At 40.5% G+C, this 57,671-nt stretch carries 52 protein-coding genes (2 of these 52 cut by a window edge); 22 read left to right on the forward strand and 30 right to left on the reverse strand.

Translation table 11 applies throughout. From position 1 onward, the window contains the following. The 3 genes from AACZ88_RS15380 to AACZ88_RS15390 form a co-directional block, all read left to right on the forward strand. Window positions 1-932: the 3' portion of a RagB/SusD family nutrient uptake outer membrane protein gene (locus AACZ88_RS15380; protein ID WP_339711930.1), read on the forward strand. The gene continues 814 nt to the left of window position 1, outside the view; 932 of the gene's 1,746 nt are visible here — the last part of the coding sequence; the start codon falls outside the window, past its left edge; it ends in the stop codon at window positions 930-932. Window positions 933-1,043: 111 nt separating this feature from the next. Then, the gene (locus tag AACZ88_RS15385; protein ID WP_339711932.1) at window positions 1,044-1,823 is read left to right on the forward strand and encodes an HAD-IIA family hydrolase; all 780 of its coding nucleotides are present in this window, start codon (window positions 1,044-1,046) and stop codon (window positions 1,821-1,823) included. Between the two features lie 55 nt (window positions 1,824-1,878). Beyond that, window positions 1,879-2,769 carry a carbohydrate kinase gene (locus AACZ88_RS15390; protein ID WP_339711934.1) on the forward strand — a complete coding sequence of 297 codons (891 nt, stop codon included), beginning with the start codon at window positions 1,879-1,881 and terminating at the stop codon, window positions 2,767-2,769. Here AACZ88_RS15390 and AACZ88_RS15395 read toward each other — a convergent pair. From AACZ88_RS15395 to AACZ88_RS15445, 11 genes are all read right to left on the reverse strand, one after another. Beyond that, window positions 2,756-3,742 (reverse strand): YpdA family putative bacillithiol disulfide reductase, encoded by a 987-nt coding sequence (locus tag AACZ88_RS15395; RefSeq protein WP_339711936.1) that lies wholly within the window; start codon window positions 3,740-3,742, stop codon window positions 2,756-2,758. The two genes, AACZ88_RS15390 and AACZ88_RS15395, sit on opposite strands and share 14 nt — an antisense overlap. After that, on the reverse strand, window positions 3,742-4,401 hold the full coding sequence (gene rpe / locus AACZ88_RS15400; RefSeq protein ID WP_339712022.1) for a ribulose-phosphate 3-epimerase: 660 nt from the start codon (window positions 4,399-4,401) through the stop codon (window positions 3,742-3,744). Before rpe ends, AACZ88_RS15395 begins: the two co-directional genes overlap by 1 nt. Before the next feature lie 99 nt (window positions 4,402-4,500). Further along, window positions 4,501-5,520 carry an adenosine deaminase gene (locus tag AACZ88_RS15405; protein WP_339711938.1) on the reverse strand — a complete coding sequence of 340 codons (1,020 nt, stop codon included), beginning with the start codon at window positions 5,518-5,520 and terminating at the stop codon, window positions 4,501-4,503. A gap of 145 nt (window positions 5,521-5,665) precedes the next feature. Further along, window positions 5,666-6,118: a tRNA (cytidine(34)-2'-O)-methyltransferase gene (locus tag AACZ88_RS15410; protein WP_339711940.1), complete on the reverse strand. Its 453-nt coding sequence runs from the start codon at window positions 6,116-6,118 to the stop codon at window positions 5,666-5,668. Between the two features lie 2 nt (window positions 6,119-6,120). Continuing rightward, window positions 6,121-6,363, reverse strand: coding sequence for a VF530 family protein (locus AACZ88_RS15415; protein WP_339711942.1), 243 nt, complete (start codon window positions 6,361-6,363; stop codon window positions 6,121-6,123). A gap of 182 nt (window positions 6,364-6,545) precedes the next feature. Further along, window positions 6,546-7,409, reverse strand: a complete 864-nt coding sequence (locus AACZ88_RS15420) for a sigma-70 family RNA polymerase sigma factor (protein ID WP_339711944.1) — start codon at window positions 7,407-7,409, stop codon at window positions 6,546-6,548. 183 nt (window positions 7,410-7,592) lie between these two features. After that, window positions 7,593-9,821: a polyribonucleotide nucleotidyltransferase gene (locus AACZ88_RS15425; protein ID WP_339711946.1), complete on the reverse strand. Its 2,229-nt coding sequence runs from the start codon at window positions 9,819-9,821 to the stop codon at window positions 7,593-7,595. Window positions 9,822-10,047: 226 nt separating this feature from the next. Next, window positions 10,048-10,317: a 30S ribosomal protein S15 gene (gene rpsO, locus AACZ88_RS15430; RefSeq protein WP_339711948.1), complete on the reverse strand. Its 270-nt coding sequence runs from the start codon at window positions 10,315-10,317 to the stop codon at window positions 10,048-10,050. A 74-nt stretch (window positions 10,318-10,391) separates the two neighbouring features. Beyond that, window positions 10,392-11,252 (reverse strand): acetyl-CoA carboxylase, carboxyltransferase subunit beta, encoded by an 861-nt coding sequence (accD, locus tag AACZ88_RS15435; protein ID WP_339712023.1) that lies wholly within the window; start codon window positions 11,250-11,252, stop codon window positions 10,392-10,394. A 35-nt stretch (window positions 11,253-11,287) separates the two neighbouring features. Continuing rightward, entirely contained in the window at window positions 11,288-12,355 is a 1,068-nt protein-coding gene (fbaA, locus tag AACZ88_RS15440) for a class II fructose-bisphosphate aldolase (protein WP_339711949.1), read from the reverse strand. A gap of 68 nt (window positions 12,356-12,423) precedes the next feature. Continuing rightward, the gene (locus AACZ88_RS15445; protein WP_339711950.1) at window positions 12,424-15,024 is read right to left on the reverse strand and encodes a BamA/TamA family outer membrane protein; all 2,601 of its coding nucleotides are present in this window, start codon (window positions 15,022-15,024) and stop codon (window positions 12,424-12,426) included. A gap of 24 nt (window positions 15,025-15,048) precedes the next feature. Between AACZ88_RS15445 and AACZ88_RS15450 the strand changes: the two genes are divergently transcribed. Together AACZ88_RS15450 and AACZ88_RS15455 are read left to right on the forward strand one after the other, a co-directional pair. After that, complete coding sequence (locus AACZ88_RS15450; protein WP_339711951.1) at window positions 15,049-15,768, forward strand: RNA methyltransferase; 720 nt, start codon at window positions 15,049-15,051, stop codon at window positions 15,766-15,768. A 109-nt stretch (window positions 15,769-15,877) separates the two neighbouring features. After that, window positions 15,878-16,978: a TlpA disulfide reductase family protein gene (locus AACZ88_RS15455; protein ID WP_339711952.1), complete on the forward strand. Its 1,101-nt coding sequence runs from the start codon at window positions 15,878-15,880 to the stop codon at window positions 16,976-16,978. Window positions 16,979-17,034: 56 nt separating this feature from the next. On the opposite strand, the gene AACZ88_RS15460 is transcribed toward AACZ88_RS15455, so the two are convergent. Both AACZ88_RS15460 and ubiE read right to left on the reverse strand, forming a co-directional pair. Further along, window positions 17,035-17,742, reverse strand: coding sequence for a porin family protein (locus tag AACZ88_RS15460; protein WP_339711953.1), 708 nt, complete (start codon window positions 17,740-17,742; stop codon window positions 17,035-17,037). A gap of 94 nt (window positions 17,743-17,836) precedes the next feature. Then, complete coding sequence (gene ubiE, locus AACZ88_RS15465) at window positions 17,837-18,565, reverse strand: bifunctional demethylmenaquinone methyltransferase/2-methoxy-6-polyprenyl-1,4-benzoquinol methylase UbiE (RefSeq protein ID WP_339711954.1); 729 nt, start codon at window positions 18,563-18,565, stop codon at window positions 17,837-17,839. Window positions 18,566-18,818: 253 nt separating this feature from the next. Here ubiE and trkA point away from each other — a divergent pair, with 253 nt between their 5' ends. Continuing rightward, window positions 18,819-20,168 (forward strand): Trk system potassium transporter TrkA, encoded by a 1,350-nt coding sequence (gene trkA, locus AACZ88_RS15470; protein WP_339711955.1) that lies wholly within the window; start codon window positions 18,819-18,821, stop codon window positions 20,166-20,168. A gap of 90 nt (window positions 20,169-20,258) precedes the next feature. Beyond that, window positions 20,259-21,749: a potassium transporter TrkG gene (locus AACZ88_RS15475; protein WP_339711957.1), complete on the forward strand. Its 1,491-nt coding sequence runs from the start codon at window positions 20,259-20,261 to the stop codon at window positions 21,747-21,749. A 499-nt stretch (window positions 21,750-22,248) separates the two neighbouring features. On the opposite strand, the gene AACZ88_RS15480 is transcribed toward AACZ88_RS15475, so the two are convergent. Then, window positions 22,249-23,457: a pyridoxal phosphate-dependent aminotransferase gene (locus tag AACZ88_RS15480; protein ID WP_339711959.1), complete on the reverse strand. Its 1,209-nt coding sequence runs from the start codon at window positions 23,455-23,457 to the stop codon at window positions 22,249-22,251. 93 nt (window positions 23,458-23,550) lie between these two features. Beyond that, window positions 23,551-24,654 (reverse strand): acyl-CoA desaturase, encoded by a 1,104-nt coding sequence (locus tag AACZ88_RS15485; protein ID WP_339711961.1) that lies wholly within the window; start codon window positions 24,652-24,654, stop codon window positions 23,551-23,553. Between the two features lie 118 nt (window positions 24,655-24,772). On the opposite strand from AACZ88_RS15485, the gene rsmG reads away from it, so the two are divergent. From rsmG to AACZ88_RS15505, 4 genes are all read left to right on the forward strand, one after another. Then, window positions 24,773-25,408: a 16S rRNA (guanine(527)-N(7))-methyltransferase RsmG gene (gene rsmG / locus AACZ88_RS15490; protein ID WP_339711962.1), complete on the forward strand. Its 636-nt coding sequence runs from the start codon at window positions 24,773-24,775 to the stop codon at window positions 25,406-25,408. Window positions 25,409-25,970: 562 nt separating this feature from the next. After that, complete coding sequence (locus AACZ88_RS15495) at window positions 25,971-29,162, forward strand: TonB-dependent receptor (protein WP_339711964.1); 3,192 nt, start codon at window positions 25,971-25,973, stop codon at window positions 29,160-29,162. Window positions 29,163-29,173: 11 nt separating this feature from the next. Beyond that, window positions 29,174-31,027: a RagB/SusD family nutrient uptake outer membrane protein gene (locus tag AACZ88_RS15500; protein ID WP_339711966.1), complete on the forward strand. Its 1,854-nt coding sequence runs from the start codon at window positions 29,174-29,176 to the stop codon at window positions 31,025-31,027. A 260-nt stretch (window positions 31,028-31,287) separates the two neighbouring features. After that, on the forward strand, window positions 31,288-34,671 hold the full coding sequence (locus AACZ88_RS15505) for a VCBS repeat-containing protein (protein ID WP_339711967.1): 3,384 nt from the start codon (window positions 31,288-31,290) through the stop codon (window positions 34,669-34,671). A 23-nt stretch (window positions 34,672-34,694) separates the two neighbouring features. Here AACZ88_RS15505 and AACZ88_RS15510 read toward each other — a convergent pair whose 3' ends face one another. From AACZ88_RS15510 to AACZ88_RS15530, 5 genes are all read right to left on the reverse strand, one after another. Further along, window positions 34,695-35,066 carry a hypothetical protein gene (locus AACZ88_RS15510; RefSeq protein WP_339711968.1) on the reverse strand — a complete coding sequence of 124 codons (372 nt, stop codon included), beginning with the start codon at window positions 35,064-35,066 and terminating at the stop codon, window positions 34,695-34,697. Between the two features lie 162 nt (window positions 35,067-35,228). Further along, complete coding sequence (locus tag AACZ88_RS15515; RefSeq protein WP_339711970.1) at window positions 35,229-35,741, reverse strand: DinB family protein; 513 nt, start codon at window positions 35,739-35,741, stop codon at window positions 35,229-35,231. Window positions 35,742-35,931: 190 nt separating this feature from the next. Next, window positions 35,932-37,560, reverse strand: a complete 1,629-nt coding sequence (gene pruA / locus AACZ88_RS15520) for an L-glutamate gamma-semialdehyde dehydrogenase (protein WP_339711972.1) — start codon at window positions 37,558-37,560, stop codon at window positions 35,932-35,934. Between the two features lie 81 nt (window positions 37,561-37,641). Beyond that, window positions 37,642-38,028 carry a Co2+/Mg2+ efflux protein ApaG gene (gene apaG / locus AACZ88_RS15525; protein ID WP_089888260.1) on the reverse strand — a complete coding sequence of 129 codons (387 nt, stop codon included), beginning with the start codon at window positions 38,026-38,028 and terminating at the stop codon, window positions 37,642-37,644. A 648-nt stretch (window positions 38,029-38,676) separates the two neighbouring features. Further along, on the reverse strand, window positions 38,677-39,921 hold the full coding sequence (locus AACZ88_RS15530; protein WP_339711977.1) for a DUF5103 domain-containing protein: 1,245 nt from the start codon (window positions 39,919-39,921) through the stop codon (window positions 38,677-38,679). Window positions 39,922-40,070: 149 nt separating this feature from the next. Between AACZ88_RS15530 and AACZ88_RS15535 the strand changes: the two genes are divergently transcribed. The 8 genes from AACZ88_RS15535 to AACZ88_RS15570 all read left to right on the forward strand — a co-directional run bounded on the left by AACZ88_RS15535 (window position 40,071) and on the right by AACZ88_RS15570 (window position 47,637). After that, window positions 40,071-41,423: a Na(+)-translocating NADH-quinone reductase subunit A gene (locus tag AACZ88_RS15535; RefSeq protein WP_339711979.1), complete on the forward strand. Its 1,353-nt coding sequence runs from the start codon at window positions 40,071-40,073 to the stop codon at window positions 41,421-41,423. A 2-nt stretch (window positions 41,424-41,425) separates the two neighbouring features. Next, the gene (locus tag AACZ88_RS15540; RefSeq protein ID WP_339711981.1) at window positions 41,426-42,694 is read left to right on the forward strand and encodes an NADH:ubiquinone reductase (Na(+)-transporting) subunit B; all 1,269 of its coding nucleotides are present in this window, start codon (window positions 41,426-41,428) and stop codon (window positions 42,692-42,694) included. Window positions 42,695-42,696: 2 nt separating this feature from the next. Then, the gene (locus tag AACZ88_RS15545) at window positions 42,697-43,446 is read left to right on the forward strand and encodes a Na(+)-translocating NADH-quinone reductase subunit C (RefSeq protein ID WP_339711983.1); all 750 of its coding nucleotides are present in this window, start codon (window positions 42,697-42,699) and stop codon (window positions 43,444-43,446) included. A gap of 12 nt (window positions 43,447-43,458) precedes the next feature. Next, entirely contained in the window at window positions 43,459-44,106 is a 648-nt protein-coding gene (locus AACZ88_RS15550; protein WP_339711985.1) for an NADH:ubiquinone reductase (Na(+)-transporting) subunit D, read from the forward strand. Between the two features lie 23 nt (window positions 44,107-44,129). Then, on the forward strand, window positions 44,130-44,867 hold the full coding sequence (nqrE, locus tag AACZ88_RS15555; RefSeq protein ID WP_339711987.1) for an NADH:ubiquinone reductase (Na(+)-transporting) subunit E: 738 nt from the start codon (window positions 44,130-44,132) through the stop codon (window positions 44,865-44,867). 2 nt (window positions 44,868-44,869) lie between these two features. Next, window positions 44,870-46,177, forward strand: coding sequence for an NADH:ubiquinone reductase (Na(+)-transporting) subunit F (gene nqrF, locus AACZ88_RS15560; RefSeq protein ID WP_339711989.1), 1,308 nt, complete (start codon window positions 44,870-44,872; stop codon window positions 46,175-46,177). Between the two features lie 91 nt (window positions 46,178-46,268). Beyond that, on the forward strand, window positions 46,269-46,637 hold the full coding sequence (locus AACZ88_RS15565; RefSeq protein ID WP_339711991.1) for a Na(+)-translocating NADH-quinone reductase subunit F: 369 nt from the start codon (window positions 46,269-46,271) through the stop codon (window positions 46,635-46,637). After that, on the forward strand, window positions 46,630-47,637 hold the full coding sequence (locus AACZ88_RS15570; RefSeq protein WP_339711993.1) for an FAD:protein FMN transferase: 1,008 nt from the start codon (window positions 46,630-46,632) through the stop codon (window positions 47,635-47,637). The genes AACZ88_RS15565 and AACZ88_RS15570 overlap by 8 nt, the downstream gene beginning before the upstream one ends. 73 nt (window positions 47,638-47,710) lie before the next feature. On the opposite strand, the gene AACZ88_RS15575 is transcribed toward AACZ88_RS15570, so the two are convergent. Genes AACZ88_RS15575 through gpmI form a run of 3 tightly spaced genes read right to left on the reverse strand, consistent with a single transcriptional unit; the run spans window position 47,711 to window position 50,860 of the window. Further along, window positions 47,711-48,475: a methyltransferase domain-containing protein gene (locus AACZ88_RS15575; protein ID WP_339711995.1), complete on the reverse strand. Its 765-nt coding sequence runs from the start codon at window positions 48,473-48,475 to the stop codon at window positions 47,711-47,713. Window positions 48,476-48,492: 17 nt separating this feature from the next. Then, window positions 48,493-49,308, reverse strand: coding sequence for a type I methionyl aminopeptidase (gene map / locus AACZ88_RS15580; RefSeq protein WP_339711997.1), 816 nt, complete (start codon window positions 49,306-49,308; stop codon window positions 48,493-48,495). A gap of 34 nt (window positions 49,309-49,342) precedes the next feature. Continuing rightward, window positions 49,343-50,860, reverse strand: a complete 1,518-nt coding sequence (gpmI, locus tag AACZ88_RS15585; protein ID WP_339711998.1) for a 2,3-bisphosphoglycerate-independent phosphoglycerate mutase — start codon at window positions 50,858-50,860, stop codon at window positions 49,343-49,345. A 203-nt stretch (window positions 50,861-51,063) separates the two neighbouring features. Here gpmI and AACZ88_RS15590 point away from each other — a divergent pair, with 203 nt between their 5' ends. The 3 genes from AACZ88_RS15590 to AACZ88_RS15600 all read left to right on the forward strand — a co-directional run bounded on the left by AACZ88_RS15590 (window position 51,064) and on the right by AACZ88_RS15600 (window position 52,474). After that, on the forward strand, window positions 51,064-51,429 hold the full coding sequence (locus AACZ88_RS15590; protein ID WP_339711999.1) for an AraC family transcriptional regulator: 366 nt from the start codon (window positions 51,064-51,066) through the stop codon (window positions 51,427-51,429). Beyond that, the gene (locus AACZ88_RS15595; protein WP_339712000.1) at window positions 51,410-51,880 is read left to right on the forward strand and encodes a methylated-DNA--[protein]-cysteine S-methyltransferase; all 471 of its coding nucleotides are present in this window, start codon (window positions 51,410-51,412) and stop codon (window positions 51,878-51,880) included. The genes AACZ88_RS15590 and AACZ88_RS15595 overlap by 20 nt, the downstream gene beginning before the upstream one ends. A 198-nt stretch (window positions 51,881-52,078) precedes the next feature. Further along, window positions 52,079-52,474 carry an ankyrin repeat domain-containing protein gene (locus AACZ88_RS15600; protein WP_339712002.1) on the forward strand — a complete coding sequence of 132 codons (396 nt, stop codon included), beginning with the start codon at window positions 52,079-52,081 and terminating at the stop codon, window positions 52,472-52,474. Window positions 52,475-52,584: 110 nt separating this feature from the next. On the opposite strand, the gene AACZ88_RS15605 is transcribed toward AACZ88_RS15600, so the two are convergent. The 7 genes from AACZ88_RS15605 to AACZ88_RS15635 all read right to left on the reverse strand — a co-directional run. Next, window positions 52,585-52,752 carry a DUF6747 family protein gene (locus tag AACZ88_RS15605; RefSeq protein WP_339712004.1) on the reverse strand — a complete coding sequence of 56 codons (168 nt, stop codon included), beginning with the start codon at window positions 52,750-52,752 and terminating at the stop codon, window positions 52,585-52,587. A 202-nt stretch (window positions 52,753-52,954) separates the two neighbouring features. Continuing rightward, window positions 52,955-53,719 (reverse strand): M48 family metalloprotease, encoded by a 765-nt coding sequence (locus tag AACZ88_RS15610; RefSeq protein ID WP_339712006.1) that lies wholly within the window; start codon window positions 53,717-53,719, stop codon window positions 52,955-52,957. Between the two features lie 41 nt (window positions 53,720-53,760). Next, window positions 53,761-54,498 (reverse strand): M15 family metallopeptidase, encoded by a 738-nt coding sequence (locus AACZ88_RS15615; protein WP_339712008.1) that lies wholly within the window; start codon window positions 54,496-54,498, stop codon window positions 53,761-53,763. Between the two features lie 3 nt (window positions 54,499-54,501). Further along, window positions 54,502-54,963, reverse strand: coding sequence for a GNAT family N-acetyltransferase (locus AACZ88_RS15620; protein WP_339712010.1), 462 nt, complete (start codon window positions 54,961-54,963; stop codon window positions 54,502-54,504). A gap of 263 nt (window positions 54,964-55,226) precedes the next feature. Further along, window positions 55,227-56,420, reverse strand: coding sequence for a gliding motility-associated C-terminal domain-containing protein (locus tag AACZ88_RS15625; RefSeq protein ID WP_339712012.1), 1,194 nt, complete (start codon window positions 56,418-56,420; stop codon window positions 55,227-55,229). Beyond that, window positions 56,378-57,229 carry a hypothetical protein gene (locus tag AACZ88_RS15630; RefSeq protein ID WP_339712014.1) on the reverse strand — a complete coding sequence of 284 codons (852 nt, stop codon included), beginning with the start codon at window positions 57,227-57,229 and terminating at the stop codon, window positions 56,378-56,380. The genes AACZ88_RS15625 and AACZ88_RS15630 overlap by 43 nt, the downstream gene beginning before the upstream one ends. 3 nt (window positions 57,230-57,232) lie before the next feature. Continuing rightward, window positions 57,233-57,671: part of a hypothetical protein coding region (locus AACZ88_RS15635; protein ID WP_339712016.1), annotated on the reverse strand (this coding region is incomplete at its 5' end). The annotated region continues 319 nt past the right edge of the window; the window shows 439 of its 758 annotated nt.

The following is a 57,671-nucleotide window of genomic DNA, read 5'->3' on the forward strand; positions in this document are numbered from 1 at the left end:
ATCTAGACGGTTTCGATAATGGACCGGAGTCTATCTGGGCTGCCCAATTTTCGATTAATGATGGTACTACAGTGGGTAGGGTAAGTTTTGTTACAGGATTGAACTCCCCGCACGGTACGGGTCTATATGGCTGTTGTGGTTTTCATTTGGCAAGTCAGAATATGGTAAATGCCTTTAAGACCGATGCCGACGGATTGCCCCTAATGGATACTTTTAATGATGTTGACATATTCACAACTGTAAATGCAGATGGAGAAACGCCTCCCGATGCAGGATTGACCGTTGATCCCCGATTAGATCATACCATCGGAATTCCTGGAAGACCTTTCAAGTATCGAAATATGGTAAATGAGGCCGGTGACATGGTGTATAACTTCAGTTGGGCGAGAGACCCCGGAGTATATGGTTATTTTGGAAACATGAAAGAACAGCAGGCACCTGATTGCTCCTGTTATGTGAAAGAAGGACCATTTGTTGGAACTTCTAAAAACATGGATTTTATTCGTTATGCGGATGTATTGCTGTTTAAAGCCGAGGCCCTGATTCAATTGAATCGATGGGATGAGGCTTTGCCCATAATCAACCAGATAAGAACTCGTGCGGCGGCAAGCGTGCAGCGACCTATTGATGCCGGGGCTACCGATATTTATAGTATTGGCACTTATTCATCTTTTCCTGATAAGGAATTTGCTTGGAAAGCCCTAAAGTTTGAAAGAAGATTAGAATTCGCCATGGAGGGCCATCGTTGGTTCGATTTGGTAAGATGGGGAGAAGCTGCTGAGGTATTGAATGCTTATTTAACGGAAGAAAGCACGAAACGAGACTTCTTGTCAAATGCATTGTTTACTGCTGGTAGGGATGAATACTATCCCATACCTCAGCGAGAAATCGATTTTACTGGCGGGGTTTATAAACAAAACCCTAAGTATTAGTTCCCCCTTTTTAAGATTGGTCTTGATCTGAGTGTTACTTAGAGTTGGTTTTTTGGAAGCACGGAATGGTTACCCGTGCTTTTTTAGTAAATTCAATGAAAATTTAAATAAATGAAAAAAGGATTCTTAATCGATATGGATGGGGTTATCTATAGTGGTGAAACCATGATTGAAGGGGCCGATAAATTTATCGCTACACTGCAAAAAGAAAACATACCTTTTCTGTTTATGACTAATAATAGCCAACGTACACCCTTAGATACTGTCAACAAGGTGAGTAGAATGGGTATAAATATTACCGAAGAGAATGTTTATACCAGTGCCATGGCCACGGCTTGGTTCCTGTCTTTTATGAACCCGAAGGGAACGGCTTATGTACTGGGCGAAGGCGGACTCATTACCAGTCTGCATCAACAGGGATATACCTTGGTAAATCAGAACCCCGATTTTGTTGTTGTGGGTGAGGGAAGAAATTTTACTTTGGAAATGGTAAGTAATGCGGTCGAAATGATTCTTTCCGGTTCAAAACTTATAGCGACAAATTTAGACCCTTCTCCCAAGAAAAAAGGGTGGTCTAATCTGGGTATAAAAGCTATAGTATCAATGATTGAGGAGGCAACCGGTAAAAAGGCCTTCTCCGTTGGAAAACCGAGTCCGGTAATGATGCGTGCTGCTCGTAAATCATTAGGTTTGGAAGCCCGAGAGACCATTATTATTGGTGACACCATGGATACCGATATCTTGGGGGGTGTTCAATTAGGGTACACAACTATTTTGACACTTTCGGGTGTATCTAAAAAAGGCGTGTTGGACGATTATCCTTTTAAACCAGATATGGTTATAGATTCTGTGGCTACATTAAATTTAAAACAAGCACTCGAATTACAATAGAAATTTAAAAAGGGTTCGAAGAAAGCTGATTCTCATACCCAAAAAAAATAGATAAATGAAAAACAAAATAAAAGCAGTTTGTTTTGGAGAAGTGTTATTCGATGTCTTTCCTACGCATGCAAAAATCGGCGGTGCTCCGTTGAATGTTTGCGTAAGACTACAATCTTTAGGAGCGGATGCTGCTATGTTAAGTAGTGTGGGCGAAGATCAGAATGGCATTAAAATTATCAATTATTTGAGAAACTCTGGCGTAGATACTGAAGGAATCCATATTCAAACGGAGTATGCCACTGGTGTTGTGAATGTGGTGCTCAATGATAAGGGGGTGGCTTCGTATGATATTGCCTATCCCGTAGCTTGGGATAAAATAGGACTACAAGAGTCCATGAGAGGCGTAGTTGAGGCCTCGGACGTTTTGGTATACGGAAGTTTGGTGTGTAGGGATAAAGTTTCAAGGGCAACTTTAAATGCGCTTTTAAAATGGGCCCCTTATAAAGTATTTGATGCGAATTTGAGAGCTCCGCATTATACGAAAGAAGTACTTTTAGAATTGATGGAAGCAGCTGATTTTATAAAACTCAATGATGACGAATTGTACGAGATAGCTGGTTATTTAGGGTCTAATTACAATAACATGGAACAGAACATCGCCTTTATTGCACAAGAGACACAGACCAAAACGCTATGCGTTACCAAAGGGGCTTTCGGTGCTGTTTTATATAAGAACAAGAAATTTTTTTACAATAGCGGATATCGCATTAAAGTAGTAGATACCGTGGGTTCGGGAGATTCTTTTTTGGCATCGGTTATCTATAAACTCTTCACGGGAGAAGACCCTCAGAAGGCTATAGACTATGGTTGTGCCGTAGGTGCTTTAGTAGCTGGAAGTGAAGGGGCGAACCCTGTATTGGCATCCGAGGATATTACAAAATTTATGAATCCTTAGCTTCAACTAATTTTTTGGTCAAGATATCTGCTACAATCACTTTAGCATGTATTCTCGAATTTTCGATAAACCATTTATGGGTTTCCATACCCCCGCAAATGACCCCTGCCAAGTAAAGCCCTGAAATATTGGTTTCCATGGTTTCCGGATTATAATTGGGAAGTCGTTTTGCATCATTGGAGAGTTCAATACCCAGTTTTTCTAGAAATTCAAAATTCGGTTTGTACCCTGTAAGGGCCAACACAAAATCATTTTCTAGGTTCACGACACCCTCGGGGGTGTCTATGGTAATCTCATTTTCTTTGATTTCCTTTAAGGTGGAGTGATAGTAGGCTTTGATGCTTCCTTCTTCAATACGGTTGATAATATCAGGGCGTACCCAATATTTAACGCGTTGCCCGACCTCCGCACCGCGAATGATCAAGGTGACCTCGGATCCTTTGCGCCAGCACTCCAATGCGGCATCTATGGCCGAATTGCTGGCACCGACCACGGCTAATTTCTGGCTTGCATAAAAATGTGGATCCTTGTAATAATGGGCAACTTTGGGCAGGTTTTCCCCAGGAATACCGAGTGTATTGGGTAAATCGTAAAAACCAGTAGCGACAACCACATTTAAAGTTGTATAACTACCTTTACTTGTGTTGATTTCGAAAAGAGCCTCCGATTTTTTTACGCTTTCCACTTTTTCGAACAACTGAATATTCAATTGGTTGCTGGTTACGATTCTTCGGTAATATTCAAGTGCCTCGTTGCGTTTGGGCTTGGCTTCTTTACTGATAAAAGGAATTTCATCAATTTCCAATCGTTCCGAGGAAGAGAAGAATTGCATATTCGACGGGTAGTTGAACAAAGAGTTTACAATTGGCCCTTTTTCGATAATAAGATAATTCAAGCCTTTCTTTTTGGCTTCCAGACCACAAGCAATACCAATAGGGCCTCCTCCGATGATAACAAGATCAAAATGCGTCATTATTCAGTAATTTCCTTTAGTTCGTGAATGGTTTGGGTCGGATTTTCACTCTTAAAAACAAAACTACCGGCCACCAGAACGTCTGCCCCGGCATCGGTCAAAGCCTTGGCATTCTCTGAAGTAACTCCACCATCTATCTCGATGAGGGTCTTGGTTTTTTTATGTAAAATCAGGGCTTTTAAATCACGTAGCTTATTATATGTGTTTTCAATAAACGACTGACCTCCGAATCCGGGGTTCACGCTCATCAATAATACCAGATCGATATCGCGTATCGTATCTTCCAACACATTGATGTTGGTATGTGGATTCAGGGCAACGCCTGCAGTCATTCCTTCGGCCTTTATCGCTTGCAAGGTTCGGTGCAAATGGGTGCAGGCCTCATAATGAACGGTTAGATTGTTCGCTCCAAGATCGGCAAAGGTCTTGATATAGCGATCAGGGTCAATAATCATCAAATGAACGTCCAAAGGTTTGGTGGCATGCTTGGCAATAGCCTTTACCACGGGCATTCCATATGAAATATTGGGCACGAATACACCATCCATAACATCAATATGATGCCAATCGGCCTCACTATGGTTAACGAGTTCTATATCGCGTTGTAGATTGCCGAAATCGGCAGCTAGGAGGGAGGGGGCAATTTTTGTTTTGGTGATTTTCATCTACTCTTAGTCTTTTGTACAAAAGTAAGGAAATTGCCCCTTTTTAGTGTGCAAGGTGTGAGTAAAAGACTTTATGCCTTTTGTGTTCAACCTCTAATTATTTTGGAGATACGTTTCGATCTGCCGAATCGTTGTATGCTTTTCAGATGCTGATAGCCAACTTGCCTTGAAACTATTCTTGGCTAGTTGGGCGATTTGTTTTTTGGAAAGGTTCAATGCCTGGGCAATACCTAAGTAATTCTCGTTCATATAACCCCCGAAGTATGCAGGGTCATCTGAATTTATGGTGACCAATAAATTTTTTTCCATCATTTTTACCAAGGGGTGTTCTTTGAGGTCTTGAACTACTTTCAGTTCTAGGTTTGATAACGGACATAGTGTCAGTGGTATTTGAACTTCGGCCAATTTCTTTACCAAGATGTCATCATCGAGACAACGATTGCCGTGATCTATGCGTATTACCTTGAGTAAATCAATGGCTTCCCAAATATATTCGGAAGGACCTTCCTCACCTGCATGGGCTACGGTCAAAAAACCTTCTTCGATAGCCTTGTTAAAAACTTTTTGAAATTTGGAAGGAGGATTTCCAACCTCGGAAGAATCGAGACCTACACCCGAAATCCATTTTTTGTAGGGAAGAGCTTTATCTAGGGTCTTTAAAGCGGAAGCTTCATCGAGGTGTCTTAAAAAACACATAATTAACCTAAAGCTAATACCTAGTTTTTCCTGACCGTCAAGTAAAGCACGATAAATACCATTAATTACCACATCAAAAGAAATGTCACGTTGTGTATGAGTTTGAGGGTCGAAAAAAATTTCTACATGCTTTACGTTTTGTAGATGTACCTTCGATAAGTAGGCCCAAGTCAAGTCATAAAAATCCAGTTCGTGAATCAATACACTGGCGCCTGCATAATAAATATCTAAAAATTCTTGAAGGTTGTTAAAACGATATGCCTTTTTAAGGGCATCAACACTGGAATAACTAATCTTCAAATTATTCCTGTGGGCAATCGTAAACATTAATTCGGGCTCAAAAGTACCTTCAATATGCAAATGGAGTTCTGCCTTGGGTATTCCCGCTATAAATTTTTCGATGGAAATGTCTTTCATTTTGAATGCTCCTTGAGTTTATAAATGGTAATGCAGCTACAATTTAGGCACTTTTCGACAATATACATGGGCTATAAGAGTCGCTCGCAAAAAAAATCAAAGGAGACAATCGACGGGGCTTTGGTATTTATTTTTTTCGGCAGCCTTAAACCAGATGTTTCAAACCTTCATAAACAGCAATGCCAACGGCATTCGCTAAATTTAAACTGCGAACGTGTTCGCTATAAAGTGGAATTTTGTAGAGTTCGTTTCGGTTTGATTCCGTTAGCGTGGCGGGCAGCCCGACCGATTCTTTCCCGAAGACTAGAAATTGACCATCTTTATAATTAATCGACCAGTGACTTTTCTCGGCATGGCTTGAAAAAAATACCATATTCTTGTTCTTGTGCTGTGTAAGAAAATCATCTAGATTTTCATAAATACATAAAGAGAGATGGGGCCAATAATCCAACCCCGCACGTTTTAAACGCTTGTCGTCGAGCTCAAAACCAAACGGCTTAACAAGGTGTAGCGTAGAACCTGTTGCCAATGCCAATCTGCCAATATTACCGGTATTATTGGGTATTTCGGGCGCTATAAGAACAATATTAAATGGCATAGCTATTTTTTCCTTAGTGATTTGAGATATAATTGCTCTACTTTTTCGCGGGCCCAAGGAGTTTTTCGTAAGAATTTTAAGGAAGATTTTATAGAAGGGTTACTTTTAAAACAATTGATATTTACTTGCGTTGCCAGTTCTTCCCAGCTATACTTTTGGGAGAGGTGTTCAAGTATATCAACTAATTTAATTCCATGTAATGGATTATTGGGTTGTTCTTTGGGTGCGGAATTTTTTGAGGCCATGATTTAAATATACATTTTAGATTGGTTTGAAACCATAAATGAAAAAACTCCGGTAATCAGCCGGAGTTTATTCATCAATCAAAAAACGAACAGTCATGATAACTGTTGTTAACAGTAAAATTACAATTTATATGCCGCATTTCCAATTTATGGAAACTTTAACGTATAAGTTGCGAGTCCGTTTAGCCGAGATAGGTTTTCAATATCTTGCTTCGCGAAGTATGTTTTAGTCTTCGAATTGCTTTTTCTTTGATTTGACGCACTCTTTCACGCGTAAGGTCAAAGGTTTCACCAATTTCTTCCAGAGTCATAGAGTGTTGTCCGGCCAAGCCGAAATACAAACGAATGACATCCGCTTCTCTTGGGGTCAGTGTCTCAAGAGCTCTTTCGATTTCAGTTCGTAGCGACTCGTGCAATAGGTCTTTATCAGGATTAGGAGATTCGCCACTACGAAGTACATCATAAAGGTTGGAATCTTCACCATCGATCAAAGGTGCGTCCATAGATACATGGCGTCCTGAATTTTTTATAGACTGTTTGACATCTTCAACAGTCATATCCAATTCCTTGGCAATCTCTTCAGCAGAGGGCATACGTTCATGTGCCTGCTCCAAGAAAGCGAAAGTTTTGTTTATTTTGTTGATCGAACCAATTTTGTTCAATGGTAAACGTACAATTCTTGACTGTTCCGCCAACGCCTGTAAAATAGATTGACGAATCCACCAAACGGCGTACGATATAAATTTAAATCCACGGGTTTCATCAAAACGTTGGGCTGCTTTGATCAATCCCAAGTTACCTTCGTTGATAAGGTCAGGAAGGGTTAATCCTTGGTTTTGATATTGTTTGGCTACCGATACCACAAATCGAAGGTTGGCCTTGGTCAATTTTTCAAGGGCAACTTGATCTCCTGCTTTTATTCGTTGGGCCAACTCTACCTCTTCATCCGCTGTAATTAAGTCTACTTTTCCAATTTCCTGTAGGTATTTATCCAACGAAGCGGTTTCCCTATTGGTAACCTGTTTTGTAATTTTTAACTGTCTCATTTACGGTAAATTAAATTCATGCTACATAAGCTGCATATACTTATACGTAAAAAAGATAGAAATGTTACAAATGAAATACGAAAGTTTTGTTTTTTTCGCTGGTATGGATGTTTTTAGGATATAAAAGAGCCTCAATAGGTAGTATTGAGGCTCTTTTGTATTTGATCTTTGTAAGATTAAGTTCTAATCTCTTCTTGGTTTGCGATCGCGATTGTCTCTGCGATTATCTCTGCCACCGCGGTTATCTCTTCCGCGATTGTTATCCCTTGGTGGTCTTTCAACATAACCTTCAGGTTTTGGCAATAATGCCTTTCGAGACACTTTATCTTTTCGCGTTCTAGGGTCGAGTCCGAAGTATTTCACATCGAATACATCACCCATGTTCACAACGTCAGATACATTTTCGGTACGTTCCCATGCCAATTCCGATACATGCAACAGTACTTCATTGCCTGGGGCATCCATATACTCGACTACGGCGCCGAAATCCAACATTTTGATGACTTTCACCTCATAAACGCTACCTACTTCAGGTTTGAACATCAACGAATCGATTTTGGCCAATACGGCATCGATACCATTTTGATCGGTTCCTAAAATTTCAACAATGCCTTCTTCGGTTACAGGGTCTTCATTGATTACAATGGTTGTGCCTGTTTCTTTCTGAAGTTCTTGTATTACTTTTCCACCAGGTCCTATCAAGGCTCCGATGAACTCATTAGGTATGATTCGTGTTACCATTTTTGGAGAATGCGGCTTCACATCGGCATTTGGTGCTGCAATGGTGTCGGTCAATTTTCCAAGTATGTGTATACGGCCGTCTCTGGCTTGCTTCAAGGCATTGACCAAGATTTCATAAGACAGACCTTTTACTTTGATGTCCATTTGACAGGCGGTGATACCGTCTGCCGTTCCCGTTACTTTAAAATCCATATCGCCCAAATGATCTTCATCACCTAGGATATCGGAAAGAACAGCATATTTTCCGGAATCGGCATCGGAAATCAATCCCATGGCGATACCTGAAACAGGTTTCTTTAATTGAACACCGGCATCCATCAGGGCCATAGTGCCTGAACAAACCGTTGCCATAGAGGATGAACCATTAGATTCCAGTACCTCTGAAACTACGCGAACAGTATAGGGACAATCATCGGGGACCATTCCTTTTAAGGCACGTTGTGCCAAGTTACCGTGACCAACTTCCCTACGCGATGTTCCACGAATAGGTCTAGCTTCCCCAGTTGAGAAAGGAGGGAAGTTATAATGCAAATAAAACCGTTCTTCACCTTCGTGGGAAGGCATATCGATTTGGTTCGAATCCCTTGATGTTCCTAGAGTTACGGTAGCCAGCGCCTGGGTTTCGCCACGTGTAAATATAGCGGAACCATGCGTAGAAGGCAGGTAATCGACCTCACACCAGATTGGGCGGATCTCATCGGTCTTACGACCATCTAAACGCAGCCCTTCGTTTAAGGTAAGGTCGCGAACAGCAGCTTTTTCCGCTTTATAGAAATACTTAGAGATCAAACTGCCGTATTCTTCTTGCTCTTCCTCAGTGAAACTTGCAATAACTTCTTCTTTGATGGCATCAAAGGCAGCACTTCGCTCATGCTTGGCAGAACCAGCTTGGGCAATGGCGTATACCTTATCATAGGTAAGACCATGTACTTTTTTCGCTAATTCCTCATCTTCCCGCTCACCTTCGTACTCACGGACTTCTTTTTTGCCAAAGGCCTCAGCCAATCTAAGCTGTGCCGCACATTGTACTTTAATGGCTTCGTGGGCAAATTTGATGGCCTCGGTCATTTCCTCTTCGGAAATCTCATCCATCTCTCCCTCTACCATCATAACAGAATCGGCAGAAGCACCGATCATCATGTCGATATCTGATTCTTCTAATTGTGCTCTAGTAGGGTTGATAATAAATTCACCATTAACACGGCCGACCCTTGCTTCGGAGATGGCACATTCAAATGGGAAATCGGACAACTGAATTGCAGCCGATGCAGCCAGACCGGCCATCGCATCAGGCATCACATCTTCGTCATGCGACATCAATTGTATCATCACCTGGGTTTCAGAGTGATAATCTTTTGGGAAAAGTGGACGTAAAACACGATCCACCAAACGCATGGTCAATACCTCACCATCACTGGGGCGAGCTTCTCTTTTAAAAAAACCACCAGGATATCGACCTGCAGCGGCAAATTTTTCACGGTAATCTACCGTCAATGGTAGAAAATCGACATCACTTTGTTTGTAATTGGAAACTACTGTACACAGTAGCATACATTTTCCTGATTGAACAACAACAGAACCATGGGCCTGTTTTGCCAATTTTCCGGTTTCGATAGAAATTTCCCTACCGTCGCCAAGGTCAATGACCTCTTTAAATACTTTTGGAATCATAAATTTGATTTTATCCCGAACGCTTCGGGATTGTTAAACAATGGTCTCTCCGCCATTTTTTCTGGTCGGAGCATGTGTTGTGTTGTCGTGTGACCAATGAAAAACTGTGTGCAGCTTTTTGTATGTTGCCCTGAATTTGTGACAGGGGCTTGTACGCGTATTGTGGATGCCGAAACGGCTCAGGCACTATATAAAAAGGAGGGAGCAAAGCTCCCTCCTTGTATAATTACTTTCGTATACCTAATTCTTTGATAAGCTTACGATATTTTACAATATCTTTCTTTATCATATAATCTAAAAGACTTCTTCGTTTACCTACCAAACGAACCAATGAACGTTCAGTATTAAAGTCTTTCTTATTGTTTTTAAGATGTCCGGTAAGGTGATTGATACGATGCGTGAACAATGCAATCTGTCCTTCGGTAGAACCGGTATTTTCGGCTTTACCGCCATGTTTTTTGAAGATTTCACTCTTCACTTCTTTTGTTAAATACATTCCAATATTATTTTAAATGATTTTTATGTATCTGACTGTCTTTCAATCAGGCGGCAAAGATAAGATTATTTTCTTTACGACCTAATAGGATTGTTCTGAATAAGATCAATATAAAGATTGATTTTCTTTTTAAGCTCTCCGCGATGTACAATGAAATCCAAAAAACCTTGCTCTTTTACGAACTCAGCCGTTTGGAAGCCTTCGGGCAAATCTTTTCCAGTGAAATCTTTGACAATTCGAGGGCCGGCAAAACCAATTAAGGCACCGGGCTCTGAAATGTTAATATCTCCCAGCATCGCATATGATGCCGTTGTTCCTCCTGTGGTCGGATCGGTACATAACGATATATAAGGAAGACCAGCTTCAGCCAATTGTGCTAACTTGGCCGATGTTTTGGCCAATTGCATTAGCGATAATGCAGCTTCCATCATACGGGCTCCCCCCGATTTTGAAATCATTAAAAAGGGCAGTTTCTTTTTGATGGCGTAATCGATGCCCCGGGCAATTTTTTCACCAACGACACTTCCCATCGACCCTCCGATAAAATTAAAATCCATGCAACAGATTACAATACTTTTGCCTAGACTATTGCCTACTCCCGTTCGCACGGCATCTTTAAGTCCTGTTTTTTTCTGTGCAGCCTTAAGTCTATCGACATATTTCTTGGTGTCTTCAAACTTTAAGGGGTCTTTGGATGTTAATTTTGCATCCAATTCTGTGAATTTGTTGTCATCGAACAGAATTTCAAAATACTCTTTGCTTCCAATTCTTACATGATAACCGTCTTCGGGGCTAACATAAAAGTTTTTGGCGAGTTCTTCCGACTCTACAATCTTACCGGTAGGAGATTTGTACCAAAGCCCCCTCGGCGTATCTTTTTTCTGTTCGGTGGAAGTCTGAATTCCTTTTTCCTTTCTTTTGAACCAAGACGACATATTATCCATATTAATTAGTAGGGGCTAAATTACTTTTAAAGCGTGTTCACATTATTCAGATCTGCAAAGGCCTTTTTTAGACGCTCTACAAAAGTTTTTTCACCTTCACGTAACCAAACTCGAGGATCGTAGAACTTTTTGTTAGGTTCGTCAGCTCCATTTGGGTTGCCAATTTGAGCTTGAAGATAGTCCTTTTTTTCGTTGATGTAATCTCTGATACCTGTTAAAAATGCATACTGTAGATCGGTGTCGATATTCATTTTGATAACACCGTAACTAATGCCTTCGCGTATTTCTTCTACCGTAGATCCTGATCCACCGTGAAATACAAAATCGATATGGTTGTGTTCTACACCATATTTTTCAGTGATATATTCCTGGGAATTTTTAAGGATTTTCGGCGTCAATTTTACGTTTCCAGGTTTGTATACGCCATGAACATTTCCGAAGGCAGCGGCAATCGTAAATCTAGGGCTCACTTTAGAAAGCTCTTCGTAGGCATATGCAACCTCTTCAGGCTGGGTATATAGTTTTGAGTCGTCAACATCTGAATTGTCCACTCCATCTTCCTCTCCCCCAGTAATGCCGAGCTCGATTTCCAAAGTCATGTTCATCTTGCTCATTCGGGCTAAATATTCCTTACAAATAGCGATGTTCTCCTCGATTGGTTCTTCCGACAGGTCGATCATGTGTGAACTGAACAATGATTTTCCTGTTGCGGCAAAATGTTTTTCGCTGGCATCCAACAGGCCATCTATCCATGGCAATAATTTTTTTGCACAATGGTCGGTATGTAAAATAACTGTCGCTCCGTAGGCTTCCGCCAATTCATGAACGTGTTTGGCACCTGCCACGGCACCACGTATTGCGGCTTGTTGTCCTTCGTTGGAAAGACCCTTACCAGCATTGAACTGTGCGCCACCGTTTGAAAATTGTATGATTACGGGCGCATTTAAGCTTGCAGCAGTTTCAAGTACGCCGTTGATAGTATCTGATCCGATAACGTTTACCGCGGGAAGTGCAAAGCCTTTTTCCTTAGCGTAATTGAAAATATTCTGTACTTCATCGCCTGTGGCAACGCCGGGTTTGATAGTGTGAGCCATATTTTTTAGTCTTTTCGTTTCTAAAATTAATGGCACAAAAGTAATAAAATTATTAGGTCTGAACGGTTCTAGAAAGGATAATTAATGCCAATCTGAAGTACGGAATTCGCAAAATTGTAATCTCTGAACCATCTTTTCGAAGGTATTTCCGCAGGATTATATGTTTTAAAGCCCAAATCGACTCGGAACAAAAAGTAGGTGAAATCATAACGTAACCCGAAACCACTGCCCAAGGCGATATCTCCTAGGGAATCAAAACCGTCGAATGTCGCCGCTGGGTCATCGACGTTGTCAAAAACATTCCAGATATTGCCTGCATCGGCAAACAATGCTCCATTAATATCGCCAACAATAGGGAAACGATATTCAAGATTAAAAGCCAGTTTTAAATTGGCCTCGTTAAAATCGTTGATTGCGGCGGTGCTGCCCGGCCCCAATGAATAAGGGTACCATGCCCGATTATCATTCGATCCCCCTGCGAAATAACTGCGCACAAAGGGTATGTTGTCAGAATTGCCGTAGGGAATCGCTATACCGAAGAAACTTCTGAAGGCAAGCACATTCGAATGGGAAAGGTCCCAGTATTTTACGTAGTCAAACTCGGTTTTTATGTATTGAGAAAAAGGCACACTAAAAACCAGCAGATCTTGGTCATCGTTTTTGTTGAACGGTATGAACTCCGATAGTGCCGATAAAAGATTGCCAGCACCTTCCAACTTGAATCGAAATTGATGAAAATTATTATCGGTAAGGCCGTTTCTATTGTTTTTGGAAAAGCTATAATTGCTGGCAAAAATCAAATTGTTTTCCGTTAAGCGTTTTCTGCGTTCTTCTATGCGTACTACTTCACCATATTGTTCAGCTTCCTCAGGAATAAGGTTGTTGTTAAGTACCTCATTAATGAAACCTGTAGTACCCGTGGGGATGATCAGATGTCGAGCCGCATCGGAACCTGCAGCTGGTTCAAAAAAATCGGTCACCGTAGAATTATTCTGGTAGAAACCGGCAATATTGTCTAGTCGGCTATATGTATTGCTGTATACATTGAAAAACTGTTCAGGTTTCACATTGCGAACAAATTCTACATTTAGGAGTTCGACATTCTTTTTTTTGAAATCGGAAGGGGTCCAGTTGTATCCAAGAATCGCATTGAAAGCTTGTTTGTCAAGACCTATATTCTGTTGAAAACTGCTTCCTAATGTAATACGGGTTCTGGGTAAAGTGAAACTGGGGATTATCTTCGAAGTATTTATAAAAGGAAACCAAATTCGGGGAATGTCGAGGTTTAGGTCGGCACCGAATTCCAAAATATTAAAGAAACGGTTGTCAATGATGTTCGGGTCACTAGAGGAGCCAATATTGAGCCTTCCGGACAGGCTTAAGTTTTCAGCTCCCTTAAAGAGGTTTCTAGCTTGTAATGATGGGCTAAAGGCCATACCGACCCGTTGAATATTCGAATGGGTAATGTCAAAATCGGTACCTAAAGAATATTTCGGTCTTGGAGCCAAGTAAATATTCGCGTTCAAACTTGCTTGTTCACTATTTGTCTCAAAGGTGATGTTCGGGTACCGAAATACATTTAAGTTGGTAAGTTGCCTATAGGTATGAATTTTGTCCAAGTCTCGGTAGACACTGTCTTTCTCAAAGAAAATAGCATCAACGAGAGTTTTGGGCTTAAAACGTAATTTATTCCTGTAGAAAATAGTATAATCACCGTATCTGATAAATTTTTGTTCAGCATTGGTTTCATCGAATAAATAATCTGTGTAGATGTTTATATCTTTAAAACGATGAACTTTATATTCAGATGAGGTCAGTGAACTGTCATTTCGTATTCTGAGGTCGTCGATGTTAAGTTCGATATTCATCTTTTTGTCGGCCCCCGATTTGGTGGTATCCCTTTCAATATCGTACCCGATCGAACTCTCTTGAAAGTTGTGTATTCCCGTATTTCTAAAGATTGCCGTTAGTCTTTCCCGTTCAAGATTAAAATTGTTTAGATCGAATTGGTCGCCACTTTTAACAAAAGACGCCTCTTTGTGTTGTTGGTATATGGAGTCAATTGCCGTTGATGAAATTTCATTGGATAGGGAGTCGATGATATAAGGCTCGCCTAGTGTAATTCTGTAGTCTATTTGGGCCCGTTGTCGTTTTTTTGTGCTGTCGATTTTGAAAGTGGTCTCGTTGTTGAAATAGCCTTTGCTGCCATAATACGAGCTCAAACGTTCCAATGTTCTTCTGGTCTGGGACGTGTCAATGATTACAGGCGCTTCACCAATATTTTTTAGCCATTCACTGAGCCCCTTTACCAAAAATGACTCGCCCAGTCTGTCGACCTGCTTTTTAGATAAGAGATTCGTCAGTCGTTGTTCTCTTTTTGTCTTTTTATGTAACCAGTTCTGGTAGGATGAATCTGGATTTTTCTTGGCAAGATTATAGAGGTTAAGACGCAGATGATATCCAAAAAGTGAGCTGTTCGGAATTTGTACGATCAGACTTTCAATATCTTCGTCAGAAACAACTTTGTCGTTCGCATGAATAGTGTTCTTGGTCAGTAGCAGTTCATCATCATCTACCCTTCTAAGACTATTGCATGAGGTAATCACAACGGCTAAAAATAATAGGCTTATTTTAGCGATGTTATTCTCAATTCGCAATGGGATTCTCATAGAAATCAAAAATACATTATTTGTATGGTTGTCAAAAGCCAAATAAAGCTTATAAAAAGCTTACATCAAAAAAAGTACCGAATTAAAAATGGCATGTTTGTGGTCGAAGGTATAAAAACAGTCAAAGAACTATTGGCCTCCGATTTTAAGGTGTTTAAGATTTATGCCAATGATGAGGATTCCTTGCTGTCCCTGCCTGATTATACGGAGTTCGTCTCTCAAAATGAATTGAGGCAAATGAGTAATTTGAAGAATGCTAGCGGGGTTTTGGGCGTTTTTTATATTCCGGCGGAAAAACCAATTGATTTTAATGATTGGGTATTGCTATTGGATAGTATTCAAGATCCAGGCAATTTGGGAACTATTATTCGTTTGTGCGATTGGTTTGGTATCCGTCATTTGGTGTGTTCATCGAATACGGTAGATTGCTTTAATCCCAAAGTACTTCAAGCGACAATGGGATCGATAACTCGGGTAAATGTTAGCTATACCGATCTTTCTGAATTTTTAAAGGACGCCAAACTTCCCGTGTACGGAACATTTATGAATGGTACGCCACTTCGTCAAGTCGATATGCCCGAAAAAGGTATTTTGGTAATGGGTAACGAAGCCAATGGAATTTCGCGGGTGATTGAAAATAGGTGCGATAAAAGAATTGCGATTCCACAGTTTGTCGCCAAGACTGCCGAGAGCCTCAATGTGGCAACCGCGACTGCGATTTTGTTGCATGAAATAAGGCGATAGTAATATCGGTATTAGGTGTCATCTATTGGAACTAATGAATAAACCCCTTTTAATCTTACAAATTCTACTATTGGTCAATTTGACTTCCTGTAAGAAGGAAAAAAATAAAATGATACAAGACCATTTTATGTTAACTGTTAATGCAAAAAACTTCCCTGACAGTACGAAAGTGTTTTTGTTTAATAAAGAGTTGGATAAAAATATAGATTCATCATATGTAATCGGTGAACGCTTTACGTTTTCAGGAAAGGCAGATTTGCCAACTTTTAGTTATTTATTTTTTTTTGATAAAAATGGCAAACGTCTTGAGCCATTTAAATTCTTCTATTTGGAGAACAGTAAGGTCTCAATTGATGGTGAATATGCCGATTTTCTAAACGCAACAGTGAAGGGTTCAAATCAGAGCGCATTGTTGACCGAATATTTGTCCATCTCAAAAAGAATAAGGATTGAAAGAGATGAAAAATTAGCTCCCGTTTCGATAGACTCCATTGTAAAAAATAGTATAAACCAAGATCATAAAAAAGGCTTCCGTATTTCTGTCGATTCTATTAAAAAGAGCATTGCTGACCGGTATGATAAACGAATTGAAAAGAACGAAAACCAGTTCATATTTGAAAATTCAAACAATCAAATGACTTTGAATGCATTATTGACATTCAAAAGAAGAGAAATCTCTAAAGATAGTTTTCTTCTATTTTACAAAAGGGTAGATTCAACCTTGGCGAATTCAAGACAAGGGAGAGAACTGTACTATTATGCACATAATTCCGATATCAAGAAAGGCGATAAATTTAGGGATGTTGTTGGTGTAGATTTAGAAGGTAATACCCATCGATTATCTGATTACCGCGGTAAAGTTATTTTGTTGGATTTTTGGGCAGCAAGTTGCGGTCCCTGCAGAAATCAAAATAAAACAGAATTTCAAAAAATAGCACGGGCATATGGCAAGGATGATTTTGTATTAATAAGCTATTCACTTGATACGAATAAATCTGTTTGGCGGAAATCAAGTAATGCTGATAATATTTATTGGATTAATATTTCAGATTTAAAAGGTATGAATGGCGAAAATGGTAAAAAATATACGATCACTTCATTGCCGAATAGCTTTTTAATAGATAGAAATGGCGTTATAGTAAAATCATTTGTTGGCTTTTATCAGGGTGAAAATAGCATTGAAAAACAAATTGACAAATTGTTAGAATAAAACGTTACCTATCAAGATAGGCAAACTATAGCGCGGTGTTTTGGTGAAGTAGAAGATTATTCAAAGGTTAAATTGATAAACAGGCCTCTGGTGCGCAGGGCATCGATGTTTCCTGTCCAAGGGCTATTTGGATCTTCATCGCGAACCAATTCATCATTTATAGTGAAAACACCACGAATGGAAGGGCTGAACTTAAAATATTCCAGGTAAAAGTCGATACCGAAACCAAGTTCGTAATTATAGGCCCATTTTTTCATACGAAAAGTGCCACTTGAATTATCATCTAGATTGGTCTCATTGCTCCCCAAGTTCATTGACATTGATGGCCCCCCTATCAAATAGGGCTTCCAGTTGCCAAATCTACGGGTGCCGACCTTAAGTAATAAGGGGAAATTGATATAGGTAGATTTAACCTCGCGTATGGTATTTCGCTCCGTAACATCTTCTCCTGTAAATCCGGGAAACCCCAAGGTTCTGGCCCCATAATGCAGCCCTGGTTCAAATCGAAGATCTAAAAATTCATTGAGGCGAAGCTCGCCGATTAGACCTACATTGAATCCTAAGCCTTTGTCGACTAGAATATCTCGTGTATCGTTTTTGTAATCGAATTTAAAATCATATTGATTAAACCCAAGAAAATAACCCCAATTGAGCAGCGCCTTATCTTCGTTCTCTAAGTTTAATATTGGATTTTCGTTGAACTGGGCATGGGTCATGGTGTTCAAACATAACAGCCCGATCAATAGTAAAAGAATGTTTTTCATCAACAAAAATTTCCTGGCCTCCTTACTTTCACTTTCCTATGTTGTTCGGAATCGGCCTTTTTTTAGTAAATACCCATTATGGGCTTTCATATAGTTATTTGGTCGCAATATAAATTGACGCTACCCCAAGTGTTTGGGGTTCGTCGGTTACATCTATAAACCCGATTTTACGTAAAATATTGTTGAAGTTTTCCCCACATGGGAAAACCGATGCAGATTCACTCAAATAGGTATAGGCCGATTTGTCTTTCGAAAATAGTTTTCCAATTAGAGGAAGTATATTCTTGGTGTAAAAACGGTATCCTTGGCGGTAAGGTGATTTTTTAGGTACGGCCGTTTCCAAGATTACAAGAACACCTGAAGGTTTCAGTACCCGCCGTATTTCCGATAGCCCCTTTTCTAAATTTTCAAAATTGCGAACCCCGAAGGCCACGGTTACGGCATCAAAACTGTCATCTTCAAAAGAAAGATTTTCACTGTCTCCCACAACCATTGAAATGGTATCGGCTAAATTTTTTTCGTTCACCTTTCTTTGGCCGACTTCCAGCATACCCGCAGAAATATCGAGTCCGACAATGCTGTCAGCGCCAGTCTTTGTCATTTCAATAGCCAAATCTCCCGTTCCCGTTGCGATGTCTAGAATACTCTTTGGCTGTCTTTTTGAAAGTATAGCCACAACACGTTTGCGCCATTTTACGTCGATTCCAAAAGATATGACGCGGTTTAGTCCATCGTAGGTGTTCGATATGGTATCGAACATTTTGGTAACCTGTTCCTTTTTTCCAAGCTCGGTATTGCTATATGGGGTTATCTTTTTGGTCATTTCAGCAAATTTCGCCAAAGATACAATTTCGTCAAGGGTTGGCATCGCGTTTGAACAATAAAGAAATCGATACATCGTTTTTACGCCAAGGGTTTTAAACGGCAACCCAATAAATTTATGTAATTTTGAACTTTGAAAATTGCAAACTTTCACGAAATGAGCTTTAAACAAGCCATAATGCCTTTGATGGCCCTTCTTACAATCGCCATTATAGGGTTTTCGGCCCTGAGGTTTACACGAATGTAACTGTTCAATGAAGATAATTATAGCAGGAGCTGGTGAAGTAGGAATCCATTTGGCAAAATTACTGTCCTACGAGTCGCAGAATATAACATTAATCGATACCAACAAAGAAAGTCTGGCCTATGCCGACAATCATCTTGACATTCGGGTATTACGTGGTGATGCTACATCCATATCCATTTTAAAAGATGCCCAAGTTTACGAGTCAGATTTGGTTATTGGGGTAACTTCTTCCGAAACAACGAATCTAACGCTCTGCATGCTTGCAAAACAGCTAGGGAGCAAACGAACTATAGCGCGTATTGCCAATACAGAGTTTATTGATAATAAAGAGTTGATCAAATTTTCTGATCTTGGTATAGATGAGCTTATTTCCCCAGAGGAACTAGCCGCGACTGAAATACAGTTGCTATTAAGTAAATCGGCCTTTAACGATACATATGAGTTTGAAGATGGTAAGTTGATAATGATTGGGGTATCGTTGCCCAAATCGGCACCATTCGTCGGTAAAATGGTCAAAGAGGCGGCAAAAATTTTCTCAACCATAAACTTTATGCCCATTGCTTTGCAGCGTATGGGAACACAATTCACTTTGATTCCGAGAGGTGATACAGTTTTTAAGGAAGGCGACCAAGTGTATTTTATCACTACCAAAGAGGGTGTCGACGAACTTTATAAATTAACAGGAAAAAAGAAGGAGGAAATCAAGAATGTAATGATATTGGGTGGAAGCAAGGTAGGTTACAAAACAGCCAGAGACCTTTGTGTCAACAAGTTCAATGTAAAGCTTATTGAGAAAAACAAGGAAAAGGCTTTTGATCTTGCCGATGAACTTCCGAACGCACTTATCATAAACGGCGATGGAAGAAATGCGGAGTTGTTAGAGGAAGAAAGCTTGCAATCTATGGATGCGTTTATAGCAGTAACCGGAAATTCAGAAACCAATATCATGTCGTGTTTGGTGGCCAAGTCTAAGTTTATCAAGAAGACCATAGCACTTGTCGAGAATATGAATTACTTTCAGTTATCACATTCTATTGGTATTGATACTTTGATAAATAAAAAGCTTTTGGCGGCCAATCATATCTTCCGGCATGTTAGAAGGGGAGAAGTGGTGGCTTTGATGCGTCTCAACAATTTAAATGCCGAAATATTGGAATTTGTGGTAAAGCCCAATTCTAAAGTTACAGGTAGTGTAATTCGAGAACTTGATTTTCCCAGAATGGCTACCATCGGAGGGGTAATTCGTGACGACAAAGGGATTATTGCATTGGGGGGATTCGAAATCAAGGCCGGGGATCGGGTGGTTGTTTGTTGTTTGCCCAAGGCCATTCAGAAAATAGAACGCCTGTTTCTGTAATGCTCTACCATCGCTCATTACATATAAAGCAACCTGTAAATTTTCGGTTTTCGTTAAAAATGTTCAATTTTTGCAAAGCTAAATTGATGTATGGGTCTTAACTCCAAAATAATATTTCACCTTATGGGGCTTTTATTGCTCTGTAACGGACTCTTCATGCTTTTAGCCGCATTGGTCAGCGGTATATATGATGACGGTGCGACCTTAGATATTACCTTGGCATCGATCACTACAATGTTCGTGGGTATTTTTTCAATGTTCTATACACGCGGACACGACAAAGAGGTTAAAAGAAAGGAAGGTTATATCATCGTAACCTTCGGGTGGATCGTAATGTCACTTTCTGGAATGTTGCCTTACTTGTTTTCGGGGGCCATACCTGATATTACCAATGCCTTTTTTGAGACTATTTCAGGGTATACTACTACTGGGGCTTCAGTGGTCGATGATATCGAGGCACTACCCGAAGGTATTCTTTTTTGGCGTAGTCTTACCCATTGGATCGGTGGTATGGGTATTATCGTATTGGCCATCGCGATATTGCCGTTATTGGGGATCGGGGGTATGCAGTTGTTTGCAGCGGAAGCACCAGGGCCAAGTGCCGATAAACTGCACCCGCGTATAACAGATACAGCAAAACGTCTTTGGTTGATTTATTTCGGATATACTATTGCTGAGACCCTATTGCTAAAGCTGGCCGGCATGTCATTTTTCGATGCCATTAACCATGCTTTGGCAACTCTGTCGACAGGGGGGTTTTCTACCAAAAATGCCAGCTTGGCCTATTGGAACAATGAACCATTAATTCAGTATATCGTCATATTTTTTATGTTTTTGGCAGGAAGTAACTTCGTTCTCAGTTATTTTGCCTTCAAGGGTAAGGTGCAACGCGTTCTGAAAGATGAAGAGTTTAAGTATTATACGGCACTGGTCTTAATCTTTAGTGTGGTTTCGGCCGTGGTCATCTACCTAAAGGCCAACGTGCCCGTTTCAGATTACCATCCAATGGTTTTCGGGCAAGCCGAGAGTGCATTTCGTCATGGCCTATTTCAAATTGTCTCGGTTATTACCACAACAGGATTTGTTACGGCTGATTTTACAACGTGGACTCCTTTTTTAACAGTGCTCTTTTTCGGACTCATGTTCGCTGGGGGATCGGCGGGGTCGACGGCCGGGGGAATCAAAATCATGCGCCATTTGCTGATTATTAAAAATGGACTCTTAGAGTTTAAACGCACCCTTCATCCTGCGGCAATTATTCCAGTGCGCTATAACGATAGGTCGATTAGCCAAGTCATCGTATATAACATTATTGCGTTTTTCGTACTTTATATGTTACTATTTATCATTGGGGCACTGGTTTTGGGTGCGCTGGGTGTCGATTTTGAAACGGCAATCGGGGGTGCTGCTTCGTCATTGGGCAATGTGGGACCTGCCTTTGGTAGTTTAAACCCTGTTAGTAATTTCAATGGTTTACCGGCTTTGGGAAAATGGTGGTGTGGTTTTTTGATGTTGGTAGGAAGGTTGGAGCTATTTACCGTACTGATACTGTTGACCCCTTATTTTTGGAAGAAAACCTAGTTTTGCAAAGAATTTAATGATTCATTTGCGGTTTGCCTATGGTTTTTTGCTCCTTCCAATTCTAGAAGTTGTTCTTTCGTTTCTATTATTTTAGTCAAGAGATTTTTGTGGAAGTAGGGTGTAGAATCGTTGGGTCTAACCTGGTTCTGACTACAGTCTATCACTGTATAAATATGCCAATGCTTTTTTACTTACCGTAAATATCCAAGGTTTCAAGTGGAGGTTGTGGTGAATTTTATTGTCAGACCTTATTTTTTGGGTCTAAATCCTTGAAGGCCCAAACAGTCACTATATCATTAATAAGCTTAACTTTTCAATTGATTTTTTTTTAAGGAATGGCACTAGTCGGATATAGGTGTTGTCTCGCTGTCAAATAGTGCACTATGATAACAAATCCTATGAAATTTGATTTGCACGATTGCAACATTGTATATGTTAATGGTAGCGCATAAATAAGCCCGTTGCTTTGACAACGGGCTTGATATTCTAACTATTTAATCTAGGAGTTAAGTGCTGTTTTTATTCTTGAAATCGCCTCTTTGATTTCTGTTTCCGAAGCAGCATAAGAAATACGTATGCAATTACCATTACCAAAGGCATCACCCGTTACCGTAGCAACGTTTGCATGTTCTAAAAGGTAAAGTGCAAAATCAGAAGCGTTCTTTATTGTAACCCCGTTTAAAGTCTTCCCGAAGTATGCGGTTACGTCTGGGTAGACGTAGAAAGCGCCTTCAGGTTCATTGCATCGAAAACCATCGATATCGTTCAAGAGTCCTAAAATAAGCTGTCGACGCCCCTTAAATTCATCGACCATATATTGAATACGTTCCGGTGATTCGGTCAGTGCGGTGATTACCGCCCGTTGGGCGATACAGTTCGCACCACTGGTTACCTGACCCTGTAATTTATTACAAGCACGGGCAATATAAGTGGGTGCACCGATATAGCCAATACGCCAACCTGTCATAGCAAAAGCCTTTGCGACACCGTTTACGGTCACTGTACGATCGTACATATCTTCGAAAGCGGCCATAGAGGCATGCGCAGTTACACCATAGTTAATATGTTCGTAAATCTCATCGCTTACAACAATAATCTGAGGGTATTTCTGCAAGACGTCGGCCAAAGCACGTAACTCTGCTTCGCTATAAATAGAACCGCTAGGGTTACATGGCGAACTATACCAAAGCATTTTTGTTTTGGGTGTTATGGCGGCCTCCAACTGTTCCGGTGTCATTTTAAAATCATTATCGATAGCTGTGGCCACCTCGACGGGCACACCGTCTGCCAATTTTACGATATCACTGTAGCTTACCCAGTAAGGGCATGGTAAAATCACTTCGTCACCTTTGTTCAATACAACTTGGGCGACATTGTACAAAGCCTGTTTTGCACCGGTTGAAACTACAATTTGCGGCCGTTCGTAAGTGATTCCGTTATCGCGTTTAAATTTAGTGATAATAGCATCTTTCAGTTCAACGTAACCATCAACTGGGGTGTAGGCATTATAATCCTCGTTTATTGCCTGAATGGCAGCGTCTTTGATATAATCCGGGGTATTGAAATCGGGCTCTCCTAAACTAAGTCCGATAATATCTTTTCCGGCAGCCCGGAGTTCCCTGGCCTTTGCCGCCATTTCGAGGGTTGCCGAAGGGGCCAGACTGTTTATTCTGTCCGAAAGTTCTTGAGTTGCGAGCGATGGTGTCATAATGGGTTAGAGTTGTACACGAACCAGCAGTGCACGCTTTGATTTTAAAAACATGCCTGCTTACCGTGAAGGTAAAACATCGTTTGTTTAAAATTAATGCAATTGCAAATTGGGTCCTTTACCCAATTCTTTCAAATGCTTGAAGTGCGAAATTATAGCTTTTCTGGTAGTTTTATATTCGTTGTAGGGTAAATTAAATTCTTTTGCCGTTTGTTTAACAATTTTTGAAATTTTTGTGTAATGTACATGGCTGATATTCGGAAAGATGTGATGCTCTACTTGGTGGTTTAAACCTCCTGTGAACCAGTTGACCACACGATTTTTTGTCCCAAAATTGACGGTGGTGAATAATTGGTGTATCGCCCAAGTATTCTTCATTGTTCCGCTTTCGTCGGGTAAAGGGGTATCGGCCTCGTCCACAATATGTGCCAATTGAAATACGACACTTAAAATAACCCCGGCAACATAGTGCATGATAAAAAAGCCAAGGAGAATTTTCCACCAAGCAATGTCTATGAAAACAAGAGGTATGATAATCCAAATGGTGATATACAATACTTTTGTGATGACTAGCGTACTCCAATTAAAGGCTTTGCTGGGCATTTTTCCATAAGACAATTTACGCTTCATATAGCGGTACATCTGTTGAAAGTCTGTGGTTATGGCCCAGTTAAAGGTAAGTAGCCCATATAGTAAAATGGAATAGTAATGTTGAAATTTATGATGCTTTTGCCATTTTGTATGTTTTGAAAATCGAAGTATGCGACCAGCTTCCATATCTTCATCATGTTCATGTATGTTGGTATATGTATGATGGAGTACATTGTGTTGTACTTGCCAATTGTAGACGTTTCCGGCCAATACATAAATGCTGCTGCCCATAATCTTGTTGACCCATTTTTTGTTGGAATAGGAGCCGTGATTGCCATCATGCATGACATTCATGCCTACACCTGCCATGCCAATGCCCATGACAATGGTTAACAAAAGGTTTGCCCAATTGGGCAGGTTCAAGGTGAGTATTAAGAAGTACGGGGTCAAGAAAAGAGCGAACATAATCACCGATTTTAGGTGAAGTTTCCAATTGCCCGTTTTTTTGATTTGGTTCTCTTTGAAATAATCGTTTACCCGCTTATTTAGTGTCCTGAAAAATTGTGCGGAATCTTTTCTTGAAAATTTTATGGTAGTCTGATCCATGAATGCAATCTTTTTGTAAAGATAAGGTAAATGCCGTTTTTAATCCTTAATTGTTTTTCCCTAAAGGAAATTTTTCGGCAATGAATATACTATTTTTGCTTGGAAAACAAAGATAGTCATGGTTCCTGAAATTATATTTAAATATTTTCCCAATTTATCCGAAACGCAGCAAAATCGATTTTTACTGCTCGAAAAACTGTATCAAGACTGGAACCAAAAAATAAATGTGGTGTCGCGAAAAGATATTGACGAATTGTATTTACGGCATGTTCTCCATTCGTTGGGAATTGCCAAAATTCAAGAGTTCAATGTCGGAAGTTCTATTTTAGATGTCGGTACAGGCGGTGGCTTTCCCGGGATACCTTTGGCTATATTGTTTCCTGAAAGTAATTTTACCTTGGTGGATGCCATCGGAAAAAAAATTAAGGTCGTTCAAGAGGTGGTCGATGGCTTAGAACTCACTAATCTAAAGGCTATTCATTCTCGTGTTGAAGACCTTGATAGTCAGCATGATTTTATTGTAAGTAGGGCTGTCGCCGCAATGCCGACTTTCGTTCGTTGGACCAAGGGCAGGATAAAAAAGAAATCGGAACACGAGCGGCGGAATGGAATTTTATATTTAAAAGGAGGCGACCTTACGGAAGAGTTAAAAGAATACACAACGGCAGAAATCTTTGACTTGAACCATTACTTTGAAGAGGCGTTTTTTGAAACAAAGCGTGTGGTATATCTGCCCCTGAAATATAAAGGTTGACCTGCGGTTAGGTACTTAGCATTCGATTAAAGGAATATCTACAGTTTTGAGCGTAATTCTTGATACGCTCAAAAAAAGATAACTTTTTAATTTTGGTCATTCTTTTCTTTTTCATCTTTATCTCTTTCATCATTTTAGACAGTTTAAACAGTATAATAGTAAAGTTACTAAAATTTTACAATTAGTTAACGTTAAATTTACATTGATATTGTCTGTAGCGTTCGGAAATAGTCAAAATGCTCACTATTTGGCTTCAGAAGTGAAGAAATAGAAGCAAATCCAAGCTTTCCTTAGTAAGAATCATCTAATATAAAAATATTATAATACTTGTAAGAAAATAATTTTTTCATGTAAGCCCGGTGAAATATAGAAGGCAATACATATTTATGTATGTTTTGGGGTAAAATAAATTATTGTAAATATTTGATGTTTAGTGTTTTAAATTATTTTTTAATCAAAATAGTATATTGATTGGCTAAAAAAGTATAAGTAAGTTTTGCCCTTCTTAAAAAAATCATAAATTTGGAAATTATTGAATAACTAATTTCTCAACTCAAAAAGTATGAAAAACAAATTTATGGTCAAGAAAAAGCGCCATATCGTCAATCAATTGACGTTATCGGTGCTTTTTATTTTCGGCGTATTTTCGGTGCCTGTCTTACAAGCGCAAGATGTTACGGTGTCAGGTACTGTTACGGCGGCGTCTGATGGTATGCCGCTTCCAGGGGTGTCGGTAGTCGATGTCAATGATGGTACAAAAGGTGTGGTTACCGATTTCGACGGTAATTATACCATTTCATTAGATGATGGTGGTACTAGCCTTCGTTTCAGTTACATAGGTTTTAAGCCCATGGTAATTGCTGTAAACAACCAAAGTAGTATCGATGCAACAATGCAAGAAGACGTTGCTGCCTTAGATGAAGTTGTGGTTGTAGGGTATGGTACCCAAAAGAGGGCGACGGTATCGGGTGCGGTGGCATCCGTTAAAGGTGAGGAGCTCACCAAATCTCCCACGGTGAACCTTACGAATTCGCTTTCGGGTAGGGTTGCCGGGCTATTTGTGTCTCAGGCGAGTGCCGAACCCGGATATGACAATGCTACGATTCGCATTAGAGGTTCGAACACCTACAATAATACAGGAGCACTGGTGGTTGTAGATGGTATTCCCGATCGTGATGGAGGACTTGCCCGTATTAACCCTGCTGATATCGAAAGTATTTCGGTACTTAAAGATGCCTCGGCAGCCATTTACGGAGCTCGAGCAGCGAACGGGGTGATATTGGTCACCACGAAGCGCGGAAAATCCGGAAAACCTAAAATTACGTATTCGTCGCAGCAAGGTTGGGCGGCACCTACGGTAATTCCGGAAATGGCCAACGCCGCACAGTATGCTGAATTACGAAATGAATTGGAGGTTTATAATTTAGATCCTAGTGAATGGGCGGCGGCCACGGCAGCTTTTAAAACGCCCAGTGCGACTTATGTTAGGCCAGACGGATCAGAAAGAAATGCTGTCTACACTCCTGAAGACATTGCTCTTTTTGCCAACGGCCAAGACCCATGGGGGCATCCTGATACCGACTGGTTCGGGGAAACTTTTAAAAGGGGCTCTTCACAGGAAAAGCATACAATGCAACTTACCGGGGGTAGTGAAAATTTCAACTATTTCAGTTCTTTGGGCTACCTGAAGCAAGATGCTTATTACAAAAGTTCGGCTACCGGTTATGAGCAGTATGACCTTCGTGTAAACCTCGACGCAAAGATCAGTGAGGGCATACAGTTTAAAATAGGAGTCTTGGGAAGGGAAGAAAAACGTTACTTCCCAACCGAGTCGGCAGGCGCTATTTTTAGAATGTTGACTAGGGGTAGACCTACGGAACCGGCCTATTGGCCCAATGGTTTTCCTGGGCCTGATATTGAAAATGGTCAACAGCCGGTGGTAATCGCTACAAATGAAACAGGCTATGATCGCGATACACGGGATTATTTTCAATCGAATGCTTCTCTGGATATCAAAATTCCATGGGTTGACGGGCTTTCCCTACAGACTACGGCGGCCATTGACAAAAGTTTTCTTAATAGAAAAGTTTGGAGAACTCCATGGCTTCTGTATACGTGGGACGGAGTCAATGAAAATGCATCCGGTCTTACTCCTGTTCAAAGAGGGCCTGCAGAACCAAATCTTACACAATATGCGCAAAACCGTTTGAGCATTCTTTTGGGAGCCAACATCCAATATCAAAGATCTTTTGGAGACCACAATATGTTGCTTATGGCGGGTACGAACAAAGAAACCAAGACCTATGAGGGGTTTGATGCCTATCGCAGGTATTTTATTTCTCCGGCTATAGATGACCTCTTCGCAGGTGGTACCGAAGAACAGAATATTAACGGTGGTAGTGACCGTGCCTCCCGATTGAATTATTTTGGAAGGGTCTCCTATGACTTTCAGGAAAAGTACCTAATGGAATTTCTTTGGCGTTATGATGGTTCTTATCTTTTTCCTGAGGATACGCGTTATGGCTTTTTTCCTGGCTTCTCCGCAGGTTGGGTCATAACCAAAGAAAACTGGTTCAGTGATATGAACAGCGACTCTTTCTTAAACCACTTGAAATTAAGGGGGTCATGGGGGCAATTGGGTAATGATGCTTTTGATAGTTCGGAATTCCCAGCCAACCAATTTTTGGCTACGTATGGTTTCGGGAACTACGTAATCAACAATGCACAGGTAACGACCTTGAGCGAGTCAAGGGTTCCTAATCCGGGTATTACTTGGGAAATTGCCACCAATATCAATGTCGGTTTAGATGCCCGTTTTATAAAGAACAAAATGAATCTTGAATTTGATTGGTTTTTGAACAAAAGAACAGATATTCTTACTACTCCATCTGCATCGTTGCCATCACTTTCAGGGATATCTCCTCCACGTCAGAATTTCGGAGAGGTAGAAAACACAGGTTTTGACTTTATTTTAGGTTGGAACGATTATATTGGAGAGGAATTCAGTTACGGTATTTCGGTGAACGCGGGCTATGCCAAAAACAAGATTATCTTTAACGACGAGGCAGAAGGGTCTCCTGAATGGCAACGGGTCACCGGGCGTTCTATAGGTGCTCAGTTAATATATGGGTATGACGGTGTCTTTGCCACGCAAGCCGATATTGATGCCGAAACTTTAGATTATTCGGCCTTGGTCAACACACTGCGACCAGGTGATATGAAAATTTTAGACTATGACAATGATGGTAAGATAACACCAGATGATCGCTTTAGAAACGATAAAAATATATATCCTACTCTACAGGGTGGTGTCAACTTAACGGCTAGTTATAAGAATTTTGATGTAAGTGCCTTGTTTCAGGGAGCTTGGGGAGGTGAAGTATTCTTTAGCTTTGGTGAAGCGGGTACCATTGGCAACTATTTGGAAAGGGATTATAACAATCGATGGTCGGTAGACAATCCAAGCAGTGTACACCCTAGAATTACCAATAGGGGAGACCAATATTTCAGTAATGGTAATACATATTGGAGAAATGATACTGACTATATGCGTCTCAAGAACCTTGAGCTGGGTTATAACTTTCCCCAAGAAATTATTGGTCAGATCGGCCTTAGTAATTTGAGGTTCTATCTCAACGGATCCAATTTATTTACTTGGACCAATGCACTCTTTGATCCCGAAAGTTTGAACACCAGTGGTAGGGACTATCCGGTATCCAAGATTTTAAGTGTTGGATTTTCCGTTTCATTTTAAAAAAAAATATTATGAAAATTAGAAATTTAATTAATAAATGGGGAGTGGTTTTGCCGCTTATCGCAATAATCAGTTGTAACGATGATTTTACGAACATTACCCCATTAAGTGAAGTGTCAGGGTCGAGTGTTTGGACCGACGCCGGACTCGCGGAAGCGGCAGTTACAGGTGTGTATAACGGTCTTGGTGCAGGGGGGTTAGATGAACAAATGTTGGCATCGTTGACCGATGAGGCCGTATTTACCCATACCAATCGGGGTATCAATACCATTAACGAATCACGAACCAATTCGGCCGATACAGGATGGGTCAACAATACGTGGGACTGGAATAATATGTACGGTTATATTCGAGATGCGAATTTGGCCATTACCAATCTGGCGGAAGGTGGTGTAGAAGATGCAGATTTGTCGAATAGGTTATTGGGCGAATCTCATTTTCTAAGAGCTTATTATTACCAGCAACTACTTCGTTTCTATGGGGGTATACCGATAATCGACGAACCTTTAGATCTAGATTCTGATTATAATATACCACGGAATACGTATGCCGAATGTGTTGATTTTATTGTAGCCGATTGTGAAAAGGCGTTTGAACTGCTTGATGGCCGTGAAATGGATGGTGGTCGTGCTAATGCCGCCGCCGCTCTAGCTTTAAAAGCAAGAGTATTGCTCTATGCGGCAAGTGACCTACACGATTTCCCCACAGCATCTGCCAACTCTTCGTTAATAGCAGGGTATTCCAACCCAGAACTAATTGCCTATACATCAGGTGATCAGCAACAACGATGGGTGCAGGCCCGTGATGCTGTAAAGGCTGCGTTGGATTATTCCAATGCCGGGTATAAGTTGGGGTTAACAGCCCCGGTTTCATTTGAGGAGGCTGAACAAAACTATGCAGACATGTTTTTGGCCCGCAACGGAGGGGAAAGCGATATTATCTGGGAACGTCAATACGTAGAGAATACTGGGCCAGGGCGTCGAATAGGTTTGTTCAATGGTCCTAACGGGTATCATAACTGGGCAGGAAACGCGCCTATACAGAATTTAATTGACGATTATTCAATGAGTGATGGTTCAGAGTTTGACTGGGATAATCCGGCACATGCCAGTGCTCCGTACGAAAATAGGGAGCCTCGTTTCTATGCGACAATTCTTTATGATGGTGCCGATTGGAAGCCACGCCCTTCAGATGTAACTGACCGTGATCCTGCGAATCAAATTCAGACTGGGGAATATGATATTATAGGCCCCAATGGAGTGGAGACTCATTTTGGTTTGGATACGCGTCAAAGTCCTGTTGAGGATTGGAATGGAACCAGAACGGGGTATTATATGAAAAAATTCGTCGAGCCAGATCCAGGTTTTGTCGATCAGACCGGTTTTCAAACGATTCCATGGCCCTTCTTTAGGGAAACCGGATTGGTACTCAATTATGTAGAGACCCTTTTGGAAACAGGAGACGAAGCAGGAGCGATAAACTGGCTCAACCAAATTAGATTCAGAATCGGGTTGCCGGCGGTAACCGCTTCGGGTGATGAACTGGTGGAGATGTATCGAAACGAACGTCGTATAGAGTTGGTGTACGAAGAACACCGCTATCATGATGTCAGAAGGTGGATGATTGCCCCTGAGAAGTTTGGTGCCAAGGCAAGAGGTATTAAGGTCAATGGATCCTTAAAGCCCGGTGCCAATGTGTCGACCTATAGATACGATCCGACAAGCTATGATTATACCTATGTTCCATTTGAGGTAGATCCTGGTTTTGAGAACCGCTTATGGTTAGATAAAACGTATTATGTGCCAATTCGAATTGCAGAACTGAATGCAGATACCGCTTTGATTCAAAACCCCGGTTACGAATAAGAGAAATTATAGGTATATTGAATTATGGCCCAGTGTTGTTAGCACTGGGTCATTTTTCTTTTAACGATTTAGGTTTTTCCAATACTGATTTCTAGTTGTTCGGGTCGGGAATAAGAAACTTCTCCGATATTATGGAACAGCTACAGTACCGTTGCTAAGATTTGGTGAATAAATTGGGATTACCCTTGCAGCTATTGTATTTTTATAAGCAATTGTAAAAACAGTTTTTTTGCGATTATTGTGGTTTTAATATGCGTCAAATGAAAATAGGTTATTTTTTATTTACTTGTCTAGTACTGGTATTGGTTGGGTGTCAAGAAGAATATCAACTTTCGGGGCTCGATCCTGAAGGGGAAGCGCTCTTTACAAAACTCGAAAATTCGGAAACAGGTATAGATTTTTCCAACATGCTAGATGAAAATGTGGCATTCAATGGTATTCAATATGAATATTTTTATAATGGCAGTGGGCTTGCAGTTGTCGACTTTAATAATGACGGATTAAAGGATATCTTTTTTGTATCCGCCCTAAAACAGCATAAACTATTTCTTAATAAAGGAAACCTCCAGTTTATTGATGCTTCGAATTTGACTGGAATCTTGCTTCACCAAAAGTTTTCCGGTGGAATTACAGTTGTCGATATCAACAATGATGGTTGGATGGATATTTACATTTCCAATTCAGGAAAGTATAAAGATCCTGAAAAAAGAAAGAATAAACTGTATGTGAATATGGGAGCGGAGAACGAAAGTCGTATTCCAACCTTTTCCGAACAAAGCGCAAAATATGGTTTAGATTTGGCCGATTGTTCTACCCAGGCTACATTTTTTGATTATGACAAAGATGGTGATCTCGATATGTTTCTATTGAATCATAATCCATCAAGCTACCCTTCCGATAAGTCTTTGGCTGAACTTATAACGATGGATGGCGGTATTTCCAATGACAAACTCCTAAGAAACGATAATAGTCGATTCACAGATGTCAGTAAAGAAGCTGGTATTGTTCAGAATCGTTTAGGCTATGGTTTAGGAATAGCCGTTGGCGATGTAAATAATGATGGTTGGCCCGATATGTATGTTGCCAACGATTTTACGGGAAAAGACTTTTTCTATATAAATAATAAGAATGGAAGTTTTACAGATAGAATCTTGGAAGCTACCAAACACATTTCCTTTTTTGCCATGGGGAATGATATGGCCGATATCAACAACGATGGTTGGCTTGATATGATGACCGTTGATATGATGGGGGAAAGCAATTACGATATAAAAACAAGCATGAGCGGTATGAATCCCGAACGTTTTCATGAAACGGTCGATTTAGGGCTTCACCATCAATATATGTACAATACTTTACAGCTGAACTCAGGTTACTTAAACGATAATAATGTGCCCATATTTTCTGATATCGCACAATTATCCGGTGTTTCAAAGACAGATTGGAGCTGGGCCCCACTTTTTTTTGATATGGATAACGACGGTCTAAAAGACCTTTTTGTTTCCAACGGTATTAAAAGAGACTTTAGAAATAATGACTTTGTAAACTATGTCAACAAGAAACAAGATTCCATACGTCAAAATAAAAAGTTCGATGCCCAAAAGTACATTGGTGATCTTTTGAGTAAAATGCCGACACGTAAAAAAGAAAACTTCTTCTTTAGAAATCAAGGTAATTTAAATTTTTCGAAAATGAACGAGGTTTGGGGTGATGGTGAAGAAACCAGCTCGAATGGTGCGGTGTATGCCGATTTAGATAATGATGGAGACCTTGAAATCATAGTTAATAATACCGATGATCCGGCTTTTATTTTGAAGAACAATGCTCGGGAATTGGGGTTGGGCCATTATCTTTCCTTAAAATTCAACGGGCCTAAAAATAACCGTGATGGCATAGGTGCCCGTGTTATTGTTACAACTGACGAAAGTCGTCAGGTTCAAGAACTTTACTTTACCAGGGGGTTTATGTCGGCAATGAGCCGTGAATTACATTTTGGCATTGGCAAGGCCTTAACGGCAACCGTTGAGGTTATTTGGCCAGATGATAAACATCAGATTTTAAATGATGTATCCGTTGATCAATTATTGACTTTAGAGTATGCGAAGGCCGAAAATAATAAATCAAGGGAAAGCGAGCCTTCAAAAACCCGCTTGTTCAAAAAAAGTAGGGTTACAGGTATTGATTACATCCATAAAGAGAATGATTTTGATGATTTTAAAAGAGAAAGTCTTCTGCCTCATAAAATGTCGCACGAAGGTCCGGCAATGGCTGTTGGTGATGTAAATGGTGACGGGCTAGATGATATGTATCTTGGAGGCGCTTTGGAGCGTTCGGGTAAGCTGTATGTTCAAAACAGTAGTGGAGGTTTTACGTCTTCGAACGATGATCTCATGCGGAAGACTGCGACCTATGAAGATGTTGCAGCCGAATTTTTTGATGCCGATGGAGATGGTGACTTAGACCTTTACGTGGTAAGTGGGGGTAACGAATACAATCAAGGTTCTTCTAACTTAAGGGATAGACTTTACGTAAATGATGGTAAAGGCGGGTTGAGCTACACTTCAAATGCATTGCCGAATATAGCAATAAGTGGTTCTTGTGTCAAAGCCGCTGATTTCGATAAAGATGGTGATATCGATTTGTTTGTTGGAGGTAGGCAGGTACCGGGAAAATACCCTGCGCCAGCTCAAAGTTACTTACTGCGCAACAATAGTAACAATGGTAAAATTGGTTTCGATGTGGTTACGGGCGGGGTGTTCGATGATTGGAAAAGCCTTGGAATGGTTACCGATGCGCTCTGGGTTGATTTGAATAAGGACGACTATTTAGATTTGGTGGTTACGGGAGAATGGATGCCTATACGTGTTTTTGAGAGTGAAGGCGGTAGGGATTTCGTTGAGAAAACGGAAGATTACGGATTGAAAAATACCAATGGTTGGTGGTATAGCTTGGCGGCAGAAGATTTCGATCAAGATGGCGATATAGATATCATAGCCGGAAATTTAGGACTTAATTATAAATATCGTGCTACGGCCGAAGCTCCTTTCGAGGTATATGCCGACGATTTTGATGATACGGGAAGCAATGATATTGTACTGGGGTATTACGATGAAGCAAAACTGGTTCCGGTACGCGGGCGTCAGTGTTCTTCTCAACAAATGCCCTTTATCAAAGAAAAATTTCCTACCTATGATGCCTTTGGCAAGGCGGAAATCGGTGATATTTTTGATGAGAGACAATTAAAGAAATCGGTTCACCAAAGCGCTTATACCTTCGCTACCACTTTCTTTGAAAGCAGCAATGGAGTTTTTAAAGCACATGAGTTGGATAATCGGGCACAATTTTCTTCCGTGAACGATATTCTAGTCGATGACTTCAATGGAGATGGATACAAAGATTTACTACTGGCTGGAAACTTGTATGCTTCAGAAGTTGAAACGCCTAGAAATGATGCGTCCTATGGCTTATTTATGAAAGGAGATGGGCGAGGAGGTTTTCATTCTATGACAGCCGGTGAAAGCGGTGTATTGGTACAAGGCGATGTCAAATATATCAGTCCTATAAATATCAAAGGGGTTAAAAGCGTGGTATTTGCCAAGAACAACGATGCGATAGAGGTCTTAAGTCTTTCAAGCAGACTGTAGCATGAATAAACCGAGGGAGGTGTCTATTCTTCGGTACATGCAAAATCAGCTGTTTTCCAAAGAATAAATTCTTCATTTAAAGAGTTGGGTGAGATATCGCTATGAAGTAACCCTATCTGGTTTCCAGAACAATTGTATACTGGAATTACTTTGTTGATAGCGGGGTTGCAGTCTTTATATATAAATACCGTTTGACCTTTTAAATCGGCTTGTGCGATATAACAATATTTAGAATCTTCCGAAAGATTTGCTTCTCTATTTGTTATTTCGCTCTTTAACCATTCGAGTTCCAACTTGGGATCGCTGACCCCACATGAAGATTCCGGGGTGTCGTCGGTGTCGGAACAAGAGATGATTGATAGACCAGCGGTTATCACTGCAATTTTTTTAAGCATCTTAGGCGGATTAAGGTATAGTTTGAAGATGTCTTTTTTTTAAATGGTTGCGTAAAAAAAAGCCCGTAACCATTTTTGGTCACGGGCCATATCAATTATCCAATGGTGCTTGGCTATCAGAAATATAAGGGGACTATTGCTTTTTTATCTATCTCACAGAAATTATTTGCTCCAAGGCGGGGTAACCCCTACAGATCTTGCATAGGCAATTAGTTGCCCCTTGTGTTCGCCGTTGTGTTCCAAAATTGACAACAAACCGGCCAAGACACTCATTTTGGCAAATCCAAAATCAATTTCTTCATTAAATTTGTCGTTTTCGACCAACATTATTTTTTCAAGTACAAATTCGTTCGACTTTTTAAGGGCCGCTAAAATGTTATCTTTCCCCTCGATTTTTTGAAGGTTCGTCATATCTACCTCCGATGGTGGGGCAAAGCCCATTTTCGAAGCCAAATAATAGTTGCCGAAAGCAATATGTAAAATTGATTCCCCAACGGAGCGTATGCCTTCGGAGGGCCTCCAATCGTATTGTTCTTCGGAAAATGCTTCACCTAATGATACCACTTGCCCTTGGTTATAGGCCAAAGTACTTTTTAAGGTAGATTGTACGGAACTGTCTTGGGCCGAAATTGAAAAAAAGCACATGACGGTAAAGAATGCGATAAAATATTTCATAGTGTCTTGAATTTAAGTGTTAGCAATGTCGAAATGCGTCAAAAAAAGGCATAATAAGATAAACCAAAATTACCTTATCGTCAAATGTTTTTTGGATTGTTTTTATAGATGGAAGAGGAATAATGCATAAAAAAAATCGGTTTTGACAAGATATTGCTCTGTCAAAACCGATAGATGAACTGCTTTCAAATTATCCTAAAAACGGATACCGATAATCAATCGGTGTTACAAAAGTTTCCTTGATCAATCGGGGTGACACCCAACGCAATAAATTTTGGGCAGACCCTGCTTTGTCATTGGTGCCGGAGGCACGTGCACCACCAAATGGCTGCTGCCCGACTACGGCCCCTGTAGGTTTGTCGTTGATATAAAAGTTTCCTGCGCAGTTCTGAAGCGCTTTAGTCGCTTCTTCGATGGCGTAGCGGTCTTGGGAGAGCACTGCTCCTGTAAGCGCATATTCCGAAGTGCTGTCGACCAACGTCAACGTTTTCGACCAGTCTTTGTCATCATATACAAATATCGTTACAACGGGGCCGAATAGTTCGGTCTCCATAGTCGTGTAATGCGGGTCGGTTGTCAAAATAACCGTTGGTTCAATAAAGTATCCTACCGATTTGTCGTGTCCGCCACCGATTATAATTTCGGCGTTTTCATCCTTTTTGGCTTGGTCGATGTACTTGGCCAGTTTGTCAAAAGACCCTTCATGAATGACGGCTGTAATAAAATTCGACATATCTTCAGGAGAACCTGGTTTGTTAAAAGAGGCTACATCCTTTTTTACCAAATTCAAAATTTCATCGGCAGTAGATTTTGGCAAGTAGACTCTCGAGGCAGCACTGCACTTTTGTCCTTGAAACTCAAAAGCACCGCGTGTAATTGCTGTAGCCACTTGTTGCGGTTTTGCCGTAGGATGGGCAATGATAAAATCTTTGCCCCCAGTTTCCCCCACGATTCGAGGATATGTTTTATAGTTATGAATGTTGTTTCCGATTTGCTTCCATAATTCTTTAAAGACATGGGTAGATCCGGTAAAATGAATTCCGGAAAAATCAGGACTGTCCAAAACAGTCTTGGTGATCATGACGGGATCACCATAAACTACGTTTATCACCCCATCAGGTAGACCTGCTTCCTTAAAAACATCTACGATGACCTTGGCGGAGAAAATTTGACTGTCACTGGGTTTCCATACCACAACATTGCCCATCATAGCCGCGCTTGCAGGAAGGTTTCCGGCAATGGCCGTGAAGTTAAACGGAGTTATGGCATATACAAATCCTTCTAAAGGACGGTATTCCACCCGATTCCAAATGCCTTCGGCGGAATCTGGTTGCTCTTCATAGATTTGTGACATATACTCCACATTAAATCTAAGAAAATCAATCAATTCGCATGCGGCATCGATTTCTGCTTGATGTATGTTTTTTGATTGGGCAATCATAGTCGCCGCATTAATTTTTGCTCGATAAGGCCCTGCAATTAATTCGGCAGCTTTCAGGAAAATAGCTGCACGTTGCTCCCAGCTAAGATTGGCCCATGCCGCTCTTGAGGCCAAGCAATTTTTTATGGCTTTCTCAACATGTTTTTGCTCGGCGAGATGGTAGCTTCCTACAAGGTGCTTATGGTCATGTGGAGGAGACATGGGCTTTGTGTTGCCCGTTTTGATTTCTTCTGCTCCGATATAAAGAGGTACCTCGGCATTTCCGTTATAGTATTCCTTATATTGCTTGAGAACTTCATCACGCTCACTGCTTCCGGGAGCATAGTCTTTAATCGGCTCGTTTATTGCTGTCGGTACTTGAAAAAAACCTTTGCCCATATCAATTGTTTTAGGGTTTAGAAATGGTCTCAAAGGTATAAAAAGGGAAATCGATTAAAAACTAATAAAGGGTTAAAACAATCAATTCAGTGCGAAAGGTGCATGAAACTTGAAAGTGGGAATATATACCCTAAATTTTTCTGTAGAACTGAAATTAACCATATTGTAGTGTCCTTTCATGGCTCCGATAGGGGAGGCCAAAAGACAACCCGAGTTATAGGTATGTGAATCACCGGGTTTGATGACCGGTTTTCTACCGATTACACCCTCGCCATCTAAAATTTCAAGATCATTCAATGAATCGTAGATTTGCCAATGGCGTGAAGTTAATTGAACGGAGTCTTTGCTTTGATTTTCAATGGTAATAGTATAGCCAAACGCAAAATGCATTTTGTAATTTTTGAAGAAAGTACCTTCAAAATTCGTGTGTACTGAAATCTTTATGCCCTTGGTTACTTGTGTTATCATATTTATGGGGTCTAATATGTTATGATATTTCTGGCTACAAGCACTAATATCGAAAACGTAGCCAATATAAAAAAAATAGCACTTAAAAAAAGATATTTAACAGTAGCTTAAAAAGTTCATTGATTTATAGTGTAAATCACAGATGTACTAAAAAAACTAAAATATCTGGTTGCCGTTCGCGTCAATTTTTTTTAAAAACGCTAATAATGAGCAAGATAAGCAACAGTTCGGTATTGTGAAAACTTAAGGTGAAATGATCGGTATAATTGTGTTTTTTTCTGACATAGGCAGGTGCTATGTGGGGCTATCGGGCTAAAAAATAGAAAAATGTGGTGAATGGCAAATTTGAAATTAGCCTGTCTATAAAACATTTTTAGTGGTGTTGAAATTCATAAAGCTTCCCTAAAGAACTAAAAGAAAATGATTTACTGGTTTTCGGCTAAGGGAATTTGAAGGTGTTCGGATAGTGTTATATATGTTTTAACTAGGGGGGCTAAAAAAATGACCTATAACTATACGGGTGAAGTTTATGGCAAAGTTTCAACCATGATGACGATTAGGTCATTTATGCTACAACATTTGTGCTGTGTCTTTCTTAATCTAAAGTGCAGGCGCCCAGCATGACATGGGTTTCAAATTAAAAACACATCAGTTGCTTATATTTCTGGAGTTTGCCGAGCCAACACCTATGATGCTGTCATAAAGGTCTCCGAAATTTCGATAGTAAACTAGAATCAGGTAATTATTCTCGGTAAAATGAAAATTGCCGCCGATGGTATTGAGTTCAATCGTTCCATCTTCTCGCCTGATGGCATATTTATAGTTGTAGAAGCCCTGTTTTAGTTTGATCTGGGCTTCCATCATGCCATTATCTTCGTTGTAGACCATTTTATTCTCCTCGGTAAGTTGGTAATTGTTATACTTTCCAAAGATATAGACATCATCTAGATTCAATAATTGATCGTAAGGAAGGCTAAAATGGACATTTGAATATTCCGCCTCACGTGAATTATCATCGCCCTGAAGCGTTCTAATAACAAAATCGCCATTAATGTCAGGGTAGTAGGTATAGGGTCTGTCATGGCGATACATATCGGAGAACAAATAATGCTGATAGATATCAAGCAATTCTATCTTTGAGATTGCCGAACTTGGAGCTCTAAGGTCTTTAGTGTCAAAATTCAAAAATTCGTTACCCCCGAAAAAACTGGTTTCTTGGTCATATTTATAGACAAGTTCACTGCCCATCGTAAATTGTGGAGGTATATTGTAGCGGGCAGTTGGCCAATAGTAATTCTGTAATATGGCAATTTTAACCTCCTTTTTGGGGTTGACCAATTGAAAATTATTAGCGTTTATCGTAAATTGAACTACCTGTTTCTCATTTAGAAAGTTAAAATCCCTTGAGCGTTTTACAACGCCCCCTACCTGAACTAAATCTTTATAGATTACGAATCGTCTTGAGAATTGTAGCTCATTGGTGCTGTTATATATCTCAATTAGATAGTTGCCGCTTACTTTGAGTCGCACATTGTCATTGGGTATGGTCAGCCTGTAATTTGAATAGGGTTGTAATGTGGTGTAACTATTTTCATAGTCAATGATCCGCTGGTTGTCGACCCCGTTCAAATATTGTGACTTTAATAAAGAAGATGGGGTCCAATCGTAGTCGCAATGAACTATTTTGTAATAGTAATCTTGTTCACTGGCCGAAAGGTCATCAAATTCAAGGTATATCGATTCGCCGATTTGGGCAATGGGAAATTGATCTTCGGTAGGTCCTTTAAAAATCACCGACTTTATATGTTCTGGTGGTGTGACCTCTTCTTGAACTTGCGCAAAAAGTGAAGTTGAAATAAGTAGCAGCAAAAGCTGTTGAAGAATAATGCGCATTTATGTACAATTTTTGGGGCAAAGGTAAACAAAAAGCATACCTAAAAAATTAACATCGTCGTAATGCCCAAATTTATAGTCAATAATTATGAAAACTTTTTTTTAAGTACTAAATTTGCACGAAATTTTAACATAAGGTCTACATAAATATGTCCAAAGACATCCGAATTAAAAAGGGCTTGAACATTAACCTCGTCGGTGAAGCTGAACAGACCATTTCCAAAGCCGTTTTAAGCAATGTTTACGCAATAAATCTCAAAGATTTTCACGGAATAACGCCGAAGATGCTCGTTAAACAGGGAGCTGAGGTGAAAGCTGGTGAAGCGCTTTTCTACAACAAGAACAATCAAGACATGCTATTTGTCTCTCCTGTGAGTGGCGAACTTGTTGAAATTGAACGCGGTGCACGCAGACGTATTCTGACTTTAAAAATACTGGCAGATAAGACCCAAGGTCAATTAGAGCATGAGAAGTTCGATTTCAAGAACGCTTCTGCCATTGACATCAAGGCCTATTTGCTTAAAGGTGGTTGTTGGCCATTTGTAAAGCAACGACCTTATGATATTATTGCCAGTCCTGATGATACCCCCAAGGCTATTTTTATTTCTGCTCATAGTACGGCCCCTTTGGCTGCGGACTATGATTTTGCGTTACAGGGAAAAGAAAAGGAGTTGCAGGCGGCAGTTAGTGCTTTGGCCAAATTGACCCCAGGTAAGGTTCATGTCTCAGTCGGAAAGTCTTCCGGCTCGCCTATGAACGGTTTAAGCGATATTACACTACATAATGTTTCAGGGCCGCACCCAGCAGGTTTGGTCGGTACCCAAATAAATCGAATAGATCCAATAAACAAAGGTGAGGTTGTTTGGACGGTTACTCCGCAAGACCTTGTGATTATTGGAGAATTGTTGTTGACGGGAAAATTCAATGCCGAGCGTATTGTCGCGTTGGCAGGGTCTTCGGTTAAAGCGCCAAAATATTACAGAACTAAGATTGGTACTGAAATTTCTACCTTTTTGTATGCCAGTGGTGTCAATAGTGATAACTTTCGGGTTATCAACGGTGACGTACTTACAGGATACAAGAGTAGGCAGGATGGTCATTTAGGCTATTATAATAACACGGTTACGGCAATTCCCGAAGGTGATGATTACGAGTTGTTCGGATGGAACAAACCTGTATTTAATAAGGTGTCGGCTACCCGTGCATTGACCTTTTCTTGGTTGCAGCCCAATAAGAAATATGAATTGACTACCAATACTAATGGGGAACATAGGGCGTTCGTAGTTACGGGAATGTATGAAAAGGTTTTTCCGATGGATATTTACCCCATGCAATTGCTTAAAGCGTGTATGGTTCAAGATTTAGATGAGATGGAGCAATTGGGGTTATATGAAGTGGCTCCCGAAGATTTTTCATTGACTGAATTCATTTGTATATCGAAGCAACCACACCAAAAAATCATTAGGGAAGGGCTAGATTTATTATATAAAGAAATAGGATAGAGATGAGCGATAAAAGATTGACTTTTAAAAAGAGATTGCACATTTTAAAGCATCATTATCGGGACAAGAAAATGGCCCCGGCCTTCAATGCGATTCATACGTTTTTGTTTGCGCCTGATGAAACGACGCACTCCGGTTCGCACGTTCGGGCCGCCGACGACTTGAAACGTACGATGAATACGGTGATCATGGCGTTGATTCCAGTATTGTTGTTTTCCTTTTTTAATACAGGTTACCAACACTTTTCAGCAATCAACGGCTTTCCAGAAAACTTTTCGGTATGGAATGATTTTCTTACTTGGGAAAATTTTTGGGTAGGAATCACGACCGTCTTGCCTTTGGTCATCGTCTCTTATGGAGTCGGTCTTGTCGTTGAGTTTATTTTTGCGGTAATCAAGGGTCACGAGGTAGAAGAGGGGTACTTGGTTACTGGTATGTTGGTGCCTTTGATTGTTCCGGTTGATACTCCACTTTGGATGTTGGCCGTGGCGGTGGTCTTTGGTGTAGTCATCGGAAAGGAAGTTTTTGGAGGTACCGGAATGAACATTCTCAACCCTGCTTTGACCATTCGGGCCTTTTTGTTTTTCGCTTATCCCACATGGATGAGTGGCGACAAGGTTTGGGTTCATGAAGCGGTCGATTTGGCTGGTGGTCCCGATGCTATTTCGGGAGAGACAATTTTGGGCTTTTTGGCACAAGGCCATGAATATTCCTATTCTGTTTCCGATATGTTCTTCGGCTTTATTCCCGGTTCAGTAGGTGAAACTTCCACATTGCTAATCCTGTTGGGCGGACTTTTCTTGATTTTCAGCAAAATTGCCAGCTGGCGTATAATGGTCAGTGCCGTTGTTGGTTCTTTGGTTATGGGGCTGGTCTTTAATGCGGTCGTCGATCAAGGATGGATCACCGAAACAAGCAAGTTTTACGGACTGATGAGCTTTGATTTCTGGAAACATTTATTGGTAGGTGGTTTGGCCTTTGGTATTGTCTATATGGCCACTGATCCTGTAACAGGTGCGCAGACCAATAGAGGAAAATGGATTTATGGCTTTTTGATCGGATTTATTTCAGTGATGATCCGCGTGTTCAATCCGGCGTATCCTGAAGGTGTTTTCTTGGCCATTCTTTTAATGAATGTTTTTGCACCGACAATTGACCATTATGTTATTCGTGGCAATGTAAAACGAAGAATGAAACGTCTAAAAAATGCGACGATTTTGCCCAAAGATTCAGAGGGTGCAGCAAAAGAACTTAAAGCAGAAACAATTTAGTTATGGCGATCAACACAGATAAAAATATATACACCGTTGTCTTTGCGGCCGTAATGGTTGTAGTCGTTGGATCGGTTTTGGCTTTTTTGGCCACTGGTCTAAAAGAAAAAATCGAAGAGAACGAGCGTTTTGAAAAACAGCAGAATATTCTCTATGCCATGGGGGTCAACGAAAATGCCGATGAGGGCAGTGTTAGTTTTGTGCCTACGGATGTGGTTGAAGATCAATTCTCGAAATATATAAAGGAACAATTGGTTATCGATGGCGGAAATACTACTCCCGACAATGAGGCTTACCTAATTGATTTGAAAAAGCAATTGGCCATAGCAAAGAGTGGGGGTACTCCAAAATTACCTTTGTTTATCGGTGAAAAAGAAGGAAAGAAATTCTATATAATTCCTATGTACGGAAAAGGACTATGGGATGCTATTTGGGGCTTTATATCATTAGATGATAATTTGGTGGTACAAGGGGTGTATTTTGATCATAAAGGAGAGACTCCCGGACTCGGTGCTAACATCAAGCAACGTTACTTTATGGACGATTTTACTGGGGAGTCGATTTTAGATGGAACGCGATATGCCGGTATTGCCGTGGCTAAGGGGAATAATGATCCGTTGAACAATACGAAAGATGATAATGAAGTAGATGCTCTCGCAGGAGCCACTATTACGGGTAACGGCGTTTCTGCAATGATAAAGGAAAGCGTGAATCTGTATAAGGATTATTTAGAAACCATAAGAAAGAACTAAGCATAAAAGACTATGGCACTATTGACAAAAAAAGATGCGAATCTGATATTAGATCCCTTAGCCGATAATAACCCGATTACCATACAGGTATTGGGTATCTGTTCGGCCCTAGCGATTACCGCCGAATTAAAGGCTTCTATTGTGATGTCGGTTGCGGTGATATTCGTATTGGGCATCGGTAACGTTGTTATTTCATTGATGCGTAATATCATTCCTGCAAAGATTAAGATTATCGTGCAGCTCGTTGTTGTGGCAACCCTGGTTATTGTAGTAGATCAGGTATTAAAGGCATTTGCTTACGAGCTCAGTAAAACGCTTTCGGTATTTGTTGGTCTGATCATTACCAACTGTATCATTATGGGTAGGTTTGAGGCTTTTGCATTGGGCAACGGCCCGTGGAAATCTTTCTTGGATGGAATTGGTAACGCCCTTGGCTACGGAGTGATTTTGGTTATCGTAGGCTTTTTTAGGGAATTATTGGGTTCAGGCACACTATTCGGTATTCCGGTTTTAGGAAATCCTATTGAAAAAACCGGACTTTATGCTACTGGCTATGAAAACAACGGCTTTATGATTATTCCGCCAGCGGCATTGATTGTGGTGGGTATTGTCATTTGGGTACAGCGTTCAAGAAATAAAGCCTTGATCGAAGACAATTAAATAAGAATTATAATAAAAGAATTATGCTAGAGCATGTAGAATTGTTTTTTAGGTCAATCTTTATCGATAATATGGTTTTTGCCGTATTCTTGGGAATGTGTTCCTATTTGGCCGTTTCTAAAAAAGTGGCTACGGCCGTTGGTTTGGGGGCCGCCGTTATTTTTGTATTGGCAGTGACCGTACCCCTGAACTGGTTGCTTGACAAGTACTTGTTGCAAGATGGTGCTTTGGTCTGGCTAGGACCTGAATATGCCGATTATAACCTAAGTTTTTTATCGTTTATCCTGTTTATCGCTACGATAGCCACAATGGTACAATTGGTAGAGATAGTAGTAGAGAAATTTTCGCCCTCACTTTACAATTCCTTGGGAATATTTTTACCCTTGATTGCGGTGAATTGCGCGATTCTCGGTGGATCATTGTTTATGCAATCACGACAGATAGAAACTTTAGGTCTGGCTTTTAACTATGGTGTAAGCTCAGGTATCGGATGGTTCTTGGCGATATTGGCAATTGCGGCGATACGTGAAAAAATCCGCTATTCGAATGTTCCACCACCATTGAGGGGGTTGGGCATCACTTTTATCATTACCGGATTGATGGGAATAGGTTTTCAAAGTTTTGGTGGTATGTTGACTGGGGGGGACGATGCTGCCCCGGTGGAAGAAGAAAATACGGCTGCAAAGACGGAGAAGAAAAAAGAAATTAAAAAGGAAATCGACGAAAAAGAGGTTTCTTATAACGATGCCATAAACAAATAAACATGATTTTAGCTGCAAGTACAGGTGGAACCATATTGATTACTGTAGTCTCATTTATGATACTATTATTGCTCTTGGTCGCACTATTATTGTTTACCAAAGAAAAATTATCACCTTCGGGGCCTGTTACCATTACGATTAATGGTGAAAAGAAAGTTGAAGTAGGTTCTGGCAACTCTTTGCTTACTACTTTGGGTAACCAGAAAATATTTCTTCCTTCTGCCTGTGGCGGCGGGGGTACCTGTATTCAATGTGAATGTCATGTACTTTCCGGTGGTGGTGAGGCATTGCCTACTGAAACCCCACATTTCTCGAAAAAGGAATTGAACCATGGAGCGCGCTTGGCTTGTCAGGTGAAGGTAAAACAAGATATGGATATTACCATTCCCGAAGAGGTATTCGGGATAAAGAAGTGGGATGCTACAGTTGTGCGTAACTACAACGTGGCTTCTTTTATCAAGGAGTTTGTCGTTGAGATTCCGGAGGATATGAACTATAAAGCCGGGGGGTATATTCAAATCGAAATTCCTCCATGTGAGATCAAGTATTCCGATATTGATATTACTGCACACCCAGAAGAGCATGAAACTCCTGATAAATTTCAAGCTGAATGGGATAAATTTGGGTTATGGCCGTTGGTAATGAAAAATCCTGAGACTGTAGAGAGGGCCTATTCAATGGCTTCTTACCCGGCAGAAGGAAGAGAGATTATGTTGAATGTCAGAATTGCTACTCCGCCATGGGATCGTTCAAAAAATGGTTGGATGTCCGTTAATCCTGGTATAGCTTCCTCTTTTATCTTTGCACAAAAACCAGGGGATAAAGTCGTTATTTCAGGACCTTATGGTGAATTCTTCATCAATGAGTCGGATTCTGAAATGCTTTATGTCGGTGGAGGGGCCGGTATGGCACCAATGCGATCACACCTGTACCACCTTTTCAAAACTTTGAAAACGGGTAGAAAGGTTACGTATTGGTATGGTGGACGTTCAAAAAGGGAATTATTCTACTTAGAGCATTTCTATGAATTGGAAAGAGAGTTTCCGAATTTCAAATTCTATTTGGCGCTGTCAGAGCCTATGGAAGAAGATAATTGGAAGGTAAAGGAAAACATTGATGCTCCGGGCGATGGCTTCGTAGGCTTTATCCATAACTGTGTTATCGATAACTATCTGAGTCTTCATGAATCACCTGAAGATATAGAGCTTTATTTCTGTGGACCGCCGTTGATGAATAAAGCGGTTCAGAAAATGGGTGAAGATTTTGGTATCCCTGATGAGCATATACGTTTTGATGATTTTGGTGGTTAAAAATCACGAAGACCGATTTATCAATACACAATCTTAATTAACAAACCTGGCAGACTTTAAACTGTCAGGTTTTTTTAGCTTAATTTTAAGTATGGGTAAACCTTTAACAGAACAGGAATTGCACAATTTGGCCATGAATATTGTTGGCAAGGAATTGGAGGGCAAAGGATATGAGTTTATGGGAGTAAATAGTAAACCCATGAAGAATCCGCAGTTTGTTTGTCTTAAAGAAAAGGAGCTTCATTTTATCGTAGTTCGCGGTGTAAGTTATCCTGAAGACCCCACAAATTATAATCGTTCGTTAATGCGAAAAATGAAAGATCATGCCTTAAAGCACGAAGCCCGTACATATTATGCAGGCGTCGGGTTATATAATGCCACAAATCAAGAACTTCCGGTATATTTGAATGAAGAATATATTGTACATTATCACGGACTTATTGAAATTGGCAATGAGTAGAATTTTTACCATACTTTGTATATCTATTTTTATTTCTTGTACTTCGAATAGTACGACGGTCATCAGAAATGATACTTCTGGTCAAGCGTTGGGCACAACCTATAATATTATTTATTTGGCTGATAGGGAACTCGATTTTCAGATTGAGATCGATTCAGTCTTTAATGCTGTAAATCATTCCTTATCGACCTATATTCCCGATTCTGATATTTCAAAAATCAATGGAGGTGATTCAACGGTGGTGGTAGATGATATGTTTCATGATGTTTTTGTGCTTTCCAAAGAGATAAATTATAAGACCAATGGTTATTTCGACCCTACCGTAGGCGTATTGGTCAATGCTTGGGGCTTTGGTCCAGGGGAGCAAATTAAGATGGACAGTATACAGGTCGATAGTCTATTAGATTTTGTGGGATTTGATAAAGTATGCATGACTGAAAAAGGCACCATAAAAAAAACGAAACCCAATATCTATTTTGATTTTAATGCTGTGGCAAAAGGCTATACGATTGACCGTTTGGCCCTTTTGTTCGATGCAAAAGGAATAGAAGACTATCTTATAGAAGTAGGGGGGGAACTCGTCGGAAAAGGCTCGAACAAACTAAAGAAAAAGCCTTGGACGGTCGGGGTGGATGATCCCCAAATGGAAGAGATGCGAAAAATGAAGTTGATGATCGGGTTGAAGAATAAGGCGTTGGCATCATCTGGCAATTATCGCCACTTTAGGGTAGATCCGGTCACGGGAAAAAAATATGTGCATACCGTTGATCCCATAACGGGGTTTACAAAGAATTCGAATACGTTGGGAGCGACAATTTTAGCGAATACTTGTGCCAAAGCAGATGCTTATGCCACCGCATTTATGGCTATGGATTTAGATGATGCCTTAAAATCACTATCTAAGCAACGAGAACTTGAGGCCTATATCGTCTATCTTGATGAACAGGGAAACACGCAAGAGTTTATGACCGAAGGATTCAAAGCTTTGGTAATCAATTAAACTGAGTGCTTTAGAATCAGCTGTGGTTTTTCTGTCTATCGTCAAATTGTCACCTACAGATTCGCTAGGGAAATTACTTCCGTACAAAAGGTATGATTTCTCCTTTGGCCAAACGATATCTCTCAATTTCAACTTCGGGTAATGCAGCGGTAAAATCTATTTCTTCGACTTGGAATCCGATGTTGCGTAGTTTGTCAAAATAATCCCTTCCATAGATGCGTACATGGTCATATTGGCCAAATATTTTTGCCCTTTCCCTGCGATCCGTAATGCTGTCGTCTTCAAAGGTTTTTTGACGGCTCAAATCTTGCGGAATTTGAAAAATACCCCACCCGCCCGGTCGCAGTACACGATATAATTCTTGCATGGCTTTGGTATCATCGGGAATATGCTCCAAAACGTGGTTACAGAAAATCACATCAAAAGAATTATCGGGAAACGGAAGCGCACAAATATCGGCCTTTACATCGGCCAAAGGCGAGTTTAGGTCGGTGGTAGTATAATCTAGGTTAACAAGCTTTCTAAAGCGTTTGTAGAAGGCTTGCTCGGGTGCAAAGTGCAATACCTTGTGCTTGGCTGTAAAAAAATCTGTCTTGTCTTTTAAAAAAAGCCACAAGAGCCGATGCCGCTCTAACGACAGCGTAGAGGGGGAAAGCACATTTTCCCGGGGCTTTTCATAACCGTAAGTAAGAAACTTTCTAAAACTTTTACCGTCTATAGGATCGGTATAGGTGCGCCCCCGCATAAGGAATGCAATAAGTGGACCTGCCCAGTAGCTCAGTTTGATGAGTAATGGCCTTGGTACGGTATTAAGTATGAGCTTAGAAAGTTTTTTCAACTGGTCATTGCCAACTGTTAGTTGTTCACTTTTTTTCGGAATTCATCCTCTTCATCACTCTCGATTCCCAATGCATCGTAAATGTATTGAAATGTGGATAGCAACTCTGGTTTACCATCTACAATGGCTACATCATGCTCAAAATGGGCGCTGGGTTGTCCGTCTGCCGTGAGAATCGTCCAACCGTCTTTGAGTTGTTTGATTCTTCGTGTTCCCATGTTGATCATAGGTTCAATGGCTACTACCATGCCTTCGACAAACTTTTTGCCTCTTCCGCGCTTGCCATAATTTGGCATTTCAGGACTCTCATGTAATTTTTTTCCAAGTCCATGACCTACCAATTCTCTTACTACTCCGTAACCATGGCCTTCACAATAATTTTGAATGGCATAGGCTACATCACCGACTCGGTTTCCTTCTTTAAATTCACGAATGCCTAAATAAAGTGATTCTTTGGTGACCTTTAATAATTTTTTGGTCTCTTCGGAAACTTCACCAACTTCAAAGGTATAGGCATGATCTCCGTAATATCCATTTTTAAATGAGCCGCAGTCAACTGATATGATATCACCGTCTTTTAGGGGCTCGTCATTAGGTATTCCATGAACGACTTGGGCATTTGGACTCATATTCAGGCTGTTGGGGAAGTCATACATGCCTAAAAATCCGGGTTCGGCCCCGTGGTCACGAATAAATGCTTCTGCCATTGTATCTAACTGTAAGGAAGTAACGCCGGGCTTTATTTCCGAGGCTAACATACCTAGAGTCTTAGAGACGATCAAAGCACTTTCGCGCATTAATTCTATTTCCTCGGGTGTTTTAATTATTATCATAGTTTGCAAATGTAAAACATTTGGTTTATTTGCCTCAAACCAAAGGTTTTTGGGTCATTAATTTAGGCTGCTCGACCCCCATCATTTTTAGTATTGTAGGAGCGATGTCTCCCAGCACTCCATCCTTGATTTCCTTGATATCATTATCCACCAAAATCAATGGCACAGGATTCGTAGTATGCGCGGTATTCGGACTGCCATCTGGGTTGATCATGGTGTCGCAATTGCCATGATCGGCAATTACTATGGTAGAATATCCGTTTTCGGAAGCGGCAGTTATAACATCTTTGGCACATGAATCGACGACTTCGCAAGCTTTTATGGCTGCTGCCATATCACCTGTATGGCCGACCATATCAGGGTTGGCAAAATTTAGACACACGAAGTCTACGTCGCCTTTTTTCAATTCGGGTATAATGGCGTCCCTAATTTCATAAGCACTCATTTCAGGTTGCAGGTCGTAAGTTGCCACTTTGGGAGAGGGGCATAAAATGCGTTGCTCACCGTCAAAGGGCACTTCCCTTCCACCATTAAAGAAAAAAGTAACGTGTGGGTATTTTTCTGTCTCGGCAATACGTATCTGTTTTTTGCCGGCATTGGCAAGTACTTCACCTAAGGTCTCTGCAATATTCGCTTTGTCATAAATTACATGTATGCCATTGAAAGAATCGTCATAATTCGTCATGGTCACATAGTATAGGTTGAGTTTATGCATATTCTCTTCATGCCTATCTTCTTGATTGAGCACCTGAGTCAACTCTCTTCCTCTATCAGTTCTGAAATTGAAGAAAATAACGACATCATCCTCTTGAATACTAGCCTTGGGCTTACCATTGCCATCTACCATTACCAGCGGTTCTATAAACTCATCGGTAATATCTTTGTCATAACTTTCCTGCATTGCTTCAGCTATATCGGTCGTCTTTTCGCCTTTGGCGTTGACCAAAACATCATAAGCCAATTTTACACGCTCCCATCGTTTGTCCCTGTCCATGGCATAATACCGTCCGATTACCGAAGCTAATTGGGCATTTTTATCGGCACAGAAAACATTGAGATCTACCAAATACCCCTTGCCACTTCTTGGGTCGACATCACGACCATCGGTAAAGGCATGAACGAACATTTTGTCAAGACCATAAGTGTGCCCAGCCTCGATTAGACCTTTTAAATGAGCGGTATGGCTATGAACACCTCCGTCACTGACCAATCCTAGAAAATGAACAGCTTTATTGTTCTTTTTGGCATAGGCAAAGGCATCAGTTAATACTTTTTCGTCCTTTAGGGTATTTTCTTTGATGGCCAAATTGATTTTTGCCAAATCTTGATAAACGATTCTTCCTGCCCCTAGGTTCATATGACCTACTTCACTATTGCCCATTTGTCCTTCTGGAAGACCTACGTTCATACCGAAAGTCAGTAGATTGGCATTAGGATAGTTGGTGGTTATGGAATCTATAAATGGAGTATTCGCGTTGTCTATGGCGGAAATTTTAGGGTCAGGCGATTTTCCCCAACCATCCAAAATCATCAATATCACTTTCTTGTTCATGGAATGAATTTTTATCAGAAATCAAAAGTACTGTGTTCTGCGGCGATTTGCCAATATTTAGACTTCCTTTTTTGGAGCCACTCTAAGAATTTTGGACGGCATTTACACACAATTTATGATAATGGTCGGAAATCTACTTTCAAGTACTAGAAAACAGCAATAAACGGATTGTGACATGAGCATGATATCAATATTTTTGGTATATGGAAAATAAATACCATTGCAGTATTATTGAGAAAGCTATTTATTTCATTACCGAAAACTATCGGTCTCAACCGACACTCGAAGAGGTTTCCGATTATGTTTGCTTGAGCAAGTATCATTTTCAGCGGCTCTTTCACCAATGGGTCGGAGTTTCCCCAAAACAATTTTTGCAGTTTACTACGGTAGAACATGCTAAAAAATGCTTGGAAGCAGGTCGTACTACTTTGGCAACTGCCTATGAAGTCGGACTTTCGGGAAATGGTCGCTTGCACTCCCGGGGAGTATGGAAAAAGGGGCGGAGGTCTCATTTTAAAATATCAAGTTATCCCAACTCCATTTGGGGAGATGGTCATAGCAGAATCTGATTTGGGAGTAAGTCAGTTGTCTTTTTTACCAGTGAATTGTTCGCCCAAAGAGCTGTTGAAGTCTATTTTTCCCGATGCTGTTTTTATATCTGAATTAGGAAAATATGGCGCTATGGTCAAAGCTTATTTTGCTACATGGGAAGTTCCTAAAAAGCAAATTGTGTTAGATCTTAAAGGCACACCGTTCCAAATCAATGTATGGAAAGCATTGTTGACGATACCGAGCGCACAATATTTGGCCTATAACGACGTGGCAGGTGTTATTGGGAATCCCAAGGCGGTAAGGGCGGTCGGAACCGCTATTGGTAGTAATCCAGTGGCTTATTTGATTCCGTGTCATAGGGTAATAAAGGAGTCTGGTAAATTGGGCGAATACGGATGGGGAAAGGAAAAAAAACCACTTATAAATGGTTTCGAAAACATCAAATTGAGCAACAAAAGGATTGTATGAAATGACACAATTGCCGAAATTTTGATAGTAGCGAACGATGCCTTGGTACACATATTACCTTGAGATTGTACAATACATCAAGATATTTCAATTATGTTAAAATTTTGTTATTTGCGGATGCATGACGTAACAAAACCAAAGCCTAAAAGTCTATTTATAAACAATCATATTTTATTCATCAATCAAAATTCATTCATCATGAAAAAAACAGTTTTTACAGTTATCGCTTGCTGTTTATTGACGGCTACTGTCGTAAAAGCAGAAAGTACAATCGACAAAAACAACAGTGAAGTTGTTTCAACACCAATTAAGAAGCTAGAGGTTACTTCTTTTTGTAAAGCTATTATGGAAGGCGACTACGACGTTGTAAAGCGTATGATCGAACTCGGTGAAAATGTAAATCAGAAATCATTGGGAATGACCCCGGCCATATTTGCGGCACGTTACAACAAGGCAGAAATTCTTGAATTGTTGATTGCCAATGGGGCTAACCTCAAAATAAGAAGTGACAAAGGGTATACCGTTAAAAAGTATGCCGAACTATCAAATGCAGCCGATGCCCTCGCGGTCATAGAAGCAGCTATGGGTATTTAAATTCGTAATAATCATCAATCAAAAGAAAAACCTGAAGGCATTGCCCTCAGGTTTTTTTATTAAATATTCACTTCAAATAGTGTTCAAGTAAAAGAGCGAATGTCAAAGCGTTAAAATTCGAATCCGTTTAAGGCCCTTTCTGTTAGCGCATAAACTGCCATCATCAACATTAAGGCACAAAAAACGGAATAAACCTTTAAGATTACAACCGCAATGGCTGGTTTACAATTCTCGAAGGCCTCTGTGTAGAGGTTTTTAAAATGTACTAGCGTTCCCATATAGTTTTATTTAAATGATTAATTAAAGCTATAAGGGTTAAATCTGAGGTGATAAAGATTATTGGGAGCTGTAAAAGTAAATAAATAATGATAAAACAGAAGGTTGTTCAACGAAATTAACGGTAGAACATCGGGAAGAAATACTAAAACGATATCGAGCTCCCCTGTCCATGCCTTTTATCGGATAAAAGTGTCATATAAACTATTGATTTTTATACTTTTCTATAGCCTCCCTAATTTTTTCTATTCGATTTTCCGGGTCTGGGTGCGTACTTTGAAATTCTGGCGCTCGATTCGGACCAGCGGCAGCCTTCAAGATTTCCATTACTTTGATCATTTCATTGGGGTCGTAGCCTGATTGCAGCATAAATTGAACCCCTAGCTCATCACTTTCCAGTTCATCTCCCCTTCCATTTTTTAATAAGGTGTTCTGGCCGATACTGCCCACAATACCACCGGCATCGGCACCTACCGAGGCTCCCATCGATATGGTTTTCCAAAAACTACTCTCGGCGATACGCTCTGCGGAGTGTCTACCGATTACATGGCCAATTTCATGGCCGAGAACGCCCGCCAATTGTGCTTCGTTCAATTGTTTAAATAGGGCATAAGTAATGAAAACGGGGCCACCGGGAAGCGCAAAGGCATTTATGGTCTCATCATCGGCCAATAAATGAAACTCGTATTTATAGGGTGTTTCACTAGCCACACTACTTTGTACCAATTTGTTTCCTATGCGATCAACTTGGTCTTGAAGTGCTTGGTCAGGATAAAGTCCACCATATTCTTGGGCAATTTCGGGAGAGCTCTGTAGGCCAATGGCTATCTCCTGTTCAGCTGACATATTGATGGTTTGGGTTCTTCCCGTGTATGGGTTTGTCTCTTTGTTGTTACAGCGTTGAATAAAGGCAAATGCAACAATCGCCAATCCTATTAAAATACGTATTTTCCAATTGCCTCCTCTCATGTCTAAGGTGCTTTAGTATGCTATTTCAAGATACGAAAAGCCTATAAAAGTTCGGTGTTTATATCCAGTATATTATTGCGGATGTAATCTTTGATAAAACCCGTAGTAAAATGTTCAATACCATAAAAATCTTCTTCCTTAAGCAATAGGGGAATATTTTTACCTCTGAATTCTGTTAGCATGGGTATAGAAAGGGGTGCATAGCTGTAGTGCCACGGCTCATATTTAAACCCTTTTCTTTTGGGTTCATCGGTATATACGAGATAGAAATCGAATTTTTTGGAATTTTCATCCATCCATTTTTTAAAATCTTCGAAAGGGCCACCGGCCTCGAACTTAGAAGGTACCAATACGTCGCCCTCCACTTTACGATACCCATCTATTATATCAATATCAGTACCCCAATGATGTCTGCTGGTACCGGGAATCGTAGAATATTCAATAATCTTGTCAATGGCCGCCAACGGTTCCATGCCCTTGTCTGTATAAGAAATATATTTACGTTCAAAGATAGCCGCCTGCCTGTCAAAACTCCTATAACTCGATACGATCTTAATGTCGATACCGTCACTATAGGCTGCTTTCTTCATTTTTAAAAAAGCATCATGAGCGGCCTCCCTAAGATTGATACCTTTACCAAAGAGTTCGATATCGGCTTTTCCCATTAGCTCTAAGATAGAGTATTCCCACTCTCGATTTTGTGAAAATGATACATTGGGCAAGACTGTAAGGGCCAAACCGGTAAAAATACTTTTTTCGAGAAAAGATCTGCGTTGCATCTGTTACAATTTAGGGTGTTGATTTATTTTCTTGAACAAAACTTGATGTGTTCCAATGTCAGCTACTTCAAAAATACTGCCAATTCTTGAATATCCCAGCTTTTCATAAAAACCAAAGGCATTTTTGCGGGCATTCATCCATATGAAATCTATATTTTTCTCGGAGAACAATTGCTCGCCAAAGAAGAGTAACTGTTGGCCGAACCCTTTTTTCCAGTATTTCTCTAAAACCGCCATGCCCCGCAGTTGGTAGGCATTGGTCAAGGAATGCAGAGTGTGGTCGTTCTTAAGAAATGAGCCAACGGCGACCAGCGTATGATTATGAAAGCCGCCTAGATGTACCGTAGTTTTCAGGTGATCACCATCGAAACGGCAATCTTCCAAGGTCCCGCCTTTTCGAAGTTCTCGAAGACGCACGGTATATGCTTCTTCTGCGGTAATTGGTCGTAATGTATAGTTGTTCATGGCAATTGTTGCTTATCAAGCAAGGTTATTGGGTTCTTAGCCCTACTAAAAATAGAGATTTTTATTAATTTCAGTGTAGTAGAAATTAAGAGGATATATTCTTCATGGTTTCGCGTTCCTGCTCCAATCTTGACTCATTTAACGAAATATACAAGCACCCTTGATGTTTTTATTTTAACTCGTTGAATGCGATGTCGTGAAATGAAATTCCTCCGTGATTGATTTTGTAAAATTGAAATTTATCGAACAGGGTTTAAGACATGTCAATGCGCTAAATAGAAAAAACCTTGGAAGTCCCTGTCATAATCTTTTAGGGTTACAATATAGAAATAGACCCCTACTGGTAGAGCCTTTTCGCGATCGACAACAAAATTATTCAAATTCGAATACCCCCTAAATTCATTAGTATAATTGGGCATTTCGAACACCTTTAGACCAAAGCGGTCGTAAATCTGCATATGATTGTTTGGCGAAAGCTCAAGTTCCTCAATTTCGAGCGCGTCGTTCTTGCCATCTCCGTTTGCCGTAACCAAGTAGTTATCTGGGGTGAGAAAATGCCATGGGTTGCCTAATGCACCGAAACTTATTATTTCGTAATCGTTAGGGATAAAAGGCTTAGATGATACAAAACCTTGTTCGAGGGTTCCGACTGCAGCGAAGCTGGCCAAACTTTCCCATCGAGCCTCGGATTTATTCCAGCCTACAGGGATTATTTTTTCAACATCGTCGGTAAGTTTTTCTATTTCGCTGCGTTCGTCCCAACTGATTTGCAAGGTAGCGGTGACGGTACCCTCGAGCCGCCAAAACTCCCTACTGCTAATAGCCTCAATGTTGAGCATTCGACTTTCCGTATCAAAAGAGCGGTTATAAGTTGAAGAATTATTAGGGTCTTCAAAAAAGTAAGCACATTTGGTCGTCTGGTTTACTTCTTGGGAGTGCAATATTAGGGGGCGTAATTTTAAAGCGTCGCCTACTGGGAAAGTGACATTCTGCATTTGAGTAGCTGCTGAAAAGCCATTGACCTTGGTCATGTCACTTTCACCTGTATAAAATGCATTTGACTGAAAGTTGAGGTGTATCCAAGATGTTTCGCGAGGAGTGAAAAAATCACCTGATATAAAGTTGGCATTGTGAACCACATTAACGGTGGTTTCTAAACTTACGTAAGTATCGGTCATTATTTCCATATCATAAAAAGTTGGGGATAATGCACCGGAAACGGTAATCGGGTCGTCACTATAGAAACCTACAAGTCCCTTATTATCATCGAATAAACCATCGTTTCTGAGATGTGTGTGAAAACCCATTGCTCCTTCTTCAAAGATCTTTAGGTTTCCGGTATTGTGGAAGTTTGTTTGGGAAAATCCACATACACAGAAGAATAGCGATACAATGTTTAAAATTATTTTCATTCCTATTGTATCTGTTGCCAGTCCGTTCCATCGCTCTGAATCCATAAGACCGTCTGCGGAAGAATAAGCGTTCCGTCAATATTCAAAAGTGTCTTGAATGCACTAATCACTGTGGAGCCAGCGGCTGAAGTATTCTTTATGATATACATGCGCCCCTTGCAGGTGCTGGCCGCAGGTAAAGTAATTACATCATATCCGTCGTTAATTATGGTATGATGCGTTTCATCTAGGGTTATGTTGCCACTTACGGCATCTATTGCAGTTGCAAAGGAGCCTCCAGTCTCCAGTCGAGAATTCGGACTTGCAGTACCTACGCCCATATTTTGGTCGGCATTTAAAGTCAAGGCGTCTATACCCCCTGTGGAGAACGATAGTTGATTTGTGGCAGATAGGTACACACCCGTGTTCGTATCACTGTTGAAATTATAGGCTGGTGCAAGTGCGGTTCCATCATCACTGGTGATCGAAGGTGCTCGCATGGCGCCCGTGACCTCTAATGTATATGATGGTGTGTTGGTTCCTATTCCCAACCTGTTGTTGGTGGCATCCCAAAATAGTTGATTATTATTTTCGGAAAGGTCACCACTGGAATCCGCAAAGAAGATAGACCCTTGGGTGCCGGAAATAGTGGGAAGGTCAATTGAAAAGGGAATTTCTTCCCAATTGGACGTATCAAAAATATACATTCTGGCCTCATCGGTATTATAAAGTAAACTTCCTTCGATAGAACCTGTTATGGCATTCATTTCGAGGGTAGTTGCACGGGTAAGACCCAATAGAAGATTCGCATCTATTTGACCAAAACAGCCAACAAGAGGCGCCATCAATAAAAGTTTAAATACTAGTTTTTTCATAATTTAAAGATCTAAAAGAACGAACATGAATTCTGAATCGAATCGTGCTCTTGCGGTTCCTCCATTGTCATTGTCCCCTATAATGACGTCAAAACCGTCGGTTGATTGATTGCTATAGGAAATACCAGGGTCGTCATTTCCAACACCATCCCGTCCGGGCTGGCTCAATTGAATAATATAATTGGCATCGGAGACCATCCCTACAGGAAGATTTACTCTGTAATGTCCGAATCCTAACTGTTTTGTTACTGTAACTCCCGCTGTTGCCTTTAAAGCAACACCGACAGCGGAAATTTTACCTATCGCCTTAACCATACTATTGTAAAAGGCGCCGCCATCAGTACCGGCACTGATTGAGTTATCGGTATCGGAAGAAATAACCTCCGCTGTTTGGGTCGTGCTTGCCTCATTGACGTAACTGATAACCCCTGTGGCGTCATTT

It is taken from the genome of uncultured Kriegella sp. (assembly GCF_963975415.1).
GTDB lineage: Bacteria > Bacteroidota > Bacteroidia > Flavobacteriales > Flavobacteriaceae > Kriegella.

Excerpts from the sequence above, each read along its gene's own strand:
- AACZ88_RS15385 (WP_339711932.1), top strand. The coding sequence starts at position 1,044 with ATGAAAAAAGGATTCTTAATCGATATGGATGGGGTTATCTATAGTGGT.
- AACZ88_RS15390 (WP_339711934.1), top strand. The coding sequence starts at position 1,879 with ATGAAAAACAAAATAAAAGCAGTTTGTTTTGGAGAAGTGTTATTCGAT.
- AACZ88_RS15395 (WP_339711936.1), bottom strand. The coding sequence starts at position 3,742 with ATGACGCATTTTGATCTTGTTATCATCGGAGGAGGCCCTATTGGTATT.
- AACZ88_RS15405 (WP_339711938.1), bottom strand. The coding sequence starts at position 5,520 with ATGAAAGACATTTCCATCGAAAAATTTATAGCGGGAATACCCAAGGCA.
- AACZ88_RS15410 (WP_339711940.1), bottom strand. The coding sequence starts at position 6,118 with ATGCCATTTAATATTGTTCTTATAGCGCCCGAAATACCCAATAATACC.
- AACZ88_RS15415 (WP_339711942.1), bottom strand. The coding sequence starts at position 6,363 with ATGGCCTCAAAAAATTCCGCACCCAAAGAACAACCCAATAATCCATTA.
- AACZ88_RS15420 (WP_339711944.1), bottom strand. The coding sequence starts at position 7,409 with ATGAGACAGTTAAAAATTACAAAACAGGTTACCAATAGGGAAACCGCT.
- AACZ88_RS15425 (WP_339711946.1), bottom strand. The coding sequence starts at position 9,821 with ATGATTCCAAAAGTATTTAAAGAGGTCATTGACCTTGGCGACGGTAGG.
- rpsO (WP_339711948.1), bottom strand. The coding sequence starts at position 10,317 with ATGTATTTAACAAAAGAAGTGAAGAGTGAAATCTTCAAAAAACATGGC.
- accD (WP_339712023.1), bottom strand. The coding sequence starts at position 11,252 with ATGTCGTCTTGGTTCAAAAGAAAGGAAAAAGGAATTCAGACTTCCACC.
- fbaA (WP_339711949.1), bottom strand. The coding sequence starts at position 12,355 with ATGGCTCACACTATCAAACCCGGCGTTGCCACAGGCGATGAAGTACAG.
- AACZ88_RS15445 (WP_339711950.1), bottom strand. The coding sequence starts at position 15,024 with ATGAGAATCCCATTGCGAATTGAGAATAACATCGCTAAAATAAGCCTA.
- AACZ88_RS15450 (WP_339711951.1), top strand. The coding sequence starts at position 15,049 with ATGGTTGTCAAAAGCCAAATAAAGCTTATAAAAAGCTTACATCAAAAA.
- AACZ88_RS15455 (WP_339711952.1), top strand. The coding sequence starts at position 15,878 with ATGATACAAGACCATTTTATGTTAACTGTTAATGCAAAAAACTTCCCT.
- AACZ88_RS15460 (WP_339711953.1), bottom strand. The coding sequence starts at position 17,742 with ATGAAAAACATTCTTTTACTATTGATCGGGCTGTTATGTTTGAACACC.
- ubiE (WP_339711954.1), bottom strand. The coding sequence starts at position 18,565 with ATGACCAAAAAGATAACCCCATATAGCAATACCGAGCTTGGAAAAAAG.
- trkA (WP_339711955.1), top strand. The coding sequence starts at position 18,819 with ATGAAGATAATTATAGCAGGAGCTGGTGAAGTAGGAATCCATTTGGCA.
- AACZ88_RS15475 (WP_339711957.1), top strand. The coding sequence starts at position 20,259 with ATGGGTCTTAACTCCAAAATAATATTTCACCTTATGGGGCTTTTATTG.
- AACZ88_RS15480 (WP_339711959.1), bottom strand. The coding sequence starts at position 23,457 with ATGACACCATCGCTCGCAACTCAAGAACTTTCGGACAGAATAAACAGT.
- AACZ88_RS15485 (WP_339711961.1), bottom strand. The coding sequence starts at position 24,654 with ATGGATCAGACTACCATAAAATTTTCAAGAAAAGATTCCGCACAATTT.
- rsmG (WP_339711962.1), top strand. The coding sequence starts at position 24,773 with ATGGTTCCTGAAATTATATTTAAATATTTTCCCAATTTATCCGAAACG.
- AACZ88_RS15495 (WP_339711964.1), top strand. The coding sequence starts at position 25,971 with ATGAAAAACAAATTTATGGTCAAGAAAAAGCGCCATATCGTCAATCAA.
- AACZ88_RS15500 (WP_339711966.1), top strand. The coding sequence starts at position 29,174 with ATGAAAATTAGAAATTTAATTAATAAATGGGGAGTGGTTTTGCCGCTT.
- AACZ88_RS15505 (WP_339711967.1), top strand. The coding sequence starts at position 31,288 with ATGAAAATAGGTTATTTTTTATTTACTTGTCTAGTACTGGTATTGGTT.
- AACZ88_RS15510 (WP_339711968.1), bottom strand. The coding sequence starts at position 35,066 with ATGCTTAAAAAAATTGCAGTGATAACCGCTGGTCTATCAATCATCTCT.
- AACZ88_RS15515 (WP_339711970.1), bottom strand. The coding sequence starts at position 35,741 with ATGAAATATTTTATCGCATTCTTTACCGTCATGTGCTTTTTTTCAATT.
- pruA (WP_339711972.1), bottom strand. The coding sequence starts at position 37,560 with ATGGGCAAAGGTTTTTTTCAAGTACCGACAGCAATAAACGAGCCGATT.
- apaG (WP_089888260.1), bottom strand. The coding sequence starts at position 38,028 with ATGATAACACAAGTAACCAAGGGCATAAAGATTTCAGTACACACGAAT.
- AACZ88_RS15530 (WP_339711977.1), bottom strand. The coding sequence starts at position 39,921 with ATGCGCATTATTCTTCAACAGCTTTTGCTGCTACTTATTTCAACTTCA.
- AACZ88_RS15535 (WP_339711979.1), top strand. The coding sequence starts at position 40,071 with ATGTCCAAAGACATCCGAATTAAAAAGGGCTTGAACATTAACCTCGTC.
- AACZ88_RS15540 (WP_339711981.1), top strand. The coding sequence starts at position 41,426 with ATGAGCGATAAAAGATTGACTTTTAAAAAGAGATTGCACATTTTAAAG.
- AACZ88_RS15545 (WP_339711983.1), top strand. The coding sequence starts at position 42,697 with ATGGCGATCAACACAGATAAAAATATATACACCGTTGTCTTTGCGGCC.
- AACZ88_RS15550 (WP_339711985.1), top strand. The coding sequence starts at position 43,459 with ATGGCACTATTGACAAAAAAAGATGCGAATCTGATATTAGATCCCTTA.
- nqrE (WP_339711987.1), top strand. The coding sequence starts at position 44,130 with ATGCTAGAGCATGTAGAATTGTTTTTTAGGTCAATCTTTATCGATAAT.
- nqrF (WP_339711989.1), top strand. The coding sequence starts at position 44,870 with ATGATTTTAGCTGCAAGTACAGGTGGAACCATATTGATTACTGTAGTC.
- AACZ88_RS15565 (WP_339711991.1), top strand. The coding sequence starts at position 46,269 with ATGGGTAAACCTTTAACAGAACAGGAATTGCACAATTTGGCCATGAAT.
- AACZ88_RS15570 (WP_339711993.1), top strand. The coding sequence starts at position 46,630 with ATGAGTAGAATTTTTACCATACTTTGTATATCTATTTTTATTTCTTGT.
- map (WP_339711997.1), bottom strand. The coding sequence starts at position 49,308 with ATGATAATAATTAAAACACCCGAGGAAATAGAATTAATGCGCGAAAGT.
- gpmI (WP_339711998.1), bottom strand. The coding sequence starts at position 50,860 with ATGAACAAGAAAGTGATATTGATGATTTTGGATGGTTGGGGAAAATCG.
- AACZ88_RS15590 (WP_339711999.1), top strand. The coding sequence starts at position 51,064 with ATGGAAAATAAATACCATTGCAGTATTATTGAGAAAGCTATTTATTTC.
- AACZ88_RS15595 (WP_339712000.1), top strand. The coding sequence starts at position 51,410 with ATGGTCATAGCAGAATCTGATTTGGGAGTAAGTCAGTTGTCTTTTTTA.
- AACZ88_RS15600 (WP_339712002.1), top strand. The coding sequence starts at position 52,079 with ATGAAAAAAACAGTTTTTACAGTTATCGCTTGCTGTTTATTGACGGCT.
- AACZ88_RS15605 (WP_339712004.1), bottom strand. The coding sequence starts at position 52,752 with ATGGGAACGCTAGTACATTTTAAAAACCTCTACACAGAGGCCTTCGAG.
- AACZ88_RS15610 (WP_339712006.1), bottom strand. The coding sequence starts at position 53,719 with ATGAGAGGAGGCAATTGGAAAATACGTATTTTAATAGGATTGGCGATT.
- AACZ88_RS15615 (WP_339712008.1), bottom strand. The coding sequence starts at position 54,498 with ATGCAACGCAGATCTTTTCTCGAAAAAAGTATTTTTACCGGTTTGGCC.
- AACZ88_RS15620 (WP_339712010.1), bottom strand. The coding sequence starts at position 54,963 with ATGAACAACTATACATTACGACCAATTACCGCAGAAGAAGCATATACC.
- AACZ88_RS15625 (WP_339712012.1), bottom strand. The coding sequence starts at position 56,420 with ATGGATTCAGAGCGATGGAACGGACTGGCAACAGATACAATAGGAATG.
- AACZ88_RS15630 (WP_339712014.1), bottom strand. The coding sequence starts at position 57,229 with ATGAAAAAACTAGTATTTAAACTTTTATTGATGGCGCCTCTTGTTGGC.